The 56233-nt window shown below is 57.0% G+C and carries 60 protein-coding genes (2 of these 60 only partly in view); 24 read left to right on the forward strand and 36 right to left on the reverse strand.

Annotation, left to right across the window (positions count from 1 at the left end):
* The 10 genes in view from gspL to gspC are tightly spaced (at most 15 nt apart) and all read right to left on the reverse strand, a layout consistent with a single transcriptional unit that may run on beyond the window.
* Positions 1-63, reverse strand: the 5' end (the start) of a protein-coding gene (gene gspL, locus USH94_RS06915) for a type II secretion system protein GspL (RefSeq protein WP_111963930.1). 1083 nt of this gene lie to the left of the window's left edge; 63 of the gene's 1146 nt are visible here — the first part of the coding sequence; the start codon lies at positions 61-63; the stop codon falls past the left edge of the window.
* Positions 64-78: 15 nt separating this feature from the next.
* Complete coding sequence (gspK, locus tag USH94_RS06920) at positions 79-1098, reverse strand: type II secretion system minor pseudopilin GspK (protein WP_111963897.1); 1020 nt, start codon at positions 1096-1098, stop codon at positions 79-81.
* Entirely contained in the window at positions 1095-1775 is a 681-nt protein-coding gene (gene gspJ / locus USH94_RS06925) for a type II secretion system minor pseudopilin GspJ (protein ID WP_111963896.1), read from the reverse strand. Before gspJ ends, gspK begins: the two co-directional genes overlap by 4 nt.
* Positions 1768-2151: a type II secretion system minor pseudopilin GspI gene (gspI, locus tag USH94_RS06930; protein ID WP_111963895.1), complete on the reverse strand. Its 384-nt coding sequence runs from the start codon at positions 2149-2151 to the stop codon at positions 1768-1770. Before gspI ends, gspJ begins: the two co-directional genes overlap by 8 nt.
* On the reverse strand, positions 2144-2629 hold the full coding sequence (gene gspH / locus USH94_RS06935) for a type II secretion system minor pseudopilin GspH (protein ID WP_111963894.1): 486 nt from the start codon (positions 2627-2629) through the stop codon (positions 2144-2146). Before gspH ends, gspI begins: the two co-directional genes overlap by 8 nt.
* The gene (gene gspG, locus USH94_RS06940) at positions 2629-3078 is read right to left on the reverse strand and encodes a type II secretion system major pseudopilin GspG (protein WP_111963893.1); all 450 of its coding nucleotides are present in this window, start codon (positions 3076-3078) and stop codon (positions 2629-2631) included. The genes gspH and gspG overlap by 1 nt, the downstream gene beginning before the upstream one ends.
* Positions 3079-3080: 2 nt before the next feature.
* A complete protein-coding gene (gene gspF, locus USH94_RS06945) occupies positions 3081-4289 on the reverse strand; it encodes a type II secretion system inner membrane protein GspF (protein WP_111963892.1) in 1209 nt (402 codons plus the stop codon).
* Positions 4289-5767: a type II secretion system ATPase GspE gene (gene gspE, locus USH94_RS06950; RefSeq protein ID WP_111963891.1), complete on the reverse strand. Its 1479-nt coding sequence runs from the start codon at positions 5765-5767 to the stop codon at positions 4289-4291. Before gspE ends, gspF begins: the two co-directional genes overlap by 1 nt.
* Positions 5768-5779: 12 nt before the next feature.
* A complete protein-coding gene (gspD, locus tag USH94_RS06955) occupies positions 5780-7705 on the reverse strand; it encodes a type II secretion system secretin GspD (RefSeq protein ID WP_111963890.1) in 1926 nt (641 codons plus the stop codon).
* 13 nt (positions 7706-7718) lie between these two features.
* On the reverse strand, positions 7719-8450 hold the full coding sequence (gene gspC, locus USH94_RS06960) for a type II secretion system protein GspC (protein ID WP_111963889.1): 732 nt from the start codon (positions 8448-8450) through the stop codon (positions 7719-7721).
* 300 nt (positions 8451-8750) lie between these two features.
* Between gspC and USH94_RS06965 the strand changes: the two genes are divergently transcribed.
* Positions 8751-10325 carry an ExeA family protein gene (locus USH94_RS06965; RefSeq protein ID WP_111963888.1) on the forward strand — a complete coding sequence of 525 codons (1575 nt, stop codon included), beginning with the start codon at positions 8751-8753 and terminating at the stop codon, positions 10323-10325.
* The gene (locus USH94_RS06970) at positions 10325-10939 is read left to right on the forward strand and encodes a hypothetical protein (RefSeq protein ID WP_111963887.1); all 615 of its coding nucleotides are present in this window, start codon (positions 10325-10327) and stop codon (positions 10937-10939) included. Before USH94_RS06965 ends, USH94_RS06970 begins: the two co-directional genes overlap by 1 nt.
* A gap of 20 nt (positions 10940-10959) precedes the next feature.
* Here the strand turns inward: USH94_RS06970 and USH94_RS06975 are convergent, their stop codons facing one another.
* The 3 genes from USH94_RS06975 to USH94_RS06985 all read right to left on the reverse strand — a co-directional run bounded on the left by USH94_RS06975 (position 10960) and on the right by USH94_RS06985 (position 12992).
* Entirely contained in the window at positions 10960-11583 is a 624-nt protein-coding gene (locus USH94_RS06975; protein ID WP_111963886.1) for a helix-turn-helix domain-containing protein, read from the reverse strand.
* A gap of 258 nt (positions 11584-11841) precedes the next feature.
* A complete protein-coding gene (locus USH94_RS06980) occupies positions 11842-12672 on the reverse strand; it encodes an N-acetylmuramoyl-L-alanine amidase (protein WP_111963885.1) in 831 nt (276 codons plus the stop codon).
* Positions 12669-12992 (reverse strand): heavy metal-binding domain-containing protein, encoded by a 324-nt coding sequence (locus USH94_RS06985; RefSeq protein ID WP_008500028.1) that lies wholly within the window; start codon positions 12990-12992, stop codon positions 12669-12671. Before USH94_RS06985 ends, USH94_RS06980 begins: the two co-directional genes overlap by 4 nt.
* Positions 12993-13089: 97 nt before the next feature.
* On the opposite strand from USH94_RS06985, the gene USH94_RS06990 reads away from it, so the two are divergent.
* The 6 genes from USH94_RS06990 to artJ all read left to right on the forward strand — a co-directional run bounded on the left by USH94_RS06990 (position 13090) and on the right by artJ (position 17610).
* Positions 13090-13608, forward strand: a complete 519-nt coding sequence (locus USH94_RS06990; protein ID WP_111963884.1) for a lipoprotein — start codon at positions 13090-13092, stop codon at positions 13606-13608.
* A 226-nt stretch (positions 13609-13834) separates the two neighbouring features.
* Positions 13835-14563 (forward strand): arginine ABC transporter ATP-binding protein ArtP, encoded by a 729-nt coding sequence (gene artP, locus USH94_RS06995; protein WP_023310942.1) that lies wholly within the window; start codon positions 13835-13837, stop codon positions 14561-14563.
* A gap of 19 nt (positions 14564-14582) precedes the next feature.
* Positions 14583-15314, forward strand: coding sequence for an arginine ABC transporter substrate-binding protein ArtI (artI, locus tag USH94_RS07000; protein WP_008500032.1), 732 nt, complete (start codon positions 14583-14585; stop codon positions 15312-15314).
* Positions 15315-15320: 6 nt separating this feature from the next.
* Positions 15321-16037 carry an arginine ABC transporter permease ArtQ gene (gene artQ, locus USH94_RS07005; RefSeq protein WP_025756069.1) on the forward strand — a complete coding sequence of 239 codons (717 nt, stop codon included), beginning with the start codon at positions 15321-15323 and terminating at the stop codon, positions 16035-16037.
* Positions 16037-16705, forward strand: coding sequence for an arginine ABC transporter permease ArtM (gene artM / locus USH94_RS07010; RefSeq protein WP_023310940.1), 669 nt, complete (start codon positions 16037-16039; stop codon positions 16703-16705). The genes artQ and artM overlap by 1 nt, the downstream gene beginning before the upstream one ends.
* Positions 16706-16878: 173 nt before the next feature.
* Complete coding sequence (gene artJ, locus USH94_RS07015) at positions 16879-17610, forward strand: arginine ABC transporter substrate-binding protein ArtJ (RefSeq protein ID WP_021240923.1); 732 nt, start codon at positions 16879-16881, stop codon at positions 17608-17610.
* A gap of 80 nt (positions 17611-17690) precedes the next feature.
* On the opposite strand, the gene USH94_RS07020 is transcribed toward artJ, so the two are convergent.
* The 11 genes from USH94_RS07020 to nfsA form a co-directional block, all read right to left on the reverse strand.
* The gene (locus USH94_RS07020) at positions 17691-19160 is read right to left on the reverse strand and encodes an ATP-binding protein (protein ID WP_111963882.1); all 1470 of its coding nucleotides are present in this window, start codon (positions 19158-19160) and stop codon (positions 17691-17693) included.
* Positions 19144-19851, reverse strand: a complete 708-nt coding sequence (locus USH94_RS07025; RefSeq protein WP_111963881.1) for a response regulator transcription factor — start codon at positions 19849-19851, stop codon at positions 19144-19146. The genes USH94_RS07020 and USH94_RS07025 overlap by 17 nt, the downstream gene beginning before the upstream one ends.
* Positions 19852-19923: 72 nt before the next feature.
* Positions 19924-21051, reverse strand: coding sequence for a 23S rRNA (uracil(747)-C(5))-methyltransferase RlmC (gene rlmC / locus USH94_RS07030; protein WP_111963880.1), 1128 nt, complete (start codon positions 21049-21051; stop codon positions 19924-19926).
* Between the two features lie 40 nt (positions 21052-21091).
* Positions 21092-21565: a YbjO family protein gene (locus USH94_RS07035; RefSeq protein WP_111963879.1), complete on the reverse strand. Its 474-nt coding sequence runs from the start codon at positions 21563-21565 to the stop codon at positions 21092-21094.
* 65 nt (positions 21566-21630) lie between these two features.
* Positions 21631-22476 (reverse strand): putrescine ABC transporter permease PotI, encoded by an 846-nt coding sequence (gene potI, locus USH94_RS07040; protein ID WP_100122374.1) that lies wholly within the window; start codon positions 22474-22476, stop codon positions 21631-21633.
* Entirely contained in the window at positions 22473-23426 is a 954-nt protein-coding gene (gene potH / locus USH94_RS07045; RefSeq protein WP_111963878.1) for a putrescine ABC transporter permease PotH, read from the reverse strand. The genes potI and potH overlap by 4 nt, the downstream gene beginning before the upstream one ends.
* A gap of 10 nt (positions 23427-23436) precedes the next feature.
* Positions 23437-24570, reverse strand: a complete 1134-nt coding sequence (gene potG / locus USH94_RS07050) for a putrescine ABC transporter ATP-binding subunit PotG (RefSeq protein WP_024907855.1) — start codon at positions 24568-24570, stop codon at positions 23437-23439.
* 98 nt (positions 24571-24668) lie between these two features.
* Positions 24669-25781 carry a spermidine/putrescine ABC transporter substrate-binding protein PotF gene (potF, locus tag USH94_RS07055; protein ID WP_008503444.1) on the reverse strand — a complete coding sequence of 371 codons (1113 nt, stop codon included), beginning with the start codon at positions 25779-25781 and terminating at the stop codon, positions 24669-24671.
* A 351-nt stretch (positions 25782-26132) separates the two neighbouring features.
* Positions 26133-26609, reverse strand: coding sequence for a YbjN domain-containing protein (locus tag USH94_RS07060; RefSeq protein ID WP_014169308.1), 477 nt, complete (start codon positions 26607-26609; stop codon positions 26133-26135).
* A 63-nt stretch (positions 26610-26672) separates the two neighbouring features.
* Positions 26673-27575, reverse strand: a complete 903-nt coding sequence (rimK, locus tag USH94_RS07065; RefSeq protein ID WP_111963877.1) for a 30S ribosomal protein S6--L-glutamate ligase — start codon at positions 27573-27575, stop codon at positions 26673-26675.
* Between the two features lie 69 nt (positions 27576-27644).
* Entirely contained in the window at positions 27645-28367 is a 723-nt protein-coding gene (gene nfsA, locus USH94_RS07070; RefSeq protein WP_111963876.1) for a nitroreductase NfsA, read from the reverse strand.
* A gap of 184 nt (positions 28368-28551) precedes the next feature.
* Between nfsA and USH94_RS07075 the strand changes: the two genes are divergently transcribed.
* On the forward strand, positions 28552-28821 hold the full coding sequence (locus tag USH94_RS07075) for a GrxA family glutaredoxin (protein WP_006809455.1): 270 nt from the start codon (positions 28552-28554) through the stop codon (positions 28819-28821).
* A gap of 30 nt (positions 28822-28851) precedes the next feature.
* Here USH94_RS07075 and USH94_RS07080 read toward each other — a convergent pair whose 3' ends face one another.
* Entirely contained in the window at positions 28852-29226 is a 375-nt protein-coding gene (locus tag USH94_RS07080) for an inner membrane protein YbjM (RefSeq protein WP_111963875.1), read from the reverse strand.
* 273 nt (positions 29227-29499) lie between these two features.
* Here USH94_RS07080 and USH94_RS07085 point away from each other — a divergent pair, with 273 nt between their 5' ends.
* From USH94_RS07085 to arsC, 4 genes are all read left to right on the forward strand, one after another.
* Entirely contained in the window at positions 29500-31185 is a 1686-nt protein-coding gene (locus USH94_RS07085; RefSeq protein WP_111963874.1) for an aspartate:alanine antiporter, read from the forward strand.
* Positions 31186-31436: 251 nt separating this feature from the next.
* The gene (locus USH94_RS07090; RefSeq protein ID WP_111963873.1) at positions 31437-31757 is read left to right on the forward strand and encodes a metalloregulator ArsR/SmtB family transcription factor; all 321 of its coding nucleotides are present in this window, start codon (positions 31437-31439) and stop codon (positions 31755-31757) included.
* Positions 31758-31797: 40 nt separating this feature from the next.
* Positions 31798-33087: an arsenic transporter gene (locus USH94_RS07095; RefSeq protein WP_111963872.1), complete on the forward strand. Its 1290-nt coding sequence runs from the start codon at positions 31798-31800 to the stop codon at positions 33085-33087.
* 12 nt (positions 33088-33099) lie between these two features.
* A complete protein-coding gene (gene arsC / locus USH94_RS07100) occupies positions 33100-33531 on the forward strand; it encodes a glutaredoxin-dependent arsenate reductase (protein WP_111963871.1) in 432 nt (143 codons plus the stop codon).
* A 21-nt stretch (positions 33532-33552) separates the two neighbouring features.
* On the opposite strand, the gene USH94_RS07105 is transcribed toward arsC, so the two are convergent.
* Positions 33553-34104: a TetR/AcrR family transcriptional regulator gene (locus tag USH94_RS07105; RefSeq protein WP_111963929.1), complete on the reverse strand. Its 552-nt coding sequence runs from the start codon at positions 34102-34104 to the stop codon at positions 33553-33555.
* Positions 34105-34185: 81 nt separating this feature from the next.
* Between USH94_RS07105 and USH94_RS07110 the strand changes: the two genes are divergently transcribed.
* The gene (locus USH94_RS07110) at positions 34186-35400 is read left to right on the forward strand and encodes an MFS transporter (RefSeq protein WP_111963870.1); all 1215 of its coding nucleotides are present in this window, start codon (positions 34186-34188) and stop codon (positions 35398-35400) included.
* Positions 35390-36202, forward strand: coding sequence for a Cof-type HAD-IIB family hydrolase (locus USH94_RS07115; RefSeq protein ID WP_111963869.1), 813 nt, complete (start codon positions 35390-35392; stop codon positions 36200-36202). Before USH94_RS07110 ends, USH94_RS07115 begins: the two co-directional genes overlap by 11 nt.
* A 67-nt stretch (positions 36203-36269) precedes the next feature.
* Here USH94_RS07115 and USH94_RS07120 read toward each other — a convergent pair whose 3' ends face one another.
* Positions 36270-37502, reverse strand: a complete 1233-nt coding sequence (locus USH94_RS07120; RefSeq protein ID WP_111963868.1) for an MFS transporter — start codon at positions 37500-37502, stop codon at positions 36270-36272.
* Between the two features lie 168 nt (positions 37503-37670).
* On the opposite strand from USH94_RS07120, the gene USH94_RS07125 reads away from it, so the two are divergent.
* The 3 genes from USH94_RS07125 to deoR all read left to right on the forward strand — a co-directional run bounded on the left by USH94_RS07125 (position 37671) and on the right by deoR (position 39841).
* Positions 37671-38399 carry a phosphatase PAP2 family protein gene (locus tag USH94_RS07125; protein WP_111963867.1) on the forward strand — a complete coding sequence of 243 codons (729 nt, stop codon included), beginning with the start codon at positions 37671-37673 and terminating at the stop codon, positions 38397-38399.
* 7 nt (positions 38400-38406) lie between these two features.
* Entirely contained in the window at positions 38407-39015 is a 609-nt protein-coding gene (gene ybjG / locus USH94_RS07130; RefSeq protein ID WP_111963866.1) for an undecaprenyl-diphosphate phosphatase, read from the forward strand.
* 67 nt (positions 39016-39082) lie between these two features.
* On the forward strand, positions 39083-39841 hold the full coding sequence (gene deoR / locus USH94_RS07135; RefSeq protein WP_008503427.1) for a DNA-binding transcriptional repressor DeoR: 759 nt from the start codon (positions 39083-39085) through the stop codon (positions 39839-39841).
* 66 nt (positions 39842-39907) lie between these two features.
* Here the strand turns inward: deoR and dacC are convergent, their stop codons facing one another.
* Positions 39908-41113 carry a serine-type D-Ala-D-Ala carboxypeptidase gene (dacC, locus tag USH94_RS07140; protein WP_111963928.1) on the reverse strand — a complete coding sequence of 402 codons (1206 nt, stop codon included), beginning with the start codon at positions 41111-41113 and terminating at the stop codon, positions 39908-39910.
* A gap of 240 nt (positions 41114-41353) precedes the next feature.
* On the opposite strand from dacC, the gene USH94_RS07145 reads away from it, so the two are divergent.
* A complete protein-coding gene (locus USH94_RS07145; RefSeq protein ID WP_111963865.1) occupies positions 41354-41980 on the forward strand; it encodes a glutathione S-transferase family protein in 627 nt (208 codons plus the stop codon).
* Here the strand turns inward: USH94_RS07145 and USH94_RS07150 are convergent, their stop codons facing one another.
* Positions 41981-43099 carry a PQQ-dependent sugar dehydrogenase gene (locus USH94_RS07150; protein ID WP_111963864.1) on the reverse strand — a complete coding sequence of 373 codons (1119 nt, stop codon included), beginning with the start codon at positions 43097-43099 and terminating at the stop codon, positions 41981-41983. It lies immediately after the preceding gene.
* Between the two features lie 106 nt (positions 43100-43205).
* Positions 43206-43589 carry a biofilm formation regulator BssR gene (gene bssR / locus USH94_RS07155; RefSeq protein ID WP_111963863.1) on the reverse strand — a complete coding sequence of 128 codons (384 nt, stop codon included), beginning with the start codon at positions 43587-43589 and terminating at the stop codon, positions 43206-43208.
* A gap of 216 nt (positions 43590-43805) precedes the next feature.
* Between bssR and rimO the strand changes: the two genes are divergently transcribed.
* Positions 43806-45131, forward strand: coding sequence for a 30S ribosomal protein S12 methylthiotransferase RimO (gene rimO / locus USH94_RS07160; RefSeq protein ID WP_008501203.1), 1326 nt, complete (start codon positions 43806-43808; stop codon positions 45129-45131).
* A 63-nt stretch (positions 45132-45194) separates the two neighbouring features.
* Here rimO and gsiD read toward each other — a convergent pair whose 3' ends face one another.
* Genes gsiD through iaaA form a run of 5 tightly spaced genes read right to left on the reverse strand, consistent with a single transcriptional unit; the run spans position 45195 to position 51417 of the window.
* Positions 45195-46106 (reverse strand): glutathione ABC transporter permease GsiD, encoded by a 912-nt coding sequence (gene gsiD, locus USH94_RS07165; protein ID WP_024908682.1) that lies wholly within the window; start codon positions 46104-46106, stop codon positions 45195-45197.
* A 1-nt stretch (position 46107) separates the two neighbouring features.
* Positions 46108-47028, reverse strand: coding sequence for a glutathione ABC transporter permease GsiC (gene gsiC, locus USH94_RS07170; protein ID WP_111963862.1), 921 nt, complete (start codon positions 47026-47028; stop codon positions 46108-46110).
* 5 nt (positions 47029-47033) lie between these two features.
* Entirely contained in the window at positions 47034-48572 is a 1539-nt protein-coding gene (gsiB, locus tag USH94_RS07175) for a glutathione ABC transporter substrate-binding protein GsiB (RefSeq protein WP_111963861.1), read from the reverse strand.
* Between the two features lie 23 nt (positions 48573-48595).
* Positions 48596-50467: a glutathione ABC transporter ATP-binding protein GsiA gene (gene gsiA, locus USH94_RS07180; RefSeq protein ID WP_111963860.1), complete on the reverse strand. Its 1872-nt coding sequence runs from the start codon at positions 50465-50467 to the stop codon at positions 48596-48598.
* An 11-nt stretch (positions 50468-50478) separates the two neighbouring features.
* On the reverse strand, positions 50479-51417 hold the full coding sequence (gene iaaA, locus USH94_RS07185) for a beta-aspartyl-peptidase (RefSeq protein WP_111963859.1): 939 nt from the start codon (positions 51415-51417) through the stop codon (positions 50479-50481).
* A gap of 187 nt (positions 51418-51604) precedes the next feature.
* Between iaaA and moeA the strand changes: the two genes are divergently transcribed.
* Positions 51605-52837, forward strand: coding sequence for a molybdopterin molybdotransferase MoeA (gene moeA, locus USH94_RS07190; protein WP_111963858.1), 1233 nt, complete (start codon positions 51605-51607; stop codon positions 52835-52837).
* 1 nt (position 52838) lies between these two features.
* A complete protein-coding gene (gene moeB, locus USH94_RS07195; protein ID WP_320731317.1) occupies positions 52839-53591 on the forward strand; it encodes a molybdopterin-synthase adenylyltransferase MoeB in 753 nt (250 codons plus the stop codon).
* 89 nt (positions 53592-53680) lie between these two features.
* Here the strand turns inward: moeB and fsa are convergent, their stop codons facing one another.
* Positions 53681-54343: a fructose-6-phosphate aldolase gene (gene fsa / locus USH94_RS07200; RefSeq protein WP_111963857.1), complete on the reverse strand. Its 663-nt coding sequence runs from the start codon at positions 54341-54343 to the stop codon at positions 53681-53683.
* 128 nt (positions 54344-54471) lie between these two features.
* Here fsa and USH94_RS07205 point away from each other — a divergent pair, with 128 nt between their 5' ends.
* Positions 54472-55371: a glycyl-radical enzyme activating protein gene (locus tag USH94_RS07205; protein ID WP_111963856.1), complete on the forward strand. Its 900-nt coding sequence runs from the start codon at positions 54472-54474 to the stop codon at positions 55369-55371.
* 4 nt (positions 55372-55375) lie between these two features.
* Positions 55376-56233, forward strand: partial view of a formate C-acetyltransferase/glycerol dehydratase family glycyl radical enzyme gene (locus USH94_RS07210; RefSeq protein WP_111963855.1) — the 5' end (the start) only. 1575 nt of this gene lie beyond the right edge of the window; the window shows 858 of its 2433 coding nt (coding positions 1-858); its start codon is at positions 55376-55378; its stop codon lies off the right edge, out of view.

Raw genomic sequence — 56233 nt, forward strand, 5'->3', positions numbered from 1 at the left:
TTCACACCACCAAATTTTGCCGTCCTCACGGGTATCGGGACGAATAAAAAGCACCTTTTTCATCATCTTCTACTTATCTTATTCAACCATTCGGTAGCGGCGTTGCCAGGTAACGACCTTGCCCGCCTCACTGTCAACGTGAAGCTGGCTGACGACGCGCAGCGTTAAATCATCGGTATTGCCGGTGGTATCCACCCGAAAATAGCGACTGTTGACCGCAACCCTGTCCTGAATCTGCGCCAGGATATCTTTGGTCTGCGGATAGTTGCTCTCCAGCACTTTGCTGAATGCCTCCAGCGACTCCCAGCCCTCTTCCGGGCGTGAATCGATCAGGCGGGCAGCATCGTCCGTGTTTAACACGCCGGTAAAAACCGCCGCCAGCAGCGGCGACTGTTCTCGTGTTAAGGTATTCACATTTATGGTGCCATCCGTATCCGGCAAGGCGCACAGCAGTTTGCTGACCTTCGGCCATGCGGCCTGCGGAAAGGCGGGCAGCAGTCTGATTTCATTGATGGTGCGCATCATTTGATTCGCCGGACCACGGGCGGGCGTCACGCTCGCCCAGGCATCGGCCTCCTGGCCCTGTTTCGCCGTCACGTCGTCGGCGTCAAGATAATCCACCAGTTGCTGGTAAATCTCTTCTGCCGCCAGCGTACCGACTCCGCCTTCTGCCAGCAGCTGTTCGACAATCTGCTCTTTGACCGGTTTTTCCGGCAGCGCAGTGGCGTCGGCCGGGGCCGCTGGCGCCGCATCAACGGCCAGCAGACTATTGACGTTAAAGCAGGTCCGGGCATCCTCCACCTGACTCACCACGGTGTAATTATCCCCGTGGGTTTCCAGGGGCTGGGCCCAGTCACCTCGCGGCGAAAGCCCCGCCCCTTCTGAACTGGCCGCTTTCTGCAATACGTTTTCCAGTACCTTCTGTTGACGGGCAATGGCCCAGCGCAGCGTCTGCTGGCTGACCTGATAATGCGTTTTTTGCAGGTGGCGGCAGAACTGCTGACTGATTTTCGCCGCCAGGGCGGACATCATCACCAGCAGGATCAGGACCACCAGTAGCGCCACGCCACGCTCTTTCCGCGCAGGTTTGCCGCTCATGAACTCACTCCTGGTTGTTCTGCCGTATCGGGCTGCGGGTTGGTTACGGGCTGCGCCGCATTCTCCGCTGCCGGCTGCGCCGGGTCCGCATTCGTCTCTTTTGGTGCGGTCTGGATCTCAGGCATATCGCCGGGAGTGATAAAAACCCAGCGCCAGGTTTCGCCGTTTTCCATAGTCAGATTCAGCTCAACGCCATCAGGCTGATGGGCGATGTCGGTCCATTTCTCCTGCCAGCCTTCGTGCCAGAAACGCCATTTCATCGCTTTCACATCGTTCAGAATCGGCACTTCTTCCGGCTGCGCGCTGGCGGGACCATCGATAGCAGCCCAGACGTTGCGCCACAGGCGCTTGTCCTTTAACGTCCAGCTCACCCGCTCTAGCTGCACCTGACCGCTGATGCCGTTAAGGGTTGTCATTTCCAGACCATTCTGCTGCTGAACGAACACCTCGCCGCTGTTGCGCGGCGCGCGCGCCTGCTGCTGATAAAAGTCACGCGAGAGCAGATTGTACGTGCGCTGAAGCGCCGTCACTTTTGTCGCCGCCTCGTCGCTGGCCGTCGAGGTGCGCATCGCACCGTCAAGAATTTGCCAGGCGAGAATGCTGATCACCGCGAAGATGGCCAGCGCAATCATAATTTCCAGCAGGGTAAAGCCCTGCTGACGCTGCGCCTTACTCACGATCCACCTCCGGTTCGTCGAGCTGAAGTGCCACCACCGGTTGCGCATCGCTTCCTTCGCTGTAAACCCTTACCTCATCGGCAAAGGTATTTTCGGCGGTTTTTACCCGCTGGATATGCCAGGTCCAGGTTTGTCCGCCCATGGTTTCGGTACCCACCTGCTCGGCATCCGGAAAATCGGTCTGAGCAAGCTGAGCTTGTGCCAGTAGATTTTCCGCCACCCAGCCGGCCTGCAGTGTTTCCGACAGGCTGTGGGTAAAGCGCACGTTCAGGGTGACGGAGTTCATCAGCGCCAGCGCCGCGGTGGAGAAAATCACCAGCGCCACCATCACTTCCAGCAGGGTCATCCCCTGCTCTTTGGTTTTGCGATTAGTCATCGTTTTCCACCACCACGGGAACAGAGCCCTGTGACATCACGTGAAAGCGCTGCTTTTTATCGAGGCTTTCGAAGCTGAGCGTGAAGCGGCTCATCTCGCCGTCCGGCAAAAAAATGATTTGCGGTTCATCGTCCAGCGTGGCCGCCAGCGTTCGCGGCGAGAGGGAGACGTGCATCTCCTCAGGAAACTCGCCGCGGGTAGCAATCCGTCCCGCCTTTAGCGGTGCCCAGTGGCGTTCGCCGTTATTTCCAATCTGTGTCACCAGTTCAAATTCTGAGGAGGTCATCACCAGCCCGACAATATTTCCGTCCATTACCGCACGGTCAGAACCATATTCAACGAGGGATTTTAGCTGCTGACCAAATGTATCTGCGCCGCTGCGTGATGGAATGGTGGTGACCACCATCATGGCGCTCAGGGCGAATATCACCAGCGCCACGATAATTTCCAGCAGGGTAAATCCACGTTGCTTATTCATTACTTATCTTTTTTATCAAAAGACCAGTTGCTGATATCGTCGGCAGTATTCGCTTCTCCATCCGGACCGGCTGAGAAAATATCGACAGCGCCATGCTCTCCCGGGCTGACCAGAATATAGTCATTGCCCCATGGATCCTGCGGCAGGCGGCGAATATAGCCGTCGTCACGGTAGCCTTTCGGAATGGGCGCAATTTCAGGTTTGGTCACCAGCGCCTGCAACCCCTGCTCGGTGGTCGGATAGCGATGGTTGTCGAGCTTGTACATATCTAGCGAACCTTCCAGCGCCACAATATCGCTGGTCGCTTTCTGAATATCGGCTTTTTCTTTATTGCCCATTAAATTAGGCACCACCATACTGGCCAGCACACCGAGAATAACGATAACCACCATTAATTCGAGCAGCGTGAATCCCGCCTGACGCTTCAGGCTATTCTTTTTCAAAGACATGATTAACCCACCATATTATTAAGTTGAAGAAGCGGTTGTAATATTGAAAGAACGATAAATAGAACAACGGTCGCCATAGTTACTACCAGTGCCGGCTCAAATACCGACAGCGTTAAAGTAATTCGATGCTGTAATGCAGATTCCTGGTTTTCCGTCGCGCGATCCATCAACGAGCCCAGCTCGCCGCTCTCCTCCCCGGAGGCCACCATATAAAGCATGGTGGGTGGGAAAATTTTCGCCTGTTCCAGCGCGTTGTAGAGAGATGCCCCCTGGCGCACGGTGTCCGCCGCCTGCTCAAGCACCTGCCGGGCATAGAGGTTTTCTATCCCGTCCATCGCGATATACATCCCTTCCAGCAGCGGAACGCTGCTGGCCTGCAAAATACTCAGCGTGCGGATGTAGCGCGCGCTGTTGATGGCGCAGACCAGTTTTTTCAGCGGTGAATTTAGCAACAGCCACCGATGATAAACAAATCGGTTCTTTTCTTTTTTTATCCAAAATTTAAAGCTCGCCGACGCCCCGAACAGGCCGCCGGCGATAACGATGCCCCAGGCCTGTAGAAAGTCGCTCACCGCAATCAGCGTGCGGGTGGTCACCGGCAGTTCTTGTTTCATATGGGTGAACTGGTCGATGACCTGCGGCACCACGGCGACCAGCAGAATGGAGATCACCGCGATCGCCACTACCGTCAGGGTGATGGGGTACACCATCGCCTGGGTGAGCTTGCTTTTCATCTTCTGGCGCTGCTCGTTGTATTCGGCGAGCTTTTCCAGCACGCCCCCGAGATGACCGGTCTTTTCACCGGCCATCACCAGGGTGCAGTAGAGCTTATCGAAGCTGCGCGGAAACTGGCTGAAGGCGTCGAACAGCGTGTGGCCTTCCACAATCTTGTCGCGGATCTCGGTCACCATCGCCGCCAGGGTTTTATCTTCCGTCTGCTTCGCAATCGCCTTTAGCGCACTCTCCAGCGGCAGCGCGGCATTGACCAGCGTCGCAAGCTGTCGGGTAAACATCGACAGCACCGGAATCGACAGTTTTGCCCCTTTACGGGCGTTTTTCCCCGCCGCCGGATCGCTGGTTGGGGAGATATTCACCGGTATCAGCTTTTGTTCGCGCAGCATCTGGCGCACCTGCTTTGGCCCTTCGGCCTGCAGGTTGCCGCGCTGGGTTTTCCCGGCGGCGTCCGTCGCGGACCACGCATACCAGGCCATTACGCATCCCCTCCGCGCTCGGCGGTGACGCGCATCACCTCTTCCAGCGAGGTCACGCCGGAGATCACCTTCAGCAGACCGTTTTCACGCAGGCTGTAGGCCTCTTTGAAAAGCTGCGTTTCGATGGACATCTCATCTTTATCTTCATGGATCGCACGGCGCATGGCGCTGTCGACCACCAGAAATTCATGGATGCCTGCGCGTCCCTGGTAGCCGCTCTGGCGACACTGTTCGCAGCCCACGGCGCGATAAATCGCTTTGGGCGGCGTTTCCATAAAGGTGAAAAGCGCTTTCTCATTGTCATCCAGCGGACTGGTCGTGCGGCAGTGCGTACACAGCCGACGCACCAGACGCTGGGCAATGACGCCAAGCAGCGACGAACCAATTAAAAATGACTCCAGCCCCATATCACGCAGACGGGTAATGGCGCCCGCCGCACTGTTGGTGTGCAGGGTAGACATTACCAGGTGACCGGTGAGGGACGCCTGCACCGCGATTTGCGCGGTTTCACCGTCACGAATTTCCCCGATCATTACCACGTCCGGATCCTGGCGCAGAATGGCGCGCAGCCCTCGTGCAAAGGTCATATCCACGCGCGGGTTGACCTGGGTCTGTCCTACACCTTCCAGTTCATACTCGATCGGATCTTCCACGGTCAGAATGTTGCGTTCATGACCGTTAAGCGCCGACAGCAGCGCGTACAGGGTGGTACTTTTCCCCGAACCGGTCGGGCCGGTCACCAGGATGATGCCGTGCGGACGTTCAATCAGTCCCTTTAACTTCACCAGCTCTTCGTCAATCAGACCGAGCTTGTTGATGTCCGGCTTAAGGTTGCTTTTATCCAGCAGACGCATCACCACGCGTTCTCCGTACTGAGAAGGAATAGTGGAGACACGCACGTCAATAGCCTTACGACCAATGCGCAGCGAAATACGACCGTCCTGGGGGAGACGTTTTTCGGCGATGTCCAGTTTGGACATCACTTTGATACGCGACACCAGCAGCGGCGCGAGCTTGCGCGCCGGCTGCAGCACCGGACGCAGCACGCCGTCAACGCGAAAACGAATGCTCAGGGTGCGCTCGAAGGTCTCGATATGAATATCGGAGGCCCCCTCTTTCACCGCTTCGCCCATAATGGCGTTGATCAGGCGGATCACCGGTGAGTTCTCGTCGTTATCGAGCAGATCTTCGTTGTCCGGGATCTCCTCGGTTAACGCCATCAGGTCAATATCGGCGTCCATGTCGTCCACCAGCTGCTGCGAGACGCCGCTGTTCTGCTGCCATATTTTGGTCAGCAGTTCGTCAAACGCTTCCGCCGTCAAGATCGTCGGGGCATAGGAGCGCCCCAGCACGCGGCGCATCTCCAGCAGGGCATACGCCTGCGCATCCTCGCGGATATAAACCTCGTCGTTATAGAACAGGACCCCGTTCTCTTTCGCCCAGGTGCTGGTACAGAGCGCATTACTCATCTCGGTCATGTCGCGTCCGCCTTACTCTTTAAACGGGTTGCGGGACGACACCGGCGCACTGGCGCTCACCGGCGCGGCGTGGCTCTGGGACGGATAGGCCGGCAGCATCGGGGAATCAGAATTCTCTACAATGCCCAGCTTGTGCTCTTCCATACGCTGCTGCTGACGCGCCTGGATCTGATCGTATTTCTCTTTCGACGCCGCGCTGTAGTTGTCGTCGTCGCGCAGTACGGTGGTGTGGATAAACACCATAAGATTACGTTTGGCGCTGTCCTGCGAGGTATAGCGGAACAACTGCCCCACGACCGGAATATCGCCCAACAACGGTACTTTCGAGACCGACTGTTTAGTGACGTTTTCCATCAAACCTCCCAGTACCACCGTCTGTCCGCTGTGGACCATCACTTCGTTATTGATGGTGCGGGTGTTGAACGTTGGGCCCAGGCTGGCATCGGCCGTCGAGGTGTTATCCACGCTGGAAACTTCCTGCTCAATCTTCAGATGGATCATGTCGCCATCGTTGATCTGCGGTACGATTTTCAGCTTAGTACCGACGGTTTTACGTTCCACCGAGTTAAACACGTTATCGCCGCTGGTGGTCTGCGAACCGGAGAGTACCGGTACATCCTGACCGACGTTGAACGACGCCTCTTTGTTATCCAGCGTCACCACGCTCGGTGTCGACAAAATATCGTTTTTGCCGTTAGTGGACAGCGCCGTCATCAGCGCACCAAAATCGCCGTTAAAGAAACCGGTCGCCAGGCCCGTATAGCTGCCAATGACTTTTGACTTCTTGATCTGGCTGATCGGCAGGCCGGTCGAACCAAACTGAACCCCACCGTGTTTACCGGTCCACTGCACGCCCAGATCCAGGCCGTTACCGTCCTGAACTTCGGCGATGATCGCCTCCACCAGCACCTGTGGACGGCGGATATCCAGCTTGTCGATCACTTTCTCCAGCGAATTCATGACGTTTGGCTGGGCGGTGATCACCAGCGAATTGGTAGACTCGTCGGCAGTAATATTCAGGTCGCCTGCCATCGGCGCGGCTTTGCTCTTACCGCCGCCCGCTTTATCTTTCAATTGCTCTCCGATCCCCGTCAGCACCGGCACCACTTTGCTGGCATTGGCGTATTTCAGGTAGAAGACGCGGGTGTTGCCTTCGTTGTTCTGCTCGCGATCGAGCTGGGAGATCAGCATCCGGGTGCGCTGACGCGCGTCCGGGCTGCCGCTAATCACCAGGCTGTTGGTTTCATCGTCGGCGACCACTTTGGTCGCCAGCTGCGGGGCGTTTTGCCCTTTCTGCTCTTCGTTGTTGAGATTGTTCAACATGTCAGAAAGATCTTTGGCCGAGGCAAAACGCAGTGGCACGATTTCACGGCGCTGGACGCCGCTTTGATCCACTCGCTGCACCAGATCGACCAGGCGGTTTACCACCGAGGCTTTGCCGGTTAACAACAGCACGTTTGACGGTTCAAAATGAACCACGTTGCCGATGCCGGAGGCGTCGTTCAACTGACGCAAAAGGGGGGCCAGCTCACGTACCGGGACGTTCTCCATCCGCACCACGCGGGTGATGATTTCGTCGCCTTTGCCGGGGTTTTTGCTGTCGGCAATCGGTGCGCCCGACATGCGGGCCACCGAAGAGCGCACGACTTTCACCATCCCGTTATCCATCGGGATCACCGACAGACCATAGAGATCCAGCACGCTCAGGAAGAACTGATAATATTCCTCTTCCGTCAGCACGTTGTAGGTACGGACCGACACCGTTCCCTGAACGGAAGGATCGACCAGAATGGTTTTATTGAGGTTACGCCCGACGGTATCGATAAATTCGCGGACATCGGTATTTTTAAAACTGGCGCTAAAGTTCGCCGCGAACAGCGAACCGGAATATAATGACAATGCGGTCAGCGCTACGCACGCCCATGGAAATTTCTTCATGTCTGTACACTTATTAATTGTTTATAACATTGACCCGAATATTTTCAAGGTGAGCGTGACGCCGAATAATGACATCCGCCTCTTTCATTTTTGACCAGCGGGCAACGATCTCTTTTGCCTGCGCCTCTTTAGTCATATCCACATCGTCAACTTTTACCACTACATCACCTTTTTCCAGGCCAGCATGGCTGTAGAAAGGAGACGCATTGCGTGGATTAATGTTGTAGCCTTCCAGCTGGCCTTTCTCGATTAATGGTTTTAACACCAGATAATCATCCAGATGCAGATTATCCAATCCTGCATCTTTCTTCGATTTGGTTACCGGGCTGCTGTCAACGCCGCCTTTAAAATAGTCTGGTTTTTTAAGTGAAATAACCTGCGGTGCGCCTTCATAATTCACCACCACATTATCGGGATGAATTTCGGCAATATAGGCATTGTCAAAACCGGCGAGCATTTCGCCCTCGCGATAGCTCTTTTGTCCGGAGGGGGTTTTTATCACCGCAAAGGACAGCCAGGCTTCGTCGCTGCTGAGAATACCTTCGATTTCCGCACTGAGCGGCTTTTTCAACGCCGCTGGCTGTTTCGCTGGCATCACCGCCGGCGTAAAAAGTACAAACTGAGTTTCATCATGACTTTTTTTTTGCATCTTCTGCTTTGGATCAGACAATCTGTTCGTAACTTTCTTATAATCTTTATAAACCATATACCCTTGCTGGCCGCAGAAAATGAGCAGCACAAACATGACGCAGGGCATAATCAATTGATTAACAAATGACATCCGCATTTTTTAACGAGCCTTTCTGCCAGTCAGTAATTCACAGCACAGGGCTGTATGAGTAAGTGGCGTAAATACTAATGAGTTCCCTATCCCCCGCCCATTTATACTTCCGCCAACAATAATTTAGAAAAAGATTGAACGTTAAATAAACCTATGCTAAAAGCGCAGGCCGAATATTTTTATCCTGCATTCAAATTGCCCCTTCCGCCCGTATCCTTTACTTTTCCGTCTCCTTGTTATGAATGAAAGAGACGGTAATACGCTATGTATATGCGCCATTTTAATTTCACTACCCAGCCTTTCCGGACTATCAGCCGGATGCCAGGTGATTTTTTTGTTCCGTATCATCAGGATGTGTTCGGTTTGCTGAAAGAGAAGTGCCAGACAACAGGCGTTACTGCGCTCTTTAGCGACGACAGCTATCTCACCTCGCAGTTTTGCGATGCGCTTAAAAAGCATGACGGCACGCTGATTGCCATTAACGCCTTCCCGAAACTCAGCGCCAGCGGCCTGCTCTATAAACTCAACACCACCACTAAAGAGAGCAAAACCCGGATCCAGGCTATTGATGCTGTGCTGCGTCAGTGGCAGGACGAGATGTTGTCCCGCAAAACCTCACGTAAAGTGCTGGTCATCTCGCATATTCAGTCGATGAAAGCGAATTGCCATGACGCACTGTCCGTTTTGTTAACCCGCGCGCAGGAGCTGGATGTGCCTCTGTCGGTTGTGCTGATGGGATCGGCCGACCAGGAAGCCGCCCTCCAGCAGTCCGGGCTGCGTGAATCTCTTCATACGCATCACATGCTCCGGCCTCTCACCTGCCGCGAGTCCATGAGCTATGTTCAGGCCCAGTGTGAAGCGCATGGCAGCGACGCGACGCCGTTCACCCGGGCCCGCGTGCGCAAGATGCATGTTCTGACCAAAGGACAGGTAAGTAAACTCAACGAGCTGGCGCACCTTGCGATGCTCGCCGCCTGGACCGAACGTTCAGCGCAGGTATCGCCGCGCCATCTGCGACTCGCCGCAGGAGAAGTTCTGCCGGCAAAACCGAAGGGCAAACGCCTTGCCGTTATGGGCCTTTTTGCCTCTGTACTGTTTGCCGCCTGCGGCTGGACATTGATGCCCGCCATTACCGCCAGACTGCCGGTACAGCTGCCCGTGATGGCAAGCTGGAAACCGCAGACCCCAAAAACCGACGCCCCAGTGGTGCCGGTTATTGAGAATGAAGTGGTGAATAAGCCCGATGCGATGCATCAGCTCTATACCATGTGGGGTTATGACGCCACGATGGAAGAGGCGCTCTGCCAGAACGCCGGGCGGGTCAACCTGATGTGTAAGGAGGGCAGCGCTCCGCTCGAGGAGCTGGCAAAAGAGGGTTACCCGTGGATCGGCGAGATCAGAACAGGCGATCACCTGAACTATGCCGTGGTGGCCAGAGTAGATGATAACTCGCTGGATCTGCTGATGAATAATCGCACCTGGCAGGTGAGCCGCAAATGGTTTAACCAGCATGCAACGGGCAATTACACCCTATTGCACCGCCTTACGCCGCAGGGGAAAGATGCCGTGAGCGCTGAAAGCAGCGCCAAAGATCTGGGCTGGATGGATCAGCAGCTCAGCCTGGCGATGAATCTGCCCGAAACCCACGCAAAAGTGTGGACGGCGGAACTGATGCAACGTACCCGCGAGTTTCAGCAGAAAATGCATCTGCATGTGGACGGGATTGCGGGTGAAGAGACATTGATGCAGTTAATGCGTGAAACCAGGACTACGCCAAGCGTGCTTATTCAGTCCGCAAATATATCTGCGACCCCCACCGCGCAGGAGAAGCATTTATAATGTCGACGATCACTCTGGCTGCCCAGCGCAGCTATACCCTGAACGCACCGGTCTGGTTTTCTTACCGGCGCCCCTCGCTGAAAAAAATGGTCTGTGCCACCCTGATCTGGGTGGTGGGAATAGTGATGACGATCGCTGCGGGACTCTATACTCATCTTTACTGGGATCTGCGCCATCCGGTACCAGAGCCAATAAAAACGAGCGCCGTTAAGCCAGAAACGAAGCTATCGGACATGCATTATGTCTATGTCAGTAAACCGTTCCCGCAGCCTGAAGCAAAGCAAGAACCGATGACAAAAGAGATGCCGCTGCTGCAGGAGATGTCAATTGATAGCGGCGATACCGACTGGCAGCAGGCGCCAGACGGTGAATTATCGCATGATATATCCCGAGATACATTGCCAGGGACCGAAATGAACGTTTCTGCTACTCCCGAACAGGATAATACCAGTCACACACTTGATGATGGGGCAATCAAGGCATTATTGATGAAGGCGTTAAAAGAGCAGGAAAAAGATTATTCGCAAGGGAAAATACCCACGCCCCCCGTGGAAGAAACCACGGCAGGAACGCAGGCAAATAATTCACTGACACATAGTCCCTCTTCCAGTTAAAAGGGGGGGGTAAAAAGCGATTAATATTTCTCCGGCAGTGTCGACAAATACATCAGACGACCTTTATCAACCTGAATATAATTACCTTTTTTCAGGTCAGCGAGGATTTTAATAATGGTGCTGCGGGCAAGGCTGGTATATTCCTGAATATAGTCGTAAATATTAATATCGTGCTGATGGTGCACCATCAGTTCGTTAATTTCCAGCAAGAACTCGCGAACAATCGAGTACGCGCTGCGGGCGACGAGCACTTCGTCACGTTTGCTGAGCATGCAAATATACCAGGAGAGGACTTTGCTCAAGGCTTCCCACAGGTTTTTTTCGCTCATCAGACGGAAAAAATCATCTTTTTTAATAGTGCGCACCACGGTATTGGCACGAACCAGGCCGTACATATGCGCTGAATTGTAATAAATAGAGGAGAGACCGAAAATACATTTATTATGTAAGGTGAATACACACAGTTCATCCGACTTGCGGCGGAATTCAACTTCACCGCTAATGATAAAATGAATATCTTCGTTATTCTCGGTACTGATACGCTGCCATTTGCGTAAGGTTCTTTCTTCAAAACCTTCAGTTGCCGCGATAATGGCGTCAAGTTCTTCTTGTGGACGGCTATTTTTACTATAGATACTTAACATAGTTATACCCATTAATATTAAATTGGAAAAGATGAACGTGTGCAATCACAGCGCATAAATGCGTAGTCCATTTAATAAATGTAAATAAAGCTAAGACGTCAGCACATCAGTATTTCTGATTTCGCGTGCTGATATATTGTCAAACACGTTAGCGAGTAATTTCGACTGAGGAAACTATAAACATTTACTCCGCGAATGTGATTAGAAAATTAGTCCAAAAGGAGACCGTATAGAAGTGGAGTCGGGTAACCCGAAGGATTACCCCTGCCCGTAGCGCTCTAACAGCGCCTCCGCGATAGCCAGCGTTTCGCGATCGGCCACGCCGTCCCAGCGCGCCGGGCGAAAATGCATCTGAAACGCGACGATCACGCGCTTCTGCTGTGCGTTCGTCATCTTATCGGTCACCTCATAGCCGTAGCGCGCCAGCAGATCGAGCAGCACCTTCTGCTCCACAAGCTCATCTCGCGGCTTGCCGTTCAGGTAAAACGCCACCCTCGCCGGGTCGGGCCATGCGCCAATCCCCTGCAGCGCCAGCTGACGCCAGGGGAACAGCGGGCCGGGATCGTCTTTGCGCTGCGGGGCGATATCAGAATGGGCCACCACATTTTCAGGTTTGATGTTGTAGCGGGTGATAATGTCTTTGGCGAGCGGCACCAGCGCCGCAATCTGCGCTGGCTCAAAAGGGGTAAAGCGCTTAACGCCCGACGTTTTTTGCCAGCCACGGTTCTCCAGCTCAATGCCGACAGACGTATCATTGATGCGGTTGGTGCCGCGCCAGAAGCTGATGCCCGCATGCCAGGCCAGTTCGCTCTCGGGTACAAGCTGCCAGATGCGCGGCTTACCGTCCGGAGCGGGAGGCCTGGCAGGGATCAAATAGTGAGAGCTGACGTTTTTATCCGTCAGCGTGGCCAGCGAGCTGTCAAAATCATCCGCGGTGTAGTGGATCACCAGCACCTTGATGCGCGGATAAGCCGCCTGAGCCTGATGACGCGTATCCAGCTCGTAGGCGCCTTTGTCGATAACCCCTTTTTCCGTGGCGCATCCTGCCAGCAGCAGCGCCAGCAGCAGCGCGGCAAACGAACGCCTCATCTCAGGGTTTTCACCGCCGTACCGCTTACGCTCACCATCAGCATGCTGCCATCTTTCCCGACCGTTTCGTAATCGATATCAATCCCCACGACCGCATCAGCGCCGAGGGCTTCCGCCTGCTCGCCAAGCTCTTTAAAGGCGATTTCACGCGCTTTACGCAGCTCTTTTTCATATGCGCCCGAGCGGCCGCCAACGATATCGCGGATGCCGGCAAAAAAGTCACGGAAGATATTCGCGCCGAGAATCGCTTCGCCGGTGACCACGCCGCAGTACTCGGTGATAGTTTGCCCTTCCAGGGTTGGCGTTGTTGAAAACTGCATGGTTTCTCTCCTTCTTTAGCGTTCAATGCCTTAGGCACAGCATTATCGGTTCGTTACGCTATGATTGAAAGGATAGTTAATAAATAAGGAAATCAACATGCGCTATTCAGCTTTAACACTTTTAGTGCCCTGCGCGCTGGTGCTCAGCGCCTGTACCACCACGGTCACGCCTGCCTTTAAGGATATCGGTACCCGCAGCGGCCCCTGTATTGAGGGCGGCCCGGACACCGTGGCGCAGCAGTTCTATGATTATCGCATTCAGCACCGCAGCAACGATCTCACTGGCCTGCGCCCGTATCTGAGCGATGGTCTGGCAAAACTGCTTAACGATGCCACCCGCGATCCTCAGCATAACGCCCTGCTGAAATCCGATCCGTTCTCCAGCCGCGCCACGCTGCCGGATAGCGCCGAAGTGGCGAGCGCGTCAACCATTCCGAACACGGATGCCCGCAATATTCCGCTGCGCGTGAAGCTGACGCAGGGAACCCAAACCTGGCAGGATGAAGTGCTGATGATCCGTCAAGGACAGTGCTGGGCGGTAGACGACGTGCGCTACGTGGGCGGCAGCGTTCATGCCTCGGCAGGCACGCTGCGCCAGTCGATTGAAAATCGCTAAACTCGCCGATATAACCTGGTAACCCCCGTAAAATGTGCGGCATTTCTTGCGGAATGCCGACATTTATACTCGCCGACCTTGCCGTTCGCTATTTTGTGCTATGTTTAAGAGGAAATACGGGTTATATTTAACTTTTAACGCAGAAATATTGCATAACTATTCTGTCAACGGTACTATCTGCGGCCTCAATTGCTATAGATTGCCTGGATGAGTAAAGACTGCCCCGATGAGTATTAAACTAAACGGCATTAACTGCTTCTACGGCGCACACCAGGCGCTGTTTGACATCACGCTGAACTGCCCGGAAGGCGAAACGCTGGTTTTGCTTGGCCCAAGCGGTGCAGGCAAAAGCTCCCTTCTGCGCGTCCTTAATCTGCTTGAAATGCCCCGTTCAGGTACGCTGGCGATTGCCGGTAACCACTTTGATTTCGCGAAGACGCCGTCTGATAAAGCGATTCGCGAGCTGCGTCAAAACGTCGGCATGGTCTTCCAGCAATACAATCTCTGGCCGCACCTGACCGTGCTGCAGAACCTGATTGAAGCCCCGTGCCGCGTGCTGGGGTTAAGCAAGGATCAGGCGATCGCCCGTGCTGAAAAGCTGCTGGATCGTCTGCGCCTTAAGCCCTACAGCGACCGCTACCCGCTGCACCTGTCCGGTGGTCAGCAGCAGCGTGTGGCCATTGCCCGTGCGCTGATGATGGAGCCCGCGGTACTGCTGTTTGATGAACCGACCGCGGCGCTGGATCCGGAAATCACCGCCCAGATCGTGAGCATCATTCGCGAGCTGGCGGAAACCAACATTACGCAGGTTATCGTCACCCATGAAGTGGAAGTGGCGCGCAAAACTGCCAGCCGTGTGGTCTACATGGAAAACGGGTATATCGTTGAGCAAGGTGATGCGAGCTGCTTCGCTAACCCGCAAACCGATGCCTTCAAAAACTATTTATCTCATTGATTGTGTCAGGGGAAATATAATGAAAAAAGTATTACTTGCCGTGCTGCTTGCTGGCGTTACCCTTTCCGCTACCGCAGCTCAGACCATTCGTTTTGCTACGGAAGCCTCTTACCCTCCGTTTGAGTCCATCGATGCGAACAACAAAATTGTTGGCTTCGACGTGGATCTGGCTAACGCCCTGTGTAAAGAGATCGATGCGACCTGTACCTTCAGCAACCAGGCGTTCGACAGCCTGATCCCAAGCCTGAAGTTCCGCCGTATCGACGCCGTGATGGCCGGTATGGACATCACCCCTGAGCGTGAAAAGCAGGTGCTGTTCACCACCCCTTACTACGACAACTCCGCCCTGTTCATTGGTCAGAAAGGCAAATTCACCTCTGTCGATCAGCTGAAAGGTAAAAAAGTGGGCGTGCAGAACGGTACCACCCACCAGAAATTCATCATGGATAAGCATCCGGAAATCACCACCGTTCCGTATGACAGCTACCAGAACGCCAAGCTGGATCTGCAGAATGGCCGTATCGACGGCGTTTTCGGTGATACCGCGGTAGTGACCGAGTGGCTGAAAGCTAACGACAAGCTGGCGCCAGTGGGCGACAAAGTGACCGATAAGGATTATTTCGGTACCGGTCTGGGAATTGCCGTTCGTCAGGGCAACACTGAGCTACAGCAGAAATTCAACGCTGCGCTGGAAAAAGTGAAGAAAGACGGCACCTACGAAACCATCTACAAAAAATGGTTCCAGAAGTAATTCCTGATGAATGAAATTTTTCCTTTAGCAAGCGCCGCCGGGATGACCGTCGGTCTTGCCGTTTGCGCACTGATTATCGGCCTCGTGCTGGCGATGTTCTTTGCGGTGTGGGAATCCGCGAAATGGTTCCCCGTCGCCTGGACAGGCTCCGCGCTGGTCACCGTGCTGCGCGGGCTACCGGAAATTCTGGTGGTCCTGTTTATCTATTTCGGTTCCTCACAGCTGCTGCTCACGCTGTCGGACGGCTTCACCCTCAATCTCGGCTTTGCGCAGATCCCGGTGCAGATGCAGATCGAAAACTTCGACGTCAGCCCGTTCCTGTGCGGCGTGATTGCCCTCTCCCTGCTCTACTCCGCGTACGCGTCGCAAACCCTGCGCGGTGCGCTGAAAGCCGTGCCGCAGGGTCAATGGGAGTCGGGTCAGGCGTTAGGGTTGTCGAAATCAGCCATCTTCTTCCGTCTGGTCATGCCGCAGATGTGGCGTCATGCCCTGCCTGGGCTCGGCAACCAGTGGCTGGTGCTGCTGAAGGATACCGCGCTGGTGAGCCTGATTAGCGTCAATGATTTAATGCTGCAAACCAAAAGCATCGCCACCCGTACCCAGGAGCCCTTTACCTGGTACATTGTGGCGGCGGCGATCTACCTGGTGATCACGTTGCTCAGTCAGTACATCCTCAAGCGTATTGACCTGCGTGCGACGCGCTTTGAACGGAGACCAGGCTGATGCTTGAATATTTCCCCGAGTTGATGAAAGGGCTGCATACCAGCCTGACGCTGACCGTGGCGTCCATTATCGTGGCGCTGATCCTGGCCCTTATTTTCACCATCATCCTGACGCTGAAAACGCCGGTGCTGGTGTGGATTGTGCGCGGGTACATCACCCTGTTTACCGGTACGCCGCTGCTGGTGCAGATCTTCCTGATTTACTACGGCCCGGGCCAGTTCCCGTCGCTGCAGGAGTATCCGGTTATCTGGCATCTGCTTTCTGAACCGTGGCTGTGTGCCCTGATTGCCCTTTCGCTGAACAGTGCGGCCTATACCACCCAGCTGTTCTACGGCGCGATCCGCGCCATACCGGAAGGCCAGTGGCAGTCCTGCGGAGCGCTGGGCATGAGCAAGAAAGACACGCTAGCGATCCTGCTGCCGTACGCTTTTAAGCGCGCGCTCTCTTCTTACTCCAACGAAGTGGTGCTGGTGTTCAAGAGTACCTCTCTGGCCTACACCATCACCCTGATGGAGGTGATGGGTCACGGACAGCTGCTGTACGGACGCACCTATGACGTGATGGTGTTCGGTGCGGCAGGCGTGGTCTATCTGGTGGTTAACGGCCTGTTGACGCTGATGATGCGCCTGATCGAGCGTAAAGCGCTGGCGTTTGAGCGCAGAAATTAACCACGAAAATGCATAAAACGGTATTCATGAAGCGGGTAACCTGATGGGTTATCCGCTTTTTTTTGCGATAAAAATAATACTTAATCATTTTTATTGCATATAAATTCATTAACTGGCATTGTACATCCAGGCCGCAGACACGGCGCATCAATAAGACAGACGGGAGCATTACAATGAAAAAGTTAGTTCTGGCCGCATTACTCGCCACCTTCGCCGCTGGCGCATCCGCTGCGGATAAAATCAATTTCGGCGTGTCCGCCACCTATCCGCCGTTTGAGTCGCTGGATGCCAGCAACCAGATCGTCGGTTTCGATATCGATCTGGCGAAAGCGCTGTGCAAACAGATGCAGGCCGACTGCACCTTTACTAACCATGCTTTTGACAGCCTGATCCCGTCGCTGAAGTTCAAAAAATACGACGCGGTGATCTCCGGGATGGACATCACGCCTGAGCGCAGCAAGCAGGTCGCGTTCACCGACCCGTACTACGCCAACTCGGCGGTGGTGATTGCGAAGAAAGGCGCTTATACCTCTTTCGATCAGCTGAAAGGCAAACGCATCGGGATGGAAAACGGCACCACGCACCAGAAATATCTCCAGGACAAACATCCGGAAGTGAAGACCGTGGCCTATGACAGCTACCAGAACGCGATTATTGACCTGAAAAATGGCCGTATCGACGGCGTCTTCGGCGATACCGCCGTGGTGAACGAGTGGCTGAAAACCAATCCGCAGCTGGGCACGGCTACCGAGAAAGTGACCGATCCACAGTACTTCGGCACGGGTCTGGGTATCGCGGTACGTCCGGATAACAAAGCCCTGCTGGAAAAACTGAACGGTGCGCTGAAAGCGATTAAAGCAGACGGTACTTACCAGAAAATTAGCGAGCAGTGGTTCCCGCAGTAAGATTTTTTTGCCGGGTGGCTCGGCCTATGGGGGTGGTAGTCTGTAGGCCGGGTAAGGCGAAGCCGCCACCCGGCAATTTCTCAGAGTGGCACAAAGAACCTGAACCGTGCTCCGCTCGCCGACTCCATCAGCCTGATCCCACCCCCGTGCAGCTCCAGCATCCGTTTAACAATCAGCAGCCCTAACCCGCCGCGATTCTCTCTCGACGCCTGAGTATTGAGCGCCGACGGCCGCTGGAACAGATCGTCGCGCAGCGCGGCATCCACGCCCGCTCCGCTATCGGACACTTCGACCTGCAGCCGTTCATTTTCCTGCCACACCGCCAGACGAATTTCCCCGCCGCCAGGCGTATGGCGCATCGCGTTATCCAGCAGGTTGGTTACTACGCGCTCGATCATCGACACATCGGCGTTTATCAGCGGCAACGGCCCCGGCACGTCAATATGCAGGTTGACCTCTCGCGTACGGGCGGTGAGCTCAAACTTCTGCGCCACGTCGGAAATCAGCTCTCCCATCGCGAACCGCTCGCGCTGGGGTTTAATACCGCCGTACTCCAGGCGCGCCAGCTCAAACAGCTGCTGCGAAAGATGACGGACCTTTTGTCCCTGGCGCAGCGCGGTGGCGAGATACTGCTGGTGCTCCTGCGGCGTCAGCGTGGCGGATTTGAGCGACAGGGTTTCGAGATAGCCCAGCAGCGAGGTCAGCGGCGTACGGAGATCGTGCGAAATATTGGCGATAAACTCCCGGCGCTGGCGATCGCTGTCGGCCAGCCGATCCCACTGCTGGGTGATTTTGCGCGCCAGCTCGATAAAACTGTTGCGCAGGATCGCCACCTCATCTTTTGCCGCCGCGTCCGGCGTCTGTGCCGCCAGCTGTCTGATAGCGCTTATGCTGTCTTGCTCCAGCCCGGCGACTTCCACCGTCAGCTGTTTAACCGGGCGCGTGACCCAGTACCAGACCAGTAAACCGGCCAGCAGGCCAAACAGCGCGACCCACAGCAGTGACCACAGGACGGTACTCCACAGCGCCTTATGCCAGGCCATCTCCGCAAGAGAATTTGACTCCTCGCCCTGCAAAATAATGTACAGATAGCCTTTTAGCTCGCCGTCCTGCCGCAGCGGCGTGGCGCTAAAGACTTTTTGATTTTGACTGCGCGGATCGTCGCCCAATACCGGCATGGCGGTGCCGCTCAGGAAGCTCTGCACCGGAGCCAGATCGATTTTTTGCCGCTGAATATGGCCCGGCGGTGCGGCATCGGCGAGGATATCGCCGTCCGGGGAGACAACGTAGAGCTCAACGCTCGGATTAAAGGTCATCAGCCGGCCAAACAGCGGTTTCAGCGCGCTGCGGTCAACCCTGCCCTGCGCGTCCAGAATTGGTTCGCGCTGAACGATCTGCTGCGCCAGCCCGCCAGACAAACGCTGCACCATCGCATTACCGTACTGCATGCTGCTGTAGAGCTGTACCGCGCAGGCAACGGCGGCGCAGAGCATCATCAGCAGGATGAACAGCAGCGTCAGGCGCTGGCTCAGGCTAAAGCGGCGCATCATGATTTGGCTCCGCAAATTTGTAGCCCTTGCCCCAGACGGTGCGAATAATCTCCGGCTCGGCGGCGTCCTTCTCAATCTTGATGCGCAGGCGGTTGATATGGGTGTTGACGGTGTGCTCGTAGCCTTCGTGCTGGTAACCCCAGACCTGCTCCAGCAGCGCCAGACGGGAGAACACCTCGCCGGGATGACGGGCAAAGAAGTAGAGCAGCTCGAACTCGCGCGGGGTGAGATCCACCACCTGGCCGTGAAGCAGCACGCTGCGCGCCAGCGGATCGATGGTCAGTCCGTGAGCCTGAATTTGACCGTCGGTTTGCGCCTGCCCCATCGCCTGCTGGCGACGAAACAGCGCTTTGATGCGCGCAATCAGCTCCTGCACGGAGAACGGTTTTGCCAGATAGTCATCGGCGCCGGTTTCCAGCCCGGTGATGCGGTCGGTTTCACTGCTGCGGGCGCTGATGATGATCACCGGCAGGTAGCGCGTCATCTGACGGATGCGGCGGCAAATCTCCAGGCCGTCAACGCTGGGCAGCATCAGGTCGAGGATCACCGCGTCCCACGTCTGGACTTCAAGACGCTGCAGGGCTTTGCCCCCGTCGGGTTCGTGGGTGATGGCGTAGCCTTCGTCTTCTAAATTGAGTCGCAGAAGCGCCGCGATATCGTGGTCGTCTTCCACCAGCAGGATCTGCTTCATGGGTAAGCCTTCATTCATTTCTTATGACGTAAGCTTACCTGATTTCGCCGGGATGAAGAGTTCACATTTTGTTTAAGATTTTACGAGCAACGTCAGCACTTCATAGTGCGCGGTGTGCGGGAACATATCAAAAAGCTGAACGCGTTCAACGCGATAGCCCGGTAGTTGCGCAATGTCTTTTGCCATGGTCTGCGCGTTGCAGCTGGAATAGATGATGTACTCTGGCGCCATCTGGCTCAGGTAGTCGCACAGCGCATTGCCGATGCCGCGGCGCGGCGGGTTGACCAGCACCAGCTCCGGCACGTTGCCCTGGCCGGTCGCGAACTGCGTAGAGTCGAGCGCCTGGAAGTGCAGATTCGTTAACCCAAGTTCGGCGGCGGACTGCTTCGCGCAGGCAATCGCTTCGGCAGAGATCTCAATGCCGGTGAGCTGCATCTCCGGCGTGGCGCAGTGCAGGCCAAAACCGCCCACGCCGCAGAAGAGATCCCACATGTGGTGAACGTTCAACGCACGAACCCAGTCGCGGGCGGCGGCGTACAGGCTGCTTGCCACGGTCGGGTTGGTCTGGAAGAAGCTTTGCGGGCGGATCCACAGCGGCACCCCGTTGAAGCTTTCGGCCAGCGCGTGCTGGTCGGTGAAGAAAATCTCTTTCTCCCCTTCCATGATTGCCATATGCACGGGCTGAATGTTTGCCGTAATGACCTTCAGCTGCGGAAGCTGCGCCTGCAGCCACGGCAGCGCCGCGCGCAGCTGCTCCAGCTTGGTTTCAGAGCGCAGCACGAAGCGCAGCATCATGCCGCCGTCTTTCTGGCTTTCCGTCAGCAGAAGGTATTTCAGCTCGCCGCGCCTGCGGGCCACGCTGTAGGGCGTTAAGCCCGCCCGCGCGATAAACGGTTTCAGTGCGGCAAAGACAGGCTCAAACGAGTCGGGATACAGCGGGCAGTCGGTTAAGTCTTCCGGCGTGCCGTCGCGGTGCAGCATCCCCAGCAGCGGTTTTTCTACGCTGCCGCTGACCACCATTTTGGCTTTATTGCGAAAACCCTGTTCAGGGCCGCTGACGGGTGCGCACCACTCGCCCACCGCGTGTTCTGCCAGCAGCTGTTGCAGGTCGGCCATTTTGGCGGTGAGTTGTTGAGAAACCGGCTGTTCTATCCACTGGCAGGAGCGGCAGCGTCCGGCGTCATAGAGTGAGCACTGCATATGAAAACCTTAAAAATCACGAGGGCTGCGATTATACACATTATTGCAGGCGGAAGAATCTCCGACTGGAAGCCGGAACGAAGAGTAGAAAGAGCACCAGCATGTCCGGCAGTTTTTGCATAAACAGCGCGCGCAGGATCTCGCGTTTGGATTCACCGGCGATGCTGAACAGCTCCGGGTAGCCATACCCCAGCGAGGCGGCCCACAGATAGCTTGCGGCGGTAATTTGCGTCAGCAGATAGACCCATCGCGCCCAGTTGCGCCCTTTAACCAGCGAAAACGCGCAGTAGATCTCGATAAACACCAGCATCAGGCTGCTCAAAAAGACCAGCGTCAGATTCCACGTCTGCACACTGCGGTGAATGAATTCACCGATGCCGCGCACGCCCAGGGTGTTGAGAATCATCAGCACGTCCAGGCAGCGGATCATAATAATGGCGAGCGCCGCCACCTGAACCAGCGCAGGTACGTTAGGACGCGCGTGCGTAATACGTGATTTTTTTAATAATCCCAATGTTTTACTTCCCTGAAAAACAGTGCCGCGTCATGCGCGGCACATCACTGGAAATTTTAAATCCTTCAGCCGCGTCTTGCACGCTGGATATCGCGCACGCGCTGTTTTTCCGCGCGCGCCATCAAATACCAGGCGATAAATCCGACAATTCCGACCACGCCGAGGATGATAGAGGCCAGGGCGTTGATCTCCGGGTTGACCCCCATACGCACGCTGGAGAAGACCAGCATCGGCAGCGTGGTCGCCCCCGGGCCGGAAACAAAGCTGGCGATCACCAGATCGTCGAGCGACAGGGTAAACGCCAGCAGCCAGCCGGAGATCACCGCCGGCATAATCATCGGCAGCGTGATGATGAAAAAGACCTTCAGCGGGGTCGCGCCGAGATCCATCGCCGCCTCTTCAATGGAGCGATCCAGCTCGCGCAGGCGCGAGGAGATCACTACCGCTACGTAGGCCGTACAGAAAGTGACGTGCGCCAGCCAGATGGTGAGCATGCCGCGATCTGCCGGCCAGCCGATGGCGTGCGCCATGGCCACGAACAGAAGCAGCAGCGCGAGACCGGTGATCACGTCCGGCATGACCAGCGGGGCGGTAATCATAAAGGCAAAGCCGTTCGAACCGCGAAAACGCCCGAAGCGCACCATCACCAGCGCGGCGATCGTGCCCAGCACGGACGCCATGGTCGCCGCCAGCGCCGCAATGGTCAGGCTCAGCCCCACCGCGCTCATCATTGCATCATCGTGGAACAACTCGCTGTACCAGCGCGTCGACCAGCCTGCCCAGACCGTCACCAGTTTGGAGCTGTTAAACGAATAGATCACCAGCATCAGCATCGGCGCATACAGGAAGGTAAAGCCGATCACCAGGATCGCGATTCGCCACGGGGAGCGTACTACCGGTAAGTTGTTCATCCGCGATCTCCCATCTGTTTCTGCTGATGCTTGTGGAACCACATGATCGGCACGATCAGCAGCAGTAACATGATAATCGCCACCGCTGACGCCACCGGCCAGTCGCGGTTATTGAAAAACTCCTGCCACAACACGCGGCCAATCATGATGCTATCAGGCCCGCCGAGCAGTTCCGGGATCACAAACTCCCCCACCGCCGGGATAAAGACCAGCATCGACCCGGCGATAATGCCGCCTTTGGTCAGCGGGACAATGACGCTGAAGAAGGTTTTTAGCGGACGGGCACCGAGATCGAGCGACGCTTCCACCAGCGAGTAGTCGATACGGGTCAGCGCCGTGTAGATTGGCAGCACCATAAACGGCAGATAGGCGTACACAATACCGATATAGACCGCGAGGTTGGTGTGCAGGATCGTCAGGGGCTGATCGATAACCCCGAGCCACATCAGGAAGTTGTTCAGCACGCCGTTGTTTTTCAGGATCCCCATCCAGGCGTAAACGCGGATCAGGAACGAGGTCCACGACGGTAAGATTACCAGCAGCAGCAGGATGTTGCGGGTCGACGGCTTACTGTGCGCCACCGCCCACGCCAGCGGGTAGCCCATCACCAGACAGCAGAGCGTCGAGATAGCCGCCACCTGCAGCGACTGCAGATAGGCTTCGAAATAGAGCGGGTCGTCGGTGAGCTGCAGGAAGTTACCCAGGTTTAAGGTCAGCGTCAGCTGCCCGTCGGCCCAGTCCAGCAGGTTGGTGTAAGGCGGGATTGCCCGCGCCATTTCCGCCAGGCTTATCTTGAAAACAATCAGGAACGGCAGCAGGAACAGCAGGATCAGCCACACGTACGGCATGGCGATCACCAGCTTGCGGCCGTGGTTCATCTGCATTCGCGTCAGCCACTGGGCAAAACTGCCCGGTTTACCTGCGCGGGCTGGAGGTTCAAGTGTACTCATTGGCCGCTCCTTATACCGTCAGCACAACGCAACTGTCTGCATCCCAACACAGGCGCACTTCGTCGCCCCAGGTCGGCTGCCCCTTGCGGTAGCGATGTTCGTTCTGTAACTGCGCGCTGAGCATCTGCCCGCTTTTCAGGCGCACGTGATAGATGGAGAGGTCGCCAAGATAGGCAATGTGCACCACTTCGCCGACGGCAAAGTTATAGCCATCGGCAGGCGGATCCTCACAGAGCATGATCTTCTCCGGACGCAGCGCGACGTAGACAGGCACGTTATCCACCACGGAGTTATCTGGGTCGACCTTCAGCGGATGCTGCAGCCCCGGCGATTCGATGACCAGACCATCTTCCTGACGATCTTTCAGCAGCCCTTCGAAGACGTTGACCGAGCCGATGAACTCCGCGCTGTAGCGGGTGGTTGGATGCTCATAAATCTCTTCCGGCTCGCCAATCTGCACGAACTTCCCGCGGTTCATGATGGCGATACGTCCGGCCATGGTCATGGCCTCTTCCTGGTCGTGGGTAACCATCACGCAGGTCACGCCCACGCGCTCGAGGATATCGACCACTTCAAGCTGCATACGGTCGCGCAGCTTTTTATCCAGCGCGCCCATCGGCTCATCAAGCAGCAGCAGTTTCGGGCGTTTTGCCAGGCTGCGAGCCAGGGCCACGCGCTGGCGCTGGCCGCCGGACAGCTGATGCGGCTTACGCTTCGCGAACTCCTGCATGTGTACCAGGCTCAGCATCTCGGCCACGCGCGCGGTAATTTCGGCCTTCGGCAGCTTGTCCTGCTTCAGGCCAAAGGCGATGTTCTGCTCCACCGTCATGTGCGGGAACAGCGCGTAGGACTGGAACATCATGTTAATCGGGCGCTGATACGGCGGCACGCTGGAGAGATCCACGCCATCGAGCATGATCTGCCCGGCGGTGGGTTGTTCAAAACCGGCCAGCATACGCAGCAGGGTCGATTTACCGCAGCCAGAAGCTCCCAGAAGAGCAAAAATCTCGCCTTTATAAATCGTCAGGCTGACGTCGTCCACGGCATGCTGGCCATCGAAAGATTTGGTGAGGTTACGAATTTCAAGAAGCGGGGTCAGCGCTTTACGGACTTTCGCCTGCGGGCGGGGGATCGCGTCATTCACGGGGTGCTCTCCGGCAGAAATCAAATCATGGTGCAGGCGCACCAGAACGGTGCGCCTGTTGCCGGGGGCGCCTGGCTTGCCCGGCCTGTGACAAAGGGTTATTTACCGCTTTTCACCTTGGTCCACGCGCGGGTACGCACGCGGTCAATTTTTGGATCCTGGACTTTCAGGGTGAAGAGCTTGGCGAACACATCCGCTGGCGGATAGATAGCCGGGTTATTACGGATTTCTTCGCTCACCAGCGGCACGGAGGCCTTGTTACCATTCGCGTAGTAAACGTGGTCGCTGATGTGGGCGATCACCTCAGGACGCATCAGGTAGTTGAGGAACTGATACGCTTCATCTTTGTTTTTCGCATCAGCCGGCATCGCGAAGACGTCGAAGAAGGCCAGCGCCCCCTCTTTCGGAATGAAGTAGGAGACGTTCACACCGTTTTTCGCCTCTTTCGCGCGGTTAGCCGCCTGCCATACGTCCCCTGCCCAGCCAATCGCGACGCAGATGTCGCCGTTCGCCAGGTCGTTGATGTACTGAGATGAGTGGAAGTAACGAATGTTTGGACGCAGCTTCAGCAGCAGATCGGTCGCCGGGCCAGTGTAATCATCGGCTTTATTGCTGTTCGGATCTTTGCCCAGGTAGTTCAGCACGGTTGCGAAAATCTCTTCCGGCGCATCGAGGAAGGAGACGCCGCAGCTTTTCAGCTTCTCAAGGTTTTCCGGCTTAAGCACCACGTCCCAGCTGTCCAGCTTCACGTCCGGGCCCAGCGCGGCTTTGACTTTATCGACGTTGTAGCCGATACCGGTAGTCGCCCACAGGTAAGGCATGGCGTATTTGTTGTCCGGATCATGCTTGGCCACCAGCTTCAGCACTTCCGGATCGAGATTTTTCCAGTTCGGTAATTTGCTCTTATCCAGCGGCTGGAAGACGCCTGCCGTCAGCTGACGCTCGAGGAAGCTTGCGGAAGGCACCACGAGGTCAAACCCGGTGCTGCCCGCCATCAGTTTTCCTTCCAGCACTTCGTTGGAATCGAACACGTCGTAGACGACTTTAATGCCGGTCTCTTTTTCAAAATTCGCCACCGTGTCCGGCGCAATATAGTCAGACCAGTTATAAACGTGCAGCGTTTTTTGTTCCGCAGCGAGCGTGCCGGCAGAGACGGCCATCAGAGCACCCGCAACCAGACCCGATAACCATTTTTTATTCAAGGCGATCATAGTGTTATTCCTTCTGAAAGCTCGTTAACAAACGAACTAAAACTGTGCAATCTAAATGTATGCAAAAATCATGCATAGTTTGTCGCTCTGCTCAAAATAAAAAGAAACCTCTTTACCCGGCAGCTTCCGCTCGCTTTTTGAAGCATCGCAAGAATAACTGTAGCCCGTGTCTGCGGCTATAGCCCAGACGAAAAAACGCCTTTTATCAATTTTTTATGCAGGTTAAGTCTACGTGATAAGCCGAAACGGCCTTCAGGGAGGTGAATAATTCTTTAAAGAAAGGTTAAAAGCAGCAGAAAAAATGGCCTTCTGCAGCCGCTATGGCAGCGACTGCGCAAAAGTCAGACAGGCTTAGTGAAGAAAATTGGGAGATGCATCATTATTCTCTGCATCATCTTCCGCGCTATACAGCAGATGGTGTGCATTGGCTTCCATCATGACCATCGAAATTTGCTCTTCGCTCAGGCGCATAAACCATGAGAACTGCTTGAATGACAGCCCGGCACCTGAGAATAAAGACTGGCAAACGACCAGTTTTGGCAGATTATCATCCTGTATGTCGAGAAATGCTTTCACCGTCAAAGAACTGGCGTTAATCGCTGACAGGTCGGAAGCCAGCGCCAGCAGCGCAGAGGGCTTCACTTCGGCCAGCGCGGAGAAAAGGATCACGTCGTTAATCAGATCGATTTTGGCATCGAAAATGCCGTCGAAATTCTGCATATGAGGCAGATGCAGCGCCTGGCAGGAATCGCATTCGAAAAACGTAATTCCGGCATCATCAAGCCATTGACGTAACGTATCCAGTGTAGGTACGACCTGTAAATCCATCGCTGTGCAGCCTCTTTAATAAAAACTTCGCATAGGGTACTTAAAAAGCGCGCGGTAATCCATTTAACCACCCGTTTTCAGACAGTAGCCCGGCGTCGCATGACGCTCGATCCATAAGATCATTTTACCCGCAATATCGACCCCTGTGGTTTTTTCCACGCCTTCAAGCCCCGGCGAGGCGTTCACTTCCATAACCAGTGGCCCTCGCGTCGCGCGCAGCAGGTCTACGCCTGCCACGTCCAGCCCCAAAGTCTGCGCCGCTTTGACGGCAATTTCCCGCTCCTGGTCGCTGATATCGGCGATTCTGGCAATGCCGCCGCGGTGAAGGTTAGAGCGGAAATCGCCCTCTTTGGCCTGGCGCTCGATGGCCGCCACCACCTCGTTTCCCACCACGAAACACCGGATGTCGCGCCCTTTGGCCTCTTCAATGTACTCCTGCACCAGAATATGGGCATTCAGCCCGCGGAAGGCGTCAATCACGCTCTCCGCTGCCTGACGCGTCTCCGCCAGCACCACGCCGATGCCCTGTGTGCCTTCCACCAGCTTGATCACCAAAGGGGCACCGCCCACCATGTCGATCAGATCGCTGGTGTCGTCCGGTGAATGGGCAATCCCGGTGACGGGAAGATCGATCCCCTGGCGCGCGAGCAGCTGCAGCGAGCGCAGCTTGTCGCGGGCGCGTGAAATGGCGACGGATTCGTTGAGCGGATAGCTGCCCAGCATCTCGAACTGGCGCAATGCAGCGGTGCCGTAAAAGGTTATCTGGGAGCCGATGCGGGGGATCACCGCATCAAAGTGAGGCAGCTTGCGGCCTTTGTAGTGAATCGACGAGGCGGCAGGGTCAATGTTCATATAGCAGGACATCGGGTCGAGGATCTCAACCTGATGTCCGCGTTTCGCCGCCGCTTCCCGAAGACGCTTACATGAATAGAGCGTTCCATCCCGGGACAATATGGCAATTTTCACCCTGCACCTCTCTGAAGACATGGAAAAAGCCTGCGTATCATATACGCAGGCAGGCGCAGGATAAATGGACTATCGCGTCGCCCAGCCCTGTTTGTGCAGATAATCAAGAATAAACGGGCGATTTTCTTTAATGATGGTGCGGCGAATATGGTCAGTCCAGGTGTCGCGACGGTTATTGCTGCCGCGCGTCAGGTAGTAGTTCGCCAGCTCTTCGTCATATTGATTCAGAACGTCCTGATCGACCGGCTGGTAGTGGTTTTCGTGCACCAGCATCGCCGCGGGAATACGCGGCTTCAGATCCGGGTTATCCGCCGGCCAGCCGAGACACAGGCCAAACAGCGGCAGCACGTGTTTTGGCAGCTTCAGGAGGTCGGTCACGCTTTGAATGTTGTTACGCAGGCCTCCGATGTAGACGCCGCCTAATCCCAGCGACTCCGCAGCAGTAAAGGCGTTTTGCGCCATCAGCGCGGTATCCACCACGCCCAACAGCAGCTGTTCCGCCAGCCCGAGCTCGGCCTCAGGGCAGATCTGCAGGTGGCGGTTAAAGTCGGCGCAGAATACCCAGAACTCGGCTGCCTGAGCCACATGCTTCTGCCCGCCGGTCAGCGTCACCAGCTGTTCACGCATGGCCGGGTCGGTAATGCGGATAATGGAGCTGCACTGCAGGAAGCTGGAACTTGAAGTCGCCCTTGCGCTGTTAATAATCGCTTCGCGCTGCGCATCGGTAATCGGCTCATCGGTGAAGTGGCGAATGGAACGATGGGAAAGGAGCAGGTCTATGGTTGGCGTCATCTTGTCTCTCTTTGTCTTGCTTAATACGTATGCCAGCCAGTATAGGCAATGATATGCGCGGTGTAATTGGCGAAACATAGCTCATAGATATTATAACGACAGGCGAAACCTTCTTTAATGACGAGAGGTTATGGGGCACTATACGTGTCATTCGCCGTCAGGCTTGTTTTTTGAGGAGAGAGAAATGTTTGCAGTAATTTTTGGTCGTCCAGGGTGCCCTTACTGTGTGCGCGCGAAAGAGCTGGCTGAGAAACTGACCGAAGAGCGCGATGACTTCAACTTCCGCTACGTGGATATCCACGCGGAAGGCATCACGAAAGCGGATCTCGAAAAAACCGTCGGTAAGCCGGTTGAAACCGTACCGCAGATCTTCCTCGATCAGAAACACATCGGCGGCTGCACCGACTTCGAAGCTTACGCCAAAGAGCACCTGGGCCTGTTTGCTGCCCAGTAATGAAAGGACGCCCTCACCGAGAGGGCGTTTTTATTTGTGGTGCCGTCGGCGTTGAAGCAGACTGCGCACAAATAAGTAGCAGAGCGCGCCAAGGGCGCACCAGAATACGGCGCTCATCAACCACGCCAGCTCCTGCCAGAAACTTCGCGTTGAAACATACAGCATGCGCATCAGCAGCAGACACAGTGGTGCCGCCAGCATGGCGCCAATTAGCGGCTTGACCACTTCCCCTTTACGGGAAAGAAAACTGGCTGCCGCTCCCGGCAGGGTAAAAAAGAGCAGCCCCAGCTCCGGGTGTCCTGCAGCCCTGAATGCCCCTTTCAGGTTAAAAGCGAGCGACATGCACACGACGGTAAACAGCAAAAAGCAGCTGATCACCCCCGCCCAGTTTCGTTTAATGTTCAAACTATCCTCCTGACTTATCTCTATCAAATACAGCTTCGTCGGGTAGACGCCCAGTCAGATAAAGCAATGCGGCAATCCTTGCCAAAGTACGCACAGGGTGATGCGATAATAGGTAGCTGTCAGTAGCTAATGCGATTAAACTACACGCCAGCTAATGTTTTAGGGAATAAAGCAGGAAACAGGGAGCGTTAACGCCTTTCCCTGACCCAGAAAACAGTAGCCCAAATAGTCCTTTCATTCAACAACTTACTGGTAAACAAGAAGTTAGCCTCCGTGAATATAAACGTCGCAGACTTGTTAAATGGGAATTACATCCTGTTATTATTTGTGGTACTGGCGCTGGGCCTTTGCCTGGGTAAATTGCGCCTGGGTTCAGTTCAACTTGGTAATTCCATTGGCGTTTTAGTCGTCTCCTTATTATTAGGTCAGCAGCACTTCAGCATTAACACGGACGCGCTCAACTTAGGTTTTATGCTGTTTATTTTTTGTGTTGGCGTGGAAGCGGGACCGAACTTTTTTTCAATTTTCTTCCGCGACGGCAAAAATTATCTGATGCTGGCGCTGGTGATGGTCGGCAGCGCGCTGCTGATCGCGTTAGGACTGGGTAAACTGTTTGGCTGGGATATCGGGTTAACGGCCGGTATGCTGGCAGGCTCCATGACCTCCACTCCCGTGCTCGTGGGTGCCGGTGATACCCTGCGTCATTCCGGCATGGCCGGCGCACAGCTTTCTGCCGCACTCGACCACCTGAGCCTGGGCTATGCCCTGACCTATCTGATTGGTCTGGTGAGCCTGATCGTTGGCGCACGCTATCTGCCAAAACTGCAGCACCAGGATCTACAGACCAGCGCCCAGCAAATCGCCCGCGAGCGCGGTCTGGATACCGATTCCAAACGTAAAGTCTATCTCCCGGTGATCCGCGCCTATCGCGTCGGGCCAGAGCTGGTGGCATGGGCAGACGGCAAGAATCTGCGCGAACTGGGGATTTACCGCCAGACGGGCTGCTATATCGAACGTATCCGCCGCAACGGCATTCTGGCGAACCCGGACGGCGACGCGGTTCTGCAGATGGGCGACGACATCGCGCTGGTGGGTTACCCGGACGCCCACGCCCGTCTCGACCCGAGCTTCCGTAACGGCAAAGAGGTGTTCGACCGCGACCTGCTCGACATGCGTATCGTCACCGAAGAGATCGTGGTGAAAAACCATAACGCCGTTGGCCGCCGCCTGGCGCAGCTGAAGCTGACCGACCACGGCTGCTTCCTCAACCGCGTGATCCGCAGCCAGATTGAGATGCCTATCGACGACAACGTCGTGCTCAACAAAGGCGACGTGCTGCAGGTCAGCGGCGACGCCCGACGCGTGAAAACCGTGGCCGACCGCATCGGCTTTATCTCCATTCACAGCCAGGTCACCGACCTGCTGGCCTTCTGCGCTTTCTTTATCGTTGGCCTGATGATCGGGATGATCACCTTCCAGTTCAGCAACTTTAGCTTCGGCATCGGTAACGCCGCCGGGCTGCTGTTCGCCGGGATCATGCTAGGCTTCCTGCGAGCGAACCATCCTACCTTCGGCTACATTCCGCAGGGCGCGCTGAACATGGTGAAAGAGTTCGGTCTGATGGTCTTTATGGCGGGCGTGGGCCTAAGCGCGGGCAGCGGCATTGGCCACAGCCTGGGCGCCGTCGGCTGGCAAATGTTGGTTTCCGGACTTATCGTCAGCCTGGTGCCGGTGGTGATCTGCTTCCTGTTCGGCGCCTACGTGCTGCGCATGAACCGCGCCCTGCTCTTCGGGGCAATGATGGGCGCACGTACCTGTGCGCCTGCGATGGAAATCATCAGCGATACCGCGCGCAGCAACATCCCGGCGCTGGGGTATGCAGGCACGTACGCTATCGCTAACGTACTGCTTACGCTGGCGGGTACGCTGATCATTATCATCTGGCCGGGACTCGGATAACTCCTAAGTTTGCGCGTGGTGAAATTATTTTCGTTACGCGCAGAACTTTTTTATCAGGGGGCAGTCATAACTAGTGCCACTGCTTTTCTTTGATGTCCCCAATTTGTGGAGCCCATCAACCCCGCCGTTTTGGTTCAAGGTTGATGGGTTTTTTGTTGCCTGAAATTCCCCTTACTCAATTTCACCTTTTCTCCAACCATTAAAACATATATGATTAAACGCATATAAAAGCCACGCCGACAGGAACCCTCATGCTCCACCCGCTCCAGCTCTTCAAAACCCTCTCTGACGAAACGCGGCTCGCCATCGCCATGCTGCTCCGCGAAGCGGGCGAGCTGTGCGTCTGCGATCTCTGCGCCGCAACCGCCGAATCGCAGCCGAAGGTCTCCCGCCATATGGCGCTGCTGCGCGAGTCCGGGCTGGTTATCGACCGTCGTGAGGGTAAGTGGGTTTATTACCGTCTCTCTCCCAACATGCCCGCGTGGGCGGCAACGATTATCGACAACAGCTGGAACTGCCTGCGGGAAGAGACGCGCATGAAGCTGAAAAACCGACTTCCGGGCTTGTGCTAAGCAAAACACATTCACAAAAACAGATATAATGGAGTAAAGGATGTTTCTGGCAGGGGCTATTTTTCTGTTTACGCTGGTACTGGTCATCTGGCAGCCCAGAGGGCTCAGCATCGGCTGGAGCGCGACTATTGGTGCCGTACTGGCGCTCGCCAGCGGCGTTATTCACGTAAACGATATTCCGGTTGTGTGGAATATCGTCTGGAACGCCACGGCAACGTTTATCGCCGTCATCATCATCAGCCTGCTGCTGGATGAGTCCGGCTTTTTCGAGTGGGCGGCACTGCACGTTGCCCGCTGGGGGAACGGCCGCGGAAGATTGCTGTTTACGTATATCGTGCTGCTGGGCGCAGCCGTGGCGGCGCTGTTTGCCAATGACGGTGCGGCTCTGATCCTAACCCCTATCGTTATCGCCATGCTGCTGGCGCTGGGATTCAGCAAGCAGGCTACGCTGGCATTTGTGATGGCGGCAGGTTTTATCGCCGATACCGCCAGCCTGCCGCTGATTGTGTCGAACCTGGTCAACATCGTCTCGGCAGACTTCTTCACGCTGGGGTTCAGCGAATACGCTTCGGTGATGATTCCCGTTGATGTCGCCGCGATTGCCGCAACGCTGGCCATGCTCCATCTGTTCTTCCGCAAGGAAATTCCCCCGGAATATGACCTGGCAAAACTGCGTGAGCCCGCGCGGGCCATTCACGACCTCCCGACCTTCAGAACGGGCTGGATCGTGCTGCTCCTTCTTCTCGTCGGTTTCTTTGTGCTAGAACCGCTGGGTATTCCGGTCAGCGCCATTGCGACTGCGGGCGCGCTGGTTTTGTTTGCCGTTGCAAAACGCGGACATGCGATAAATACCGGAAAAGTGCTGCGCGGCGCACCGTGGCAGATCGTGATCTTCTCGCTGGGGATGTATCTGGTGGTGTATGGCCTGCGCAATGCCGGGCTGACGGAATATCTCTCAGGCGTACTGAATAACCTGGCCGGGCAAGGGCTGTGGGCCACCACGCTGGGAACCGGGTTCATCACCGCGTTCCTGTCATCCATAATGAACAATATGCCCACGGTGCTGATTGGCGCGCTCTCCATTGAGGGCAGTACGGCGACAGGACTAGTCAAGGAAGCAATGATTTACGCCAACGTGATTGGCTGCGATTTGGGGCCGAAAATCACGCCTATCGGCAGCCTTGCCACCCTGCTCTGGCTTCACGTGCTGGCGCAGAAAAACATGACGATTAGCTGGGGCTACTATTTCCGGACGGGCATCATTATGACGCTGCCGGTCCTGTTTGTGACGCTCGCCGCGCTGGCGCTACGTCTCTCCTTCACACTGTAATGAGCCACTGATATGAGCCACATCACTATCTACCACAACCCCGCCTGCGGCACGTCGCGCAACACGCTGGAGATGATCCGCAACAGCGGCACGGAGCCAGAGATTATCCTCTATCTGGAAACCCCGCCGTCGCGCGATAAGCTGACAACCCTGATTGCCGATATGGGGATCTCGGTGCGGGATCTGCTGCGTAAAAACGTGGAGCCCTACGAACAGCTCGGCCTGGCCGAAGACAGCTTCACCGACGACCAGCTTATCGATTTTATGCTGCAATACCCGATCCTGATTAACCGTCCGATCGTCGTGACGCCGCTGGGCACTCGCCTGTGCCGCCCGTCTGAAGTCGTCCTCGACATACTGCCGGACGCACAGAAAGGGGCATTTACGAAAGAAGATGGCGAAGCGGTGGTTGACGCCAGCGGGAATAAAATCGAGCGCAGGTAAAACTGGCAGGGCGAGCGATACCTAAGGGTTCCCCTCGCCCGCAATTCTCCCCACCATCGCCCGGATCTCTTCGCGGGATAGCGGCGCCCGGTCGGTGACGTAGTGCAGCGTCATTCCTTCAATAAAGGCATCCAGCGCGCGGGTGGTGACCGGGTCGAACCACTGCTCGAGCGTTGTCTGGCTCATCTTCATCCAGTCCTGCATCACCGTTTTGAGCGCCGCGCTGCGGTGCATAAAAGCGTAAAGCTGATACATCAGCGCCATGTTGTGCGGCGTCGTCACCTGCGAGCTGTGGATCAGAGTGGTAATGGATTCGCACGCCATTTCCGGCCCGGTGACGCCCGCGAAGAAATCCCGGTACTGCTGCGACATCTGGCGGGTAAACCACGTGAAGGCCTCCTCCAGCAGCGGCTCCATACCGTCGAAATAGTAGGTCATCGACCCCAGCGGCACGCCCGCGCAGGTGGCGATTTTCCGGTGCGTGACGGCGTGAATACCGTGTTCAGCAATGGTGTCGAGGGTCGCCTGCAGGATTTTCTCCCGGCGATGCGGATCGTTGGGTGGTCTGCTCATCATTTCCTCACCTGGTTTGTGTACAAATGTACACAAACTTGCTAGTGTTGTCGCTATTGTTGTACTTCTGGTGCTACCCCAATGACGCTGACCTCTTCCCGCAAAGCCCTGCAGCTCCGCATGTGGGCGCTGTTTATGTTCTTCTTTATTCCCGGTCTGCTGATGGCCTCCTGGGCCACGCGCACCCCCGCCATTCGCGACATTTTGTCCGTCTCTACAGCTGAGATGGGTATCGTGCTGTTTGGCCTGTCGATAGGCTCCATGAGCGGCATCCTCTGCTCCGCGTGGCTGGTGAAGCGCTTCGGTACGCGGGCGGTGATCCGCACCACCATGTGCTTCGCGGTATTCGGGATGATCGTGCTCAGCGTCGCGCTGTGGTTTGCCTCACCGGTGCTGTTTGCGCTGGGGCTGACGGTATTTGGCGGCAGCTTCGGTTCGGCGGAAGTTGCCATCAACGTTGAAGGAGCGGCTGTCGAGCGTGAGATGAACAAAACCGTGCTGCCGATGATGCACGGTTTTTACAGCCTCGGCACGCTGGCCGGTGCGGGCGTGGGAATGGCGCTGACGGCCACTGGCGTGAGCGCCAATCTGCATATCCTGCTGGCAGCGCTGGTGTGTATCATTCCTATTCTGACCGGCATCCGGGCGATCCCGGACGGCACAGGTAAGAACTCCGCTGACAAACAGCACTCGGCCGAAAAAGGGCTGCCCTTCTACCGCGACTTCCAGTTGATGCTGATCGGCGTGGTGGTGCTGGCTATGGCCTTCGCCGAAGGGTCCGCCAACGACTGGCTGCCGCTGCTGATGGTAGACGGTCACGGCTTTAGCCCGACCTCCGGCTCGCTGATCTACGCCGGGTTTACGCTGGGGATGACCGTCGGGCGCTTCACCGGCGGCTGGTTTATCGACCGCTACAGCCGCGTAGCGGTGGTGCGCGCCAGCGCCCTGCTGGGCGGCCTGGGTATCGCGATGATCATATTTGTCGATGTGGACTGGATTGCCGGGGTCTCGGTGATCCTCTGGGGACTGGGCGCGTCGCTCGGCTTTCCGCTTACCATTTCAGCCGCCAGCGATACCGGCCCGGATGCCCCGACGCGCGTCAGCGTGGTGGCAACCACGGGCTATCTCGCCTTCCTGGTCGGGCCGCCGCTGCTTGGCTTCCTCGGCGAGCACTACGGGCTGCGCAGCGCCATGCTGGTGGTGTTAGGGTTGGTCATCATCGCGGCGCTGGTGGCGCGCGCGGTGGCAAAGCCGGAAACGAATCAAACGACACTGGAGAAGGGATATGAGCGTTAAACTGATTGCCGTCGACATGGATGGCACATTCCTCAGCGATGCCAAGACCTACAATCGTCCGCGCTTTCTGGCGCAGTACGCCCGCATGAAGGCGCAAGGCATTCGCTTCGTGGTCGCCAGCGGCAACCAGTTCTACCAGCTGATCTCCTTTTTCCCGGAGATTGCGCATGAAATTTCATTCGTCGCCGAAAACGGCGGCTGGGTCGTAAGTGAGGGTGAAGACGTCTTTAACGGTGAACTGTCGAAAGCCCATTTCGAGACCGTTGCGAACGTGTTAAGCGACGTTCCCGGCATTGAGATTATCGCCTGCGGGAAGAGCAGCGCCTACACGCTGAAGTGCTATGACGAAGGCTTTAAGGGTATCGCGGCGAAGTACTATCACCGTCTGGAAATGGTCAGCGATTTCGACAACCTGAACGATATTTTCTTCAAGTTCGGGCTCAACGTGTCTGACGATGAAATTCCGCGTATTCAGGCGCTGCTGCATGAAAAGCTGAGTGACATCATGGTGCCCGTCACCACCGGTCACGGCAGTATCGACCTGATCATCCCCGGCGTGCACAAAGCAAACGGCCTGCGGATCCTGCAAAAGCGCTGGGGCATAGCCGATAGCGAAGTGGTGGCCTTCGGCGACAGCGGCAACGACGTGGAGATGCTGCGCCAGTCCGGGTTCAGCTTTGCGATGGCTAATGCCAGACCGCATATCAAAGCGGCGGCGCGTTTTGAAGCGCCGCACAATAACGATGAAGGCGTGTTGGATGTGATTGATAAGGTGCTGGATGGGGAGGCGCCGTTTAATTGACCGCGAGCGGTCTGGCGGCCTCGCCCCTCACCCTGGCCCTCTCCCCAAAGGGGAGAGGGAAAAAAGATTAAGGTTGCAGGGCGTTTCCAACGCGTTTGTCTTTCAGGAACACCACCATCAGGGCAACCCACAGCACGCCGTTGGCGAGGTTAAACAGGCTGAACAGCCCGTTGCCGCCCATCGCGTAGGCATGCTTGCTCACCTCGATACCTACGGTAAAAATCAGCATCTGGAGCATCCCCATCGCCGCGGAGACCGTGCCTTTACTCATCTCGCTGGCGAACAGCGTCAGGCGCACCAGACCGGCGTTGGCCACGCCAATCCCGAAGGCGTAGATGCTCAGTCCCGCCGTCATCCACAGATAAGCGTGTGATGACGCGACGGTCGCCACCGCCGCCAGAATCAACCCTGCCGCAATCGGCCAGCCGCCCATGATAATTAGCGAACGCACGGTGCGGCGTGACGTCAAACGTGCCAGCACCAGGTTCCCGATAATCAGCGCGCCAAAGATCGGCACCTGCAGCAGACCATACTCATAGCTGCTGAGCTTTTCGCCGCTGATGATAATAACCGGAGACTGGGCGATCCACGCCAGCAGCGGCAGGCTAACGAACCCGGTCGCCAGCGCGCCCGCCACAAAGCGGCCATTCTTCAGCACTTCTTTATAATCCCGACCCAGCTCTTTCAGCGAGAGTTTCTCGCCGATGCGGGTGGCCGTTTCCGGCATCGCCCGGTGCAGACCAAAGAACGCGATGGCGGCGAGAACGGCAAACAGCACAAACATCCCTTCCCATGGCGCCATATGCACCCACGCGGCACCCACCAGCGGCCCGAGTAATGGGGCAATCAGCGCCACGTTCGCCATCAGCGCGGTAATTTTGATACACACCGCCTCTTCAAACGATTCCTGAATGGCGGCATACCCCACGGCGCCGATAAAGCACAGGCTCACCCCCTGCAGGAAGCGCAGCAGGGTAAATTGTTCAATGTTTTGCGCCAGCAGCGTGGCAAGACAGGTGACGATAAACCACACCACGCCCGTCAGCATCACAGGACGGCGGCCAATACGATCCGACAGCGGGCCTAACAGCCACTGCAAAAACATGCCGCCGGCCAGATAGGCGGTCATGGAGGTCGGTACCCACTCGATTCCGGCGTTGTACTGCGCCACCACGGCCAGCATACCGGGCTGGATCATATCGTTGCCGATATAGGTAGAAAATTCGTAGAGCACCAGACACAGAGGGAAAAGCAACGCCTGACGACCCAGACGTGAACCAGAAGAAGAACGGTTTAACATGCAATCTCTTTATAATGACAAAATCGCGACGAGTGTAATGAAATGCCGCAGCCCGAGATAGTGATTTATCGAGGATAAACAGAAATAAAGCACATATCGTCTTCGTTTAAGGTTTCCTTAAGTTGACACTTTTATGATAGCCCCATTACTCGTCAACGACCCCAAATCATGGCACTTACCTCCAGCCGTTCAGAATTGTCTAAGTTACAGACAAATAAGACAAAACGCCTTTACCGCTTACCGTCCCGCTTTTATGGTTATCAGCTTTTCATACTGATTACCCTTGCCGTGGTATTTACGTGGCTATCGCGCAATGAAGCGCTCGACAGATGGATTACCGGCTTTTGGTATGACGCGGCGACGCAGAGCTTTCCGCTGCAGAAAGACCACCTGCTGGATCTGCTCAACCACCGACTGGCGAAGTACATTGCCATCGCCTCAGGCGCCGTGGCGCTGTTTTACGGCGCCTACAAGCGTAACGCAAGGCTGGTTACGGCAGCGCTGCTGATGGGCGTTGGCGCGCTGGTGGTAGGCCTGCTGAAGAGCATGAGCCATCACAGCTGTCCGTGGGACCTGGTGGAATATGGCGGGAAGGCCGTGTCCTACCCCCTGTTCAGCGCCATTCCTGCTGACAGCGGTCCGGGGCGCTGTTTCCCCGGCGGTCATGCCTCCAGCGGCTTTATGGTGATGGGGCTGTTTTTTGCCTTCTGGCGCGAACGTCCGCGTCTCGCCTGGTTCTTCGTCGCGCTGGGCGTGGTGTTAGGTCTGGCGATGGGCTTCGGTCAGGTCATGCGCGGGGCGCATTTTTTCTCTCACAACCTGTGGGCCGGGTGGTGGGTCTGGTTTTCCCAGGTGGTGGTCTACGGGCTGATTTCCACCCGGTTTGCTAAAGAGTGATAACGCTATGCTAGAGAATCTGAATTATCAGCTGTTTTATCTGATCAACGCCACACCGGCCTCGCCCGAGTGGATGATCGACTTTGCCACCTTTCTGGCAAAAGACCTGATCGGTATCGTGCCCGCGCTGGCAGCCATTCTCTGGCTGTGGGGGCCTCGTAGCCAGGTAAAAGCACAGCGCAAGCTGGTAATCAAAGTGGCGATGGCTCTCGGCGTAAGCGTCCTGGTGAGCTACATTCTGGGCCACGCGTTCCCGCACGATCGTCCGTTTGTCGATCACGTCGGCTATACCTTCCTGCATCATGCGCCGGATGACTCGTTCCCGAGCGATCACGGTACGGTGATCTTCACCTTTGCGCTAGCCTTCCTGTTCTGGCATCGCCTGTGGTCTGGTGCGGTGCTGATGGTGGTCGCCGTGGCCATCGCCTGGTCTCGCGTTTACCTGGGCGTCCACTGGCCGCTGGATATGGTGGGCGGCTTCCTGGTCGGGCTGATTGGCTGCGTGAGCGCGGCTATCCTGTGGAGCCTCTTTGGTGAAGCGCTCTACCGCACGCTGTCATCACTCTATCGCGCCATTTTCGCTATCCCGATCCGCAAAGGCTGGATACGTGACTAACCCCAACCTGACAGGTTACACTTGAACCCCCGCCCTGCGGGGGTTCACTTTTTTATCCCGAGGAACTATGGAAACACGTCGCGATGACCGCATTGCTCAGCTGCTACAGGCGCTGAAGCGCAGCGATAAGCTGCATCTTAAGGAAGCCGCCAACCTCCTCGGCGTCTCAGAGATGACCATTCGTCGGGATCTTAACAGCGAAAGCGCGCCCGTCGTGCTGCTGGGCGGGTATATTGTGCTTGAGCCGCGTAGCGCCAGCCATTATCTGATCAGCGACCAGAAGACGCGCCTGGTGGAAGAGAAACGCAAAGCCGCCCGGCTTGCAGCCTCGCTGGTACAGCCGCACCAGACGCTATTTTTTGACTGCGGCACCACCACGCCGTGGATTATCGAGGCCATCGACAGCAGCATTCCTTTTACTGCCGTGTGCTACTCCCTGAACACCTTTCTGGCGCTTCAGGAGAAACCCGAGTGCCGGGTGATCCTGTGCGGCGGCGAGTTTCACGCCAGCAACGCCATCTTTAAGCCGCTCAACCTGCAGGACACGCTCAGCAATCTCTGCCCGGATATCGCGTTTTATTCCGCGGCGGGCGTCAACGTGCGCCAGGGCGCGACCTGCTTTAACCTGGAAGAGCTACCGGTGAAGCACTGGGCATTAAGCGCCGCGCAGTACCATGTGCTGGTGGTCGATCACAGCAAGTTTGGTAAGGTCCGTTCGGCAAGAATGGGCGAGCTGGCGCAGTTCGACGCCATCGTTAGCGACTGCCGCCCGGACGACGAGATTGTGGCCCACGCGAAGGCGCAGCAGGTGAAATTGATGTATTAAGAGGGGTGCGGTCTGATGCCCTCACCCCAGCCCTCTCCCACAGGGAGAGGGAGAAAACCATCAGGTTTAGCTGAACCAGCTGCCGAACCACCCGTGGAATTTCATCATCACGAAATCCCACATCCGGCTGAAGAAGCCGCCCTCTTCGACCGCTTCCATTACAATTAACGGACGCTGTTCAATTGATTTACCGTTTAGCTGGAAATCAATCGTCCCGACTACCTGACCTTTTTTCAGTGGCGCGGTGAGCTGCGGGTCGGTCAGGGTGTAGCTGGCCTTCAGGTTTTTCAGCTGACCACGCGGAATGGTCACCGAGCCCGCCTCACCCGCGCCCAGGTTCACTTCGCTCTTGTCACCAAACCAGACGCGCTGGCTGACGAACGTGGCATCCGGTTTAATCGGCGTCACGGTTTCATAGAAGCGGAAGCCCCACGTCAGCAGTTTTTCTGACTCATTAAAGCGAATACGGTCGGTTTTGGTGCCCAGCACTACCGAAATCAGGCGCATGTCGCCCTGGGTCGCGGAGGCCACCAGGTTATAGCCCGCGCCCGCCGTGGTGCCGGTTTTCATTCCGTCCACGTTAACGTTGCTGCTCCACAACAGTCGGTTGCGGTTCGGCTGACGGATTTTATTGAAGGTAAACTCTTTCTCTTTATGGATGGCGTATTCATCCGGCACGTCGTGGATCAGCGCTTTCCCCAGCAGCGCCATGTCGCGCGCGGTACTGAACTGTCCCGGCGAATCCAGACCGTGAACCGTTTTGAACGTGGTGTTGGTTAAGCCCAGTTTCTGCGCATAGCCATTCATCAAGCCAATGAAAGAATCCTGGCTGCCGGCAACATAATCGGCCAGCGCGATGCATGCATCATTTCCCGACTGAATAATTACCCCTTTGTTCAGATCGGAAACGGAGACCTGATCCCCAGGCTTCAGGAACATCACCGAAGAGCCCCGCAGCGCCGGGTTGCCGGTCGCCCAGGCATCCTTCCCGATGGTGACCATATCGTCCAGCTTGATCTTGCCCGCTTTCAGCGCCTGACCCACCACATAGCTGGTCATGATTTTGGTCAGGCTTGCCGGATCGAGTTTCTCATCTGCATTACCTTCCGCCAGAACTTTACCGCTGGAATAATCCATCAGGATCCATGCGCGCGCGTCCACAGGCGGCGCTTCGGGCGCAGCCTGCTCAGCTGCGTAGAGAGTTGGTGCAAACATGAAAAGGAGCGCAGAGCCTGTCGCAAGGCTGCGCAGAGAAGTCATTTTACGCGTCATAAATGCCACCCGAGTGTCCATTCAAAAATTACGTCACATCACCGTGTCGCAAGAAGCGATGAGTAATAGCGCACTAAAACGGTTAAAGAAACCCAACGAGGGTAAAGTTATTAAAGTTTATGCAATAACATTCAGATACGCTTTGATTCTGACGATTTTTTTGTCTTCTGTTGCGTAATTGTTAGGTTTATCTCACCATGGCAAAAGCTGACCCGGATTCACATCTCATCAGGAGTAAATATGATTACGCTTTGGGGCAGGAACAACTCGACCAACGTTAAGAAAGTGCTCTGGACGCTCGAGGAGCTGGATTTACCGTTCAACCAAATTATGGCCGGTATGTCGTTCGGCGTGAACAAAGAGGCCGACTATCTGGCCATGAACCCGAACGGCCTGGTGCCGCTGCTGCGCGATGATGAAACAGACGCGACGCTTTGGGAGTCCAACACCATTGTGCGTTACCTCGCCGCGCAGTACGGTCAGGGCCGCCTGTGGGTTGAGAATCCCGCCCGGCGCGCTCAGGGCGAAAAGTGGATGGACTGGGCGAACCAGACGCTGTCCCCGACCCACCGCGTGATCCTGATGGGGCTTATCCGCACGCCGGAAGCCGAACGCGATTATCCCGCAATTCACGCCGCCCAGGATGCCTGCGAAAATCTGTTTGCGATGATGGATGACGAGCTGGCGAAGCACGCCTGGTTCTCCGGCGAGGCGTTCGGCGTGGGCGATATTGCCGTGGCGCCGTTCGTCTGGAACCTGACCAATATGGGCCTGAAGTGGACGCCGCGCCCTCACCTGGAGCGCTGGCTTAAACAGCTGAGCGATCGCCCGGCTTACCGCAACGTGGTAATGATCCCGGTCACCTGATTACGCGCCGGACGGGCTGACTTTCAACAGTTGCCCGTCCGTCTCGTCGGTCAGGACATACAGATACCCATCCGGCCCCACCCGCACGTCGCGAATACGCTGGTCCCGGTCGCCCAGAATGCGCCCGTCCTCCGTCACCTTATTGCCGTCCACGCTCAGCACGATCACGTCCTTCTCCTTCAGCGCGCCGATAAACAGCTTGTTTTTCCACTGCGGGAAAACGTCGCTGTTGTAAAACGCCATGCCGCTCACCGCGGGTGAGACTTTCCAGAAGAACAGCGGTTTTTCGGTTCCCTCAACGTGCTCGCCTTTAGCTTCCGGGATTTTCAGGCCGCTGTAGTTAATGCCGTGCGTCGCCAGCGGCCAGCCGTAGTTTTTTCCTTTCTCCGGAATGTTGATCTCATCCCCGCCTCGCGGGCCGTGCTCGTTCAGCCAGAGCGTGTCGCTCCAGGGGTTCATCGCCATCCCCTGCGGGTTGCGAATGCCGTAAGACCAGATTTCGGGTCGCGCACCGGGGGTATTCACAAAGGGGTTATCCGGCGGGACTTTTCCGTCTTCGGTAAGGCGCACCACTTTACCCTGCAATTTATCCAGATCCTGCGCCGTCGGACGCTGATTATTCTCGCCGAGTCCAATAAAGAGAGAGCCTTTGCCGTCGAACACCAGCCGCCCGCCAAAATGGTTACCGGTTGAGAGTTTCGGCATCTGGCGAAACGCCACCTGGAATCCCTCGATGCGGGAATAGTCGTCGCTCAGGCGGCCATAGCCTACCGCCGTGCCGGCTTTGCCGTCATGCCCGGCCTCGGCGTAGCTCAGCCAGACGCGGCGCGACTTCTCAAAATCCGGGGCAAGCACCACATCCAGCAACCCTCCCTGACCGTTTGCCCAGACCTTCGGCACGCCGACAATCGGATCGGAGAGCCCTTTTCCGGCCTGCCAGCGTTTGAGCTGACCACCCTTCAGGGTCACCAGCAGCCCGTCATTATGCGGCAGGAACGCCAGGGACCAGGGGTGATCGAGTCTGTTTTGCAGCACCTCGACCTTCACCGCCTCTGGCGCAGCAAGAAGTGAAAACGGAATGAATAATACAGGCAGGGAAATCAGCGAGGATCGAGGCATAACGCACTCCTTTATCGGCATATGGCATAAAGATTAGCCACTGCGTCCGGGCGCGTTAGCACTTTTACAAAAGCTTAAGCAGAAGGGGGAGTTGCCTCCCCCTGGATCAGTGCTGTTCAAGCTTCTCGTGCTCGTTCAGGCACATGATGCAAAGAGAGAGCGTTGTCAGGCAGTTTTCAAGCTTCTCCGCGTTTACGGCGATAAAGTTCGGGCAGTCGTGGCGTCCGTTCATCAGACATACCCCAGCGATGGAGAGCACCTCAGCGGCGCGGCGCAGCGCGATCAGCTCACTTTCGCCGTAATTCGCCTTCAGGGTCGGTGCTTTTTCACGCATGAAATTACACAGTTCAAACAGGTTATCACGCAGATGTTCGCTTTCGCTGACTGACATATACCCTTTTGCCTTCCTCAACTGCAGGTACGCGGCCAGGTCGATTCGGGCGTTGATCAGCTTGTTAAGCAGATCGCGTTTTAGTCTGTCAACGGTCATGCTCTTTCCTCCTCTGTCAGCCATTGTGCATAGTCAGGATAAGTACATTTTTTGTACAGTTTAATGCCTGGGATCAATTTTTATTAACTGATTAACATTATTTACAATGTTACAACGTCAGCCCGACGCATCCGCCTTGCAAAGAGTGTATAAATCCCCCGCGATACGCTGTAAAATCCCGCCCTGATAACTCCATAATTGATGAATTTTTAACCTATGAGCAATGTTACGCACCAGCCGAAAATCGGCTTCGTCTCCCTGGGCTGCCCGAAAAACCTGGTGGATTCAGAACGCATCCTGACCGAACTGCGCACCGAGGGCTATGACGTGGTGCCAAGCTACGACAACGCCGATATGGTGATCGTTAACACCTGCGGGTTTATCGACAGCGCGGTCCAGGAATCACTGGAAGCCATCGGTGAAGCCCTGACGGAAAACGGTAAAGTGATCGTGACCGGCTGTCTGGGCGCGAAAGAAGACCAGATCCGCGAAGTGCACCCTAAGGTGCTGGAGATCACCGGCCCGCACAGCTACGAGCAGGTGCTGCAACATGTTCATCACTACGTGCCAAAACCAAAGCACAACCCGTTCCTGAGCCTGGTGCCGGAACAGGGCGTGAAGCTGACGCCGCGCCACTACGCGTACCTGAAAATTTCCGAAGGCTGCAACCATCGCTGCACCTTCTGCATCATCCCATCCATGCGTGGCGATCTGGTGAGCCGTCCGATTGGCGAAGTGCTGGCTGAAGCCAAACGTCTGGCCGACGCGGGCGTGAAGGAGCTGCTGGTCATCTCCCAGGACACCTCTGCCTACGGCGTGGACGTAAAGCACCGCTCCGGTTTCCACAACGGCGAGCCAGTGAAAACCAGCATGGTTGGCCTGTGCGAGCAGCTGTCTAAACTCGGTATCTGGACGCGCCTGCACTACGTCTACCCGTACCCGCACGTTGACGATGTCATCCCACTGATGGCGGAAGGCAAAATTCTGCCGTACCTGGACATCCCGCTGCAGCACGCGAGCCCGCGTATCCTGAAGCTGATGAAGCGCCCTGGCTCTGTTGACCGCCAGCTGGCCCGCATCAAGCAGTGGCGTGAGATCTGCCCGGATCTGACGCTGCGCTCCACCTTCATCGTCGGCTTCCCGGGTGAAACCGAAGAAGACTTCCAGATGCTGCTCGACTTCCTGAAAGAAGCGCGTCTGGACCGCGTCGGCTGCTTCAAGTACAGCCCGGTAGAAGGTGCAACCGCCAACGAGCTGGCGGACCAGGTGCCGGAAGAGGTGAAAGAAGAACGCTGGAACCGCTTCATGCAGCTGCAGCAGCAGATTTCTGCCGAGCGTCTGCAGGAAAAAGTGGGCCGCGAGATCATGGTTATTATCGACGAAGTTGACGAAGAAGGCGCGATTGGCCGCAGCATGGCGGACGCCCCTGAAATCGACGGCGCGGTGTACCTGAATGGCGAAACCAACGTTAAGCCAGGTGATATTATTCGCGTGAAGGTTGAAAACGCCGACGAGTATGACCTGTGGGGTAGCCGGGTTTAATCTTCCTGCTCCTCTTTTGTAGGCCGGGTAAGGCGTAGCCGCCACCCGGCACATTTCACTGCGCTATCCCTTAATCCTCGGATCCAGCGCGTCGCGCAGACCGTCACCCAGCAGGTTAAACGCCAGCACGGTCAGAAAAATCGCCAGGCTCGGGAAGATCGCCACGTGCGGTGCAATCACCATATCCGCCCTCGCCTCGTTCAGCATCGCGCCCCACTCCGGCGTTGGAGGCTGAGCCCCCAACCCTAAAAACGACAGGCTGGCCGCCGAGATAATCGACACGCCGATACGCATGGTGAAATAGACCACGATGGACGACACCGTACCCGGCAGAATATGGCTGAACAGGATGGTGGCGTCGCTGGCCCCCATGCTGCGGGCAGATTCTATAAAGGTCTGCTGTTTCAGCACCAGCGTGTTGCCGCGCACCAGGCGCGCAAACGCCGGAATCGAAAACACCGCGACCGCTATGATGACGTTGGCCATGCCGCTGCCCATGATCGCCACCACGGCAATCGCCAGCAGAATGCCGGGAAAAGCAAACAGCACGTCGCAGATGCGCATGATGATGCGGTCCCACCAGCCTTCGTAATATCCGGCAACGAGCCCCAGCACGGTACCGATGGCCGCGCCGATCAGCACCGCGAACACCCCGGCGGCAAGCGAGATTTGCGCCCCGACCAGCACGCGGCTAAAGATATCGCGCCCGAGGGAGTCCACGCCGAACCAGTGCAGCATCGACGGTCCGTCGTTCAGACGGTCGTAGTCAAAATAGTTTTCCGCATCAAATGGCGCCACCCACGGCGCAATCACCGCCACTGCAATAAGCAGCAGCACAAACAGCCCCGCGGTCATCGCGACCGGCTGACGGCGAAAACGCCGCCAGAATTCAGACCACGGGGTGCGGACGTGGTCCGGTTTGAGCCCCGGCATCGCGTTTAAAACGGCCTGACGTCGCCAGTTCAATAATCGCATCTTACTTATACCTGATGGCCGGGTTAATGGCGGCGTAGAGCACGTCCACCACTAAGTTGATAAGAATAAATTCCAGCGAGAAAAGCAGGACTTCCGCCTGAATCACCGGGTAGTCGCGCATCTCGACGGAATCGACCAGCAGGCGTCCCAGCCCCGGCCAGTTGAAGACCTTTTCCACCACGATAGAGCCGCCCAGCAGGAAGCCAAACTGCAGCCCCATCATCGTCACCACCGGGATCATCGCGTTGCGGAACCCGTGCTTGAGAATGACCCACTTCTCGCTGACCCCTTTCGCCCGCGCGGTGCGAATATAATCTTCGCTCAGCACGTCAACGAACGAGGCGCGGGTAAAGCGGGCCATCACGGCCGACACGGCAGCCCCAAGCGTCATGGAAGGCAGGATGTAATGCTTCCAGGTATCGGCCCCGACGGTGGGCAGCCAGCCCAGCTCAACGGAGAAGATCTGCATCAGCAGCATCCCCAGCGCGAACGCCGGGAAAGAGATGCCGGTGACCGCCAGCGCCATGCCGAGCTTGTCCGGCCAGCGGTTGCGCCAGACGGCAGCGACAATACCGGCGCCAAGCCCAAACACGACTGCCCAGCTCATGCTGGCAATCGTCAACCAGAACGTCGGCATAAAGCGGGTGGCGATCTCCTCCGAAACCGGGCGACGCGACACCATCGAAATACCAAAGTCACCCTGAAGAACGTTGCCAATATAGTGCAGAAACTGCATATACAGAGGCTGGTCAAGACCCAGCTGTTTACGCACCAGCTCAATGACCGTGGCATCCGCTTCGGGCCCGGCAACCAGACGCGCCGGATCGCCCGGCAGCATATGGACAAACAAAAACACCAGCACCGCCACAATCAGCAGCGTCGGAATAAGCCCCAGCAGGCGTTTACAAACATAATTCAGCATGGGCGTTATTTTAAATCCGCATCGTCAAAGCTAAAGCCCGTATCAGGCATGATGTAGAACCCGGTCAACGCTTTGTTATGGGCTGACACCAGCTTCTCCACCACCAGCGGCACCCACGGCGACTCTTTCCAGATGATGTCCTGTGCGTCCTTATAGAGACGAGCTTTCTCGTCCGGTTTAGTGGTTTTCAGGGCATCGGCAAGGTCTTTGTCCACCTGCGGGTTGCTGTAGAACGCGGTGTTGAACAGGGTTGGCGGCCAGTTCTGCGAGGCAAACAGCGGCGACAGCGCCCAGTCGGCTTCACCAGTCGATGCCGACCAGCCGGTGTAGAACATCCGCACGCCGCTCTCTTTCTGCCCTTTGCCCTCCACTTCTGCCGCACGCTGTGCGGCATCCATTGCCGTGACCTGTACCTTGATACCCACCTGCGCCAGCTGCTGCTGGGTAAACTGCAGCACCTTCTGGGCGGTGCTGTGATTATGCGACGACCACAGCGTGGTGCTAAAACCGTTCGGGAAGCCCGCCTCTTTCAGCAGCTCGCGCGCTTTAGCCGGATCGTACGGCCACGGCTGATAGCTTTGCGCATAGGCGATAGCCGGCGGCAGCACGCCGGTGGCCGGGGTGGCATAGCCCGCAAAAGCGACCTTCACCAGCGCCTGACGGTTAATGGCATAGTTAATAGCTTCGCGCACCTTCGGGTTATCGAACGGCTTTTGCGTGACGTTCATGCTGATGTAGCGCTGCATGATCGACGGGCTGGCGACCAGCTCCAGCTTGCTGTTTTTCTGCAAAATGGCGGCCTGCTCATACGGGATCGGGAAGGCAAACTGCGCCTCGCCGGTTTGCAGCATCGCCGCGCGGGTGTTGTTGTCCACCACCGGGCGCCAGGTGATGGTATCCAGCTTCGGCAGCCCCTGCTGCCAGTATCCCGCGAACTTCTTCACCTTCACAAAATCGGTCTGGTTCCAGGTGAGCAGTTCGTAAGGGCCGGTGCCAACAGGGTGGAAACCGATCTCTTTGCCGTATTTCTGCAGCGCGGCAGGGGAAATCATCGCCGTTGCCGGATGCGCCAGAATATTGATAAACGCGGAGAACGGCTCTTTCAGGGTGATTTTTACCGTCGCCGGGTCGACCACCTCGGTTTTGGCGATGTTTTTATAAAGGTTATAGCGCTTGAGGCTGTTTTCAGGATTGCTGGCGCGATCGAGGTTAATCTTCACCGCCTCCGCATTGAAGTCTGTCCCGTCCTGGAACTTCACGCCGGTTCTGAGCTTGATGGTGTAGACCAGCCCGTCGTCGGACACGGTGTACCCCTCCGCCAGCACGTTTTTGAGCTTCATCTCTTTATCCAGGCCGAACAGGCCCTGGTAGAACGATTTCGCCACCGCCTGAGAGAGCGTGTCGTTGGCGTCATACGGATCGAGCGTGGTGAAATTGGAGCCGACGGCAACCACCACATCTTTGGCAGCGAACGCGGGGGCAGCGGCCAGGGCTGCCGTCACGCTCGCGGCTAACAACCATCTACGCGCTACAAATGTAACCATTGTGTTCTCCTGCCTGTTGTAAGTTATAACCGCGAAAAAGCATTGTCCTGACGCGGGGGAGCGACGAAATGACCCGGCTCGACCTCGCGAAGCGTCACGCGCTCCACGGCCTCGCCGAGTTTATGAATATTACCCGGCATATCATCCTGCAGCAGCACGCGCTGGCCGTGACGATGCGCGGGATCGGCAACCGGAACCGCCGCAATAAGCTTGCGGGTGTACGGGTGCTGCGGGTTCTCGAACACTGCCCTTCGCGGCCCAATCTCCACGATCTGCCCCATAAACATTACCGCCACGCGATGGCTGATGCGCTCGACCACCGCCATGTCGTGCGAGATAAACAGGAAGGCGATACCCATATCCCGCTGTAAATCAAGCAGCAGATTGATGATTTGCGCCCGGATAGAGACATCCAGCGCAGAGACGGATTCATCCGCAATCACCACTTTCGGGTTCAGCGCCAGCGCGCGGGCGATGCAGATACGCTGCCGCTGCCCGCCGGAAAACTCGTGCGGATAACGCCAGGCGTGTTCCGGCTTCAGGCCAACGCGCTCCAGCAGCCAGGCCACGCGACGCTGCGCCGCCTCGCCGTCGAGCAGGTTATGCACCCGCAGCGGCTCCATGATCGAATACCCCACCGTATGGCGCGGATCGAGGGAGGCATACGGATCCTGAAAAATAAACTGAATATCCCGCCGCACCGCCTGCAGCCTGCTGTCCGGAAGGGTATCAATGCGCTCGCCGTTAAAGGTGATGCTGCCCTCCTGAGATTCCACCAGACGGAGCAACGCGCGCCCGGTCGTGGATTTACCGCAGCCGGACTCCCCCACCAGCGCCAGCGTTTCGCCCGGCCAGAGGTCGAAGCTGACGTTTTCCACCGCGTGCACTTCGCGCTTCACCCGGTTCAACACGCCGCTGCGCAGCGGAAACCGGGTGACCAGATTTCGTACTTCCAGAATGGGCTTGCCCGGCACCACGGTGTCCTGCTCGCGTTCATCCTCCTGCAGCTCAGACGCCTCGAGGGAAATCAGCGGAAAACGGCGCGGCAGATCGCTGCCGTTCATCGCCCCCAGGCGCGGGACCGCCGCCAGCAGCGCTTTGGTGTAAGGGTGCGCGGGCGCGTGAAAAATCTGCTCGACCGGGCCGGTTTCTACCGCGCAGCCCTTATGCATCACCAGTACGCGATCGGCGATATCGGCAACCACACCCATATCGTGGGTGATAAAGATCACCCCCATCTCCATCTCCTGCTGCAGCACGTTGATGAGCTGCAGGATCTGCGCCTGAATGGTCACGTCCAGCGCCGTTGTCGGCTCGTCGGCAATGAGCACCGCCGGACGGCAGGAGAGCGCCATGGCAATCATTACCCGCTGGCGCATGCCGCCGGAAAGCTGATGCGGATAGCGGCCCAGAATGGCCTGCGCCTCCGGAATGCGCACCAGCTCAAGCATCCGTCGGGCCTCTTTGAGCGCTTCGTCGCCGCTCAGCCCTTGATGCAGGCGGATAGACTCGGCAATTTGCTCCCCGATCGGGAACACCGGGTTCAGGGAGGTCATCGGCTCCTGAAAGATCATCGCAATGTCCGCCCCGCGCACGCCCTGCATCTGCGCACCGCTCAGCTCATTTAAATCAATGACCTGACGGTTACGGCGGCGCAGGAGCATTTTCTCGCTGCTGATTTGCCCGCCCGTCTGTTCCAGCAGGCGCATCAGCGCCAGCGCGGTGACCGATTTCCCGGAACCGGATTCGCCAACAATCGCCAGCGTCTCGCCGCGCCTGAGCGTGAACGATAAATTCTGTACTGCGGGGAAGAACCGCCGCTCTTCCTGAAACGCAATATTCAGCTGATGGACAGCCAATACTTCGCGGTTGTCCAGCTCTTCACTGTGCGGCACGCGCTGCCCCCTTATTCACGATAGATCCCCGTGCTCGGCTCATCACCGGCATAGCCCCAGGCGCGATACATGCCTTCGCTGTTGAACGGCAGGGCCAGGTTGCCCTCACGATCCACCGCAATGAGTCCGCCGACGCCGCCCAGGGCAGGCAGTTTTTCCATCACCACGCGCTCACAGGCCTCGCTCAGGCTTAAGCCGCCGTAATCCATCAGCGCGGTAATGTCGTAGGCCGCGAGGGCGCGAATAAACACTTCCCCGGTGCCGGTACACGACACCGCCGCCGTCGCGTTATTGGCATAGCAGCCCGCACCCGGCAGCGGGCTGTCGCCGACGCGTCCAGGCAGCTTGTTGGTCATCCCGCCCGTTGACGTCGCCGCCGCGAGGTTTCCGGCTTTATCGAGTGCCACCGCGCCGACCGTGCCCATTTTGCTGCGCTCATCCAGCGGCGCAGTATGGTCAAGCTGCGTCATGCCCGCCGAACGAGCTTCCAGTAACTGCTGATAGCGCGCTTCCGTGGAAAACAGATCGGGCGATACCGGCTCCATCCCGTGCTCAAAGGCAAAGGTCTCCGCCCCGGCCCCCGTCAGCAGCACGTGCGGACTCTCTTCCATCACCAGACGCGCGGCCAGCACCGGGTTACGCAGGTGACTGACGCCCGCCACGGCGCCCGCTTTCAGGGTAATACCGTCCATCACGCAGGCATCCAGCTCGTGCGTTTCATTCCGGGTAAAGACCGAACCGATCCCCGCATTAAATAACGGGCACTCTTCCAGCAGGCGCACCGCCTCGGTGACCACGTCCAGCGCGCTTTCGCCCGCTTCCAGCATTCTCTGGCCCGTTTCCACAATGGCGTACAGCGCGTCGATGTAGCGCTTTTCCTGCTCGGGACTGAGCTGTGCTCGGGTGATTGCCCCGGCGCCACCATGAATTGCGATTACCGCATTAACCATTCACATCACCCGTTAGCCTGTTTTGCGGCTTTTTCTATAAATATCATTATCGTCGACGAAACTTCAGATGATTTTTGAATATAGAAAGACGTAACAGTGATGTAAAGCGTGCACCCTTCGGTCATACAGTTAGCCGCACTTTTCTGCCATAATGGACGCTTTCGTTGTTACTCCGCAGGAGCCCACCATGGATTTTACCGCCGGACTGATGCCGCTTGAGACGGCACTCACGCAGATGCTTGACCGAGTTTCCCCGCTGCATGACGTTGAGACGCTGCCCCTCCTGCGCTGTTTTGGCCGTATTGCCGCGCGCGATATCGTCTCTCCGCTTAACGTGCCGGGGTTTGATAACTCCGCGATGGACGGTTACGCGGTACGCCTGGCGGATCTCAAGACGGGTAACGCTCTGCCGGTGGCGGGTAAAGCCTTTGCGGGTCAGCCGTTTAGCGGTGAATGGCCTGCGGGCACCTGCGTGCGCATCATGACCGGCGCGCCGGTTCCGGCAGGTTGCGACGCCGTGGTGATGCAGGAAGAGACCGAACAGACCGACGACGGCGTGCGTTTTACCGCCAGCGTCAAAGCAGGCCAGAACATCCGCCGTACCGGCGAGGACATTACCCTCGGCGCTACGGTTTTTACCGCCGGGCAAAGGCTGACGGTGGCGGAGCTGCCGGTGCTGGCCTCGCTCGGCATCGCGGAAGTCGACGTTATTCGCAAAGTGCGCGTCGCCGTCTTCTCCACCGGCGACGAGCTGCAGCTTCCGGGCCAGCCGCTGCAGGACGGCCAGATTTACGATACCAACCGCCTGGCGGTACACCTGATGCTGGAGCAGCTGGGCTGCGAGGTCATTAACCTCGGCATTATTCCAGACGATCCGGAAAAACTGCGCGCGGCGTTTATCGAGGCGGATAAATCCGCCGACGTGGTCATCAGCTCCGGCGGCGTTTCCGTGGGCGAAGCGGATTACACCAAAACCCTTCTTGAAGAGCTGGGTGAAATCGCCTTCTGGAAGCTTGCAATCAAGCCGGGCAAGCCGTTTGCGTTTGGCAAGCTTTCACACAGCTGGTTCTGCGGCCTGCCGGGTAACCCGGTCTCGGCGGCACTCACCTTTTACCAGTTGGCGATCCCGCTGCTGGCGAAGCTTTCCGGCAACAAGGCCAGCCCGCTGCCGGAACGCGTGCGCGTGCGTGCTGCCACGCGGATGAAAAAATCACCGGGTCGTCTCGATTTTCAGCGCGGCATTCTGTCGCGCAACGCGGACGGTGAGCTCGAAGTGAGTACCACCGGGCACCAGGGCTCACACATTTTCAGTTCCTTCAGCCAGGGCAACTGCTTTATCGTGCTGGAGCGCGAGCGCGGCAACGTGGAAGCCGGCGAATGGGTTGAGATAGAGCGCTTTAACCACCTGTTCGGAGGCTGATATGACGGTGGAGCTGAGCGACCCGGAGATGATGCGCTACAACCGCCAGATTGTGCTGCGCGGGTTTGATTTCGAAGGTCAGGAAGCGCTCAAGGCGGCCAGCGTGCTGGTCGTCGGGCTGGGCGGGCTGGGCTGCGCAGCCGCGCAGTACCTTGCCGCGGCGGGCGTGGGCAGGATGACGCTGCTGGATTTCGATACCGTGTCGGTGTCCAACCTGCAGCGCCAGACGCTGCACAGTGACGCGACGGTGGGCCAGCCGAAAGTGGAATCCGCAAGGGCTGCGCTGGCGCGCATCAACCCCCACGTTCAGTTCACGCTGATTGACGCAATGCTGGATGACGACGCGCTCTCCGCGCAGATTGCCCGGCACGATCTGGTGCTGGACTGCACCGATAACGTCACCGTCCGTAACCAGCTCAACGCGGGCTGTTTTGCCCATAAAACGCCGCTGGTTTCCGGCGCTGCTATCCGCATGGAGGGGCAAATCAGCGTCTTCACGTACGCCGAGGGTGAACCCTGCTACCGCTGCCTGAGCCGTCTGTTTGGCGAGAATGCGCTGACCTGCGTTGAGGCGGGCGTGATGGCGCCGCTCGTCGGCGTGATTGGTTCATTGCAGGCAATGGAAGCGATCAAGGTGCTGGCGAATTACGGCACGCCAGCAACGGGGAAAATCGTGATGTATGACGCGATGACCTGCCAGTTCCGCGAGATGAAGCTGATGCGTAACCCGGGATGTGAGGTGTGCGGAGGTTAAAGCAAACGGCAACCTTCAGGTTGCCGTTTTAGTGTTTGCTCCCTCTCCCTGTGGGAGAGGGTTGGGGTGAGGGCATCAGGCCGCACCCGTCAAATCGACGTCCTGCCAAACGCCCCCAGCCAGTCCTGCTCAAACTTCACAATTGCCGCATCTACCGCAGGAGAGGCAATAAACTGCTGCGCCACGTCCAGCGGCAGCGTGATGGACTTGCACCCTGCCAGCAGGCAGTCCAGCGCCTGACGCGGGGTTTTAAAGCTCGCGGCCAGCACCTTTGACTGCGGCGCGTGCAGCGTCAGCAGCTGTTGCAGCTCAATTACGGTCTGGATCCCGTCCCCGCCCTGCGCGTCCACGCGGTTAACGTAAGGGGCCACATACTCCGCCCCCGCCAGCGCGGACAACATCCCCTGCGCAGCACCGTATACCGCCGTGCCCAGCGTCGGGATCCCTTCCGCTTTTAGCATCTTGATCGCCGCCAGCCCTTCTGCGGTTACCGGCACTTTCACCACCAGATCGTTAATGATGGCGCGAAGCTTACGCGCGTCTTCCACCATCCCTTCGGCGGAGGTCGCCATCACCTGTGCGAACAGACGACCTTTACCACCAAGCGCGTCGTGCAGCGCGGGCAGCAGTTCATCGAGCGGCGTTTTACCGGCAGCTACGATGCTTGGATTGGTGGTCACGCCCGCCAGCGGGAAGATACGCGCCAGCTTTTTGACTGCCGCAACGTCAGATGTGTCGAGATAAAGTTCCATGATGTCACCCTCAAAATTAGCCTGTACTTACCCTATCACGACAAAACCTGCTGAAGAGTTGACCTGCATCAAGATACCTTTCATTCGAAAGTAATTTAATCTTCATATGCAATATGAGAGGCAAAAACATGATCTTCAATATTCAGCGTTACTCTACCCACGACGGCCCCGGTATTCGTACCGTGGTGTTCCTGAAAGGCTGCTCGCTGGGCTGTCGCTGGTGCCAGAACCCGGAAAGCCGCTCCCGCAGCCGGGACGTGCTGTTTGATGCACGTCTGTGCCTGGACGGCTGCGACCTGTGCCAGCAGGCTGCGCCGGGCTGCATCGAACGCGCGCTGAATGGCCCGATCATCCACCGCGAAAAGCTGAGTGAAGAGACGCTTAATGCTCTCACCGACTGCTGCCCGACGCAGGCGCTGACCGTCTGTGGCGAAGAACAGCAGGTCGAGGAGATCATGGCGACCGTACTGCGCGACAAGCCCTTCTACGACCGCAGCGGTGGCGGGATCACCCTCTCCGGTGGCGAGCCGTTTATGAACCCGGATCTGGCGCACGCTCTGTTTAAAGCCAGCCACGAACAGGGTGTCCACACCGCCGTGGAAACCTGCCTTCACGTGCCGTGGCACTATATCGAGCCGTCATTACCGTACGTCGATCTGTTCCTCGCCGACCTGAAGCATGTCGACGGTGACGTTTTCAAGCAGTGGACGGACGGTTCGGCTAAGCGCATCCTGGATAACCTGAAACGCCTGGCCGCCGCAGGGAAAAAAATCACCATCCGCGTACCGCTCATCCAGGGCTTCAACGCAGATGAAGCCTCCATAACCGCCATTACCAACTTCGCTGCCGATGAACTCGGCGTCGACGATATTCATTTTCTGCCGTATCACACGCTGGGCATGAACAAATACACCCTGCTCGGCCAACCCTACTCTGCCCCTGACAAACCGCTGGATAACCCTGCTCTGCTGGACTTTGCGCAGCAGTACGCCCGCCAGAAAGGGTTAACCGCGACCTTACGAGGATAAACTTATGACCACCCTGAATCTCAATACCCTCAGCGAACGCATTAAGGCGCACAAAACGGCCCTGGTGCATATCGTCAAGCCGCCGGTATGTACCGAGCGCGCGCAGCATTACACCGAAATGTACCAGCAGCACATGGACAAGCCGATCCCGGTGCGTCGCGCTCTGGCGCTGGCGCATCACCTGGCCGAACGTACCATCTGGATCAAACACGACGAGCTGATTATCGGTAACCAGGCAAGCGAGGTGCGCGCCGCGCCGATCTTCCCGGAATACACCGTCTCCTGGATTGAGAAAGAGATCGACGACCTGGCAGACCGCCCGGGCGCGGGCTTTGCGGTGAGCGAACAGAACAAGCGTGTGCTGCACGAGATCTGCCCTTGGTGGCGCGGCCAGACGGTGCAGGATCGCTGCTACGGCATGTTCACCGACGAGCAGAAAGGCCTGCTGGAAACCGGCATTATCAAAGCCGAAGGCAACATGACCTCAGGCGACGCGCACCTGGCGGTGAACTTCCCGCTGGTGCTGGAGAAAGGTCTCGACGGCCTGCGCGCCAAAGTGGCCGAACGCCGCTCGCGCATCAACCTGACGGTGCTGGAAGACCTGCACGGCGATCAGTTCCTGAAGGCGATCGATATCGTGCTGGAAGCGGTAAGCCTGCACATCAAACGTTTTGCCGACCTGGCGCGTGAAATGGCCGCGACCGAAACCCGCGAAAGCCGCCGCGACGAGCTGCTGGCAATGGCGGAAAACTGCGACGTGATTGCCCACGAGCCGCCAAAAACCTTCTGGCAGGCGCTGCAGCTGTGCTACTTCATTCAGTTGATCCTGCAGATTGAGTCCAACGGCCACTCCGTGTCGTTT

Origin of the sequence: Enterobacter sp. 148H3 (genome assembly GCF_034107425.1) — a bacterium.
GTDB lineage: Bacteria > Pseudomonadota > Gammaproteobacteria > Enterobacterales > Enterobacteriaceae > Enterobacter > Enterobacter vonholyi.

What these genes read in the sequence shown, in the direction of transcription:
- gspK (WP_111963897.1), bottom strand. Translation starts at nt 1,098, where the DNA reads ATGAGCGGCAAACCTGCGCGGAAAGAGCGTGGCGTGGCGCTACTGGTG.
- gspI (WP_111963895.1), bottom strand. Translation starts at nt 2,151, where the DNA reads ATGACTAATCGCAAAACCAAAGAGCAGGGGATGACCCTGCTGGAAGTG.
- gspH (WP_111963894.1), bottom strand. Translation starts at nt 2,629, where the DNA reads ATGAATAAGCAACGTGGATTTACCCTGCTGGAAATTATCGTGGCGCTG.
- gspG (WP_111963893.1), bottom strand. Translation starts at nt 3,078, where the DNA reads ATGTCTTTGAAAAAGAATAGCCTGAAGCGTCAGGCGGGATTCACGCTG.
- gspF (WP_111963892.1), bottom strand. Translation starts at nt 4,289, where the DNA reads ATGGCCTGGTATGCGTGGTCCGCGACGGACGCCGCCGGGAAAACCCAG.
- gspE (WP_111963891.1), bottom strand. Translation starts at nt 5,767, where the DNA reads ATGACCGAGATGAGTAATGCGCTCTGTACCAGCACCTGGGCGAAAGAG.
- gspD (WP_111963890.1), bottom strand. Translation starts at nt 7,705, where the DNA reads ATGAAGAAATTTCCATGGGCGTGCGTAGCGCTGACCGCATTGTCATTA.
- gspC (WP_111963889.1), bottom strand. Translation starts at nt 8,450, where the DNA reads ATGTTTGTGCTGCTCATTTTCTGCGGCCAGCAAGGGTATATGGTTTAT.
- USH94_RS06965 (WP_111963888.1), top strand. Translation starts at nt 8,751, where the DNA reads ATGTATATGCGCCATTTTAATTTCACTACCCAGCCTTTCCGGACTATC.
- USH94_RS06970 (WP_111963887.1), top strand. Translation starts at nt 10,325, where the DNA reads ATGTCGACGATCACTCTGGCTGCCCAGCGCAGCTATACCCTGAACGCA.
- USH94_RS06975 (WP_111963886.1), bottom strand. Translation starts at nt 11,583, where the DNA reads ATGTTAAGTATCTATAGTAAAAATAGCCGTCCACAAGAAGAACTTGAC.
- USH94_RS06980 (WP_111963885.1), bottom strand. Translation starts at nt 12,672, where the DNA reads ATGAGGCGTTCGTTTGCCGCGCTGCTGCTGGCGCTGCTGCTGGCAGGA.
- USH94_RS06985 (WP_008500028.1), bottom strand. Translation starts at nt 12,992, where the DNA reads ATGCAGTTTTCAACAACGCCAACCCTGGAAGGGCAAACTATCACCGAG.
- USH94_RS06990 (WP_111963884.1), top strand. Translation starts at nt 13,090, where the DNA reads ATGCGCTATTCAGCTTTAACACTTTTAGTGCCCTGCGCGCTGGTGCTC.
- artP (WP_023310942.1), top strand. Translation starts at nt 13,835, where the DNA reads ATGAGTATTAAACTAAACGGCATTAACTGCTTCTACGGCGCACACCAG.
- artI (WP_008500032.1), top strand. Translation starts at nt 14,583, where the DNA reads ATGAAAAAAGTATTACTTGCCGTGCTGCTTGCTGGCGTTACCCTTTCC.
- artQ (WP_025756069.1), top strand. Translation starts at nt 15,321, where the DNA reads ATGAATGAAATTTTTCCTTTAGCAAGCGCCGCCGGGATGACCGTCGGT.
- artM (WP_023310940.1), top strand. Translation starts at nt 16,037, where the DNA reads ATGCTTGAATATTTCCCCGAGTTGATGAAAGGGCTGCATACCAGCCTG.
- artJ (WP_021240923.1), top strand. Translation starts at nt 16,879, where the DNA reads ATGAAAAAGTTAGTTCTGGCCGCATTACTCGCCACCTTCGCCGCTGGC.
- USH94_RS07020 (WP_111963882.1), bottom strand. Translation starts at nt 19,160, where the DNA reads ATGATGCGCCGCTTTAGCCTGAGCCAGCGCCTGACGCTGCTGTTCATC.
- USH94_RS07025 (WP_111963881.1), bottom strand. Translation starts at nt 19,851, where the DNA reads ATGAAGCAGATCCTGCTGGTGGAAGACGACCACGATATCGCGGCGCTT.
- rlmC (WP_111963880.1), bottom strand. Translation starts at nt 21,051, where the DNA reads ATGCAGTGCTCACTCTATGACGCCGGACGCTGCCGCTCCTGCCAGTGG.
- potI (WP_100122374.1), bottom strand. Translation starts at nt 22,476, where the DNA reads ATGAACAACTTACCGGTAGTACGCTCCCCGTGGCGAATCGCGATCCTG.
- potH (WP_111963878.1), bottom strand. Translation starts at nt 23,426, where the DNA reads ATGAGTACACTTGAACCTCCAGCCCGCGCAGGTAAACCGGGCAGTTTT.
- potF (WP_008503444.1), bottom strand. Translation starts at nt 25,781, where the DNA reads ATGATCGCCTTGAATAAAAAATGGTTATCGGGTCTGGTTGCGGGTGCT.
- USH94_RS07060 (WP_014169308.1), bottom strand. Translation starts at nt 26,609, where the DNA reads ATGGATTTACAGGTCGTACCTACACTGGATACGTTACGTCAATGGCTT.
- nfsA (WP_111963876.1), bottom strand. Translation starts at nt 28,367, where the DNA reads ATGACGCCAACCATAGACCTGCTCCTTTCCCATCGTTCCATTCGCCAC.
- USH94_RS07075 (WP_006809455.1), top strand. Translation starts at nt 28,552, where the DNA reads ATGTTTGCAGTAATTTTTGGTCGTCCAGGGTGCCCTTACTGTGTGCGC.
- USH94_RS07090 (WP_111963873.1), top strand. Translation starts at nt 31,437, where the DNA reads ATGCTCCACCCGCTCCAGCTCTTCAAAACCCTCTCTGACGAAACGCGG.
- USH94_RS07095 (WP_111963872.1), top strand. Translation starts at nt 31,798, where the DNA reads ATGTTTCTGGCAGGGGCTATTTTTCTGTTTACGCTGGTACTGGTCATC.
- arsC (WP_111963871.1), top strand. Translation starts at nt 33,100, where the DNA reads ATGAGCCACATCACTATCTACCACAACCCCGCCTGCGGCACGTCGCGC.
- USH94_RS07105 (WP_111963929.1), bottom strand. Translation starts at nt 34,104, where the DNA reads ATGAGCAGACCACCCAACGATCCGCATCGCCGGGAGAAAATCCTGCAG.
- USH94_RS07110 (WP_111963870.1), top strand. Translation starts at nt 34,186, where the DNA reads ATGACGCTGACCTCTTCCCGCAAAGCCCTGCAGCTCCGCATGTGGGCG.
- USH94_RS07115 (WP_111963869.1), top strand. Translation starts at nt 35,390, where the DNA reads ATGAGCGTTAAACTGATTGCCGTCGACATGGATGGCACATTCCTCAGC.
- USH94_RS07120 (WP_111963868.1), bottom strand. Translation starts at nt 37,502, where the DNA reads ATGTTAAACCGTTCTTCTTCTGGTTCACGTCTGGGTCGTCAGGCGTTG.
- USH94_RS07125 (WP_111963867.1), top strand. Translation starts at nt 37,671, where the DNA reads ATGGCACTTACCTCCAGCCGTTCAGAATTGTCTAAGTTACAGACAAAT.
- ybjG (WP_111963866.1), top strand. Translation starts at nt 38,407, where the DNA reads ATGCTAGAGAATCTGAATTATCAGCTGTTTTATCTGATCAACGCCACA.
- deoR (WP_008503427.1), top strand. Translation starts at nt 39,083, where the DNA reads ATGGAAACACGTCGCGATGACCGCATTGCTCAGCTGCTACAGGCGCTG.
- dacC (WP_111963928.1), bottom strand. Translation starts at nt 41,113, where the DNA reads ATGACGCGTAAAATGACTTCTCTGCGCAGCCTTGCGACAGGCTCTGCG.
- USH94_RS07145 (WP_111963865.1), top strand. Translation starts at nt 41,354, where the DNA reads ATGATTACGCTTTGGGGCAGGAACAACTCGACCAACGTTAAGAAAGTG.
- USH94_RS07150 (WP_111963864.1), bottom strand. Translation starts at nt 43,099, where the DNA reads ATGCCTCGATCCTCGCTGATTTCCCTGCCTGTATTATTCATTCCGTTT.
- bssR (WP_111963863.1), bottom strand. Translation starts at nt 43,589, where the DNA reads ATGACCGTTGACAGACTAAAACGCGATCTGCTTAACAAGCTGATCAAC.
- rimO (WP_008501203.1), top strand. Translation starts at nt 43,806, where the DNA reads ATGAGCAATGTTACGCACCAGCCGAAAATCGGCTTCGTCTCCCTGGGC.
- gsiD (WP_024908682.1), bottom strand. Translation starts at nt 46,106, where the DNA reads ATGCGATTATTGAACTGGCGACGTCAGGCCGTTTTAAACGCGATGCCG.
- gsiC (WP_111963862.1), bottom strand. Translation starts at nt 47,028, where the DNA reads ATGCTGAATTATGTTTGTAAACGCCTGCTGGGGCTTATTCCGACGCTG.
- gsiB (WP_111963861.1), bottom strand. Translation starts at nt 48,572, where the DNA reads ATGGTTACATTTGTAGCGCGTAGATGGTTGTTAGCCGCGAGCGTGACG.
- iaaA (WP_111963859.1), bottom strand. Translation starts at nt 51,417, where the DNA reads ATGGTTAATGCGGTAATCGCAATTCATGGTGGCGCCGGGGCAATCACC.
- moeA (WP_111963858.1), top strand. Translation starts at nt 51,605, where the DNA reads ATGGATTTTACCGCCGGACTGATGCCGCTTGAGACGGCACTCACGCAG.
- moeB (WP_320731317.1), top strand. Translation starts at nt 52,839, where the DNA reads ATGACGGTGGAGCTGAGCGACCCGGAGATGATGCGCTACAACCGCCAG.
- fsa (WP_111963857.1), bottom strand. Translation starts at nt 54,343, where the DNA reads ATGGAACTTTATCTCGACACATCTGACGTTGCGGCAGTCAAAAAGCTG.
- USH94_RS07205 (WP_111963856.1), top strand. Translation starts at nt 54,472, where the DNA reads ATGATCTTCAATATTCAGCGTTACTCTACCCACGACGGCCCCGGTATT.